General features: G+C 53.1%; 39 protein-coding genes (2 of these 39 cut by a window edge). 21 read left to right on the forward strand and 18 right to left on the reverse strand.

What is annotated here, in order from left to right:
* Positions 1 to 988 carry the 5' portion of a 23S rRNA (uracil(1939)-C(5))-methyltransferase RlmD gene (gene rlmD / locus BLQ17_RS00770; protein ID WP_092218779.1) on the reverse strand. 347 nt of this gene lie to the left of the window's left edge, so 988 of the gene's 1,335 nt are visible here — the first part of the coding sequence; its start codon is at positions 986 to 988; its stop codon lies beyond the left edge, outside the window.
* A 225-nt stretch (positions 989 to 1,213) separates the two neighbouring features.
* Here rlmD and BLQ17_RS00775 point away from each other — a divergent pair, with 225 nt between their 5' ends.
* Together BLQ17_RS00775 and BLQ17_RS00780 are read left to right on the forward strand one after the other, a co-directional pair.
* Complete coding sequence (locus BLQ17_RS00775; RefSeq protein WP_092218781.1) at positions 1,214 to 2,953, forward strand: autotransporter assembly complex protein TamA; 1,740 nt, start codon at positions 1,214 to 1,216, stop codon at positions 2,951 to 2,953.
* Positions 2,953 to 6,813, forward strand: a complete 3,861-nt coding sequence (locus BLQ17_RS00780; protein WP_092218783.1) for a translocation/assembly module TamB domain-containing protein — start codon at positions 2,953 to 2,955, stop codon at positions 6,811 to 6,813. The genes BLQ17_RS00775 and BLQ17_RS00780 overlap by 1 nt, the downstream gene beginning before the upstream one ends.
* A 40-nt stretch (positions 6,814 to 6,853) precedes the next feature.
* Here the strand turns inward: BLQ17_RS00780 and BLQ17_RS00785 are convergent, their stop codons facing one another.
* Positions 6,854 to 7,345: an asparaginase domain-containing protein gene (locus BLQ17_RS00785; protein ID WP_092218785.1), complete on the reverse strand. Its 492-nt coding sequence runs from the start codon at positions 7,343 to 7,345 to the stop codon at positions 6,854 to 6,856.
* A 212-nt stretch (positions 7,346 to 7,557) separates the two neighbouring features.
* Here BLQ17_RS00785 and BLQ17_RS00790 point away from each other — a divergent pair, with 212 nt between their 5' ends.
* The 5 genes from BLQ17_RS00790 to BLQ17_RS00810 all read left to right on the forward strand — a co-directional run bounded on the left by BLQ17_RS00790 (position 7,558) and on the right by BLQ17_RS00810 (position 13,667).
* Positions 7,558 to 8,913 carry a sigma-54-dependent transcriptional regulator gene (locus tag BLQ17_RS00790; RefSeq protein WP_092218787.1) on the forward strand — a complete coding sequence of 452 codons (1,356 nt, stop codon included), beginning with the start codon at positions 7,558 to 7,560 and terminating at the stop codon, positions 8,911 to 8,913.
* A gap of 308 nt (positions 8,914 to 9,221) precedes the next feature.
* A complete protein-coding gene (locus BLQ17_RS00795; protein ID WP_245694909.1) occupies positions 9,222 to 9,875 on the forward strand; it encodes a nucleotide exchange factor GrpE in 654 nt (217 codons plus the stop codon).
* Positions 9,876 to 10,044: 169 nt separating this feature from the next.
* Positions 10,045 to 11,952, forward strand: a complete 1,908-nt coding sequence (gene dnaK / locus BLQ17_RS00800; protein ID WP_092218789.1) for a molecular chaperone DnaK — start codon at positions 10,045 to 10,047, stop codon at positions 11,950 to 11,952.
* A gap of 172 nt (positions 11,953 to 12,124) precedes the next feature.
* Positions 12,125 to 13,090, forward strand: coding sequence for a tryptophan--tRNA ligase (gene trpS, locus BLQ17_RS00805; RefSeq protein ID WP_092218791.1), 966 nt, complete (start codon positions 12,125 to 12,127; stop codon positions 13,088 to 13,090).
* Positions 13,091 to 13,100: 10 nt separating this feature from the next.
* Positions 13,101 to 13,667 carry an HDIG domain-containing metalloprotein gene (locus tag BLQ17_RS00810; RefSeq protein ID WP_092218793.1) on the forward strand — a complete coding sequence of 189 codons (567 nt, stop codon included), beginning with the start codon at positions 13,101 to 13,103 and terminating at the stop codon, positions 13,665 to 13,667.
* A gap of 117 nt (positions 13,668 to 13,784) precedes the next feature.
* Here the strand turns inward: BLQ17_RS00810 and BLQ17_RS23350 are convergent, their stop codons facing one another.
* Both BLQ17_RS23350 and BLQ17_RS00820 read right to left on the reverse strand, forming a co-directional pair.
* A complete protein-coding gene (locus tag BLQ17_RS23350) occupies positions 13,785 to 14,816 on the reverse strand; it encodes a peptidylprolyl isomerase (protein ID WP_092218795.1) in 1,032 nt (343 codons plus the stop codon).
* 130 nt (positions 14,817 to 14,946) lie between these two features.
* Positions 14,947 to 18,018 carry a ChaN family lipoprotein gene (locus tag BLQ17_RS00820; protein WP_092218796.1) on the reverse strand — a complete coding sequence of 1,024 codons (3,072 nt, stop codon included), beginning with the start codon at positions 18,016 to 18,018 and terminating at the stop codon, positions 14,947 to 14,949.
* On the opposite strand from BLQ17_RS00820, the gene BLQ17_RS00825 reads away from it, so the two are divergent.
* The 6 genes from BLQ17_RS00825 to BLQ17_RS00850 all read left to right on the forward strand — a co-directional run bounded on the left by BLQ17_RS00825 (position 18,017) and on the right by BLQ17_RS00850 (position 28,859).
* Entirely contained in the window at positions 18,017 to 19,927 is a 1,911-nt protein-coding gene (locus BLQ17_RS00825; protein WP_176761022.1) for a B12-binding domain-containing radical SAM protein, read from the forward strand. The two genes, BLQ17_RS00820 and BLQ17_RS00825, sit on opposite strands and share 2 nt — an antisense overlap.
* Before the next feature lie 84 nt (positions 19,928 to 20,011).
* Complete coding sequence (locus BLQ17_RS00830; protein ID WP_092218800.1) at positions 20,012 to 21,196, forward strand: phosphoglycerate dehydrogenase; 1,185 nt, start codon at positions 20,012 to 20,014, stop codon at positions 21,194 to 21,196.
* 322 nt (positions 21,197 to 21,518) lie between these two features.
* Positions 21,519 to 22,460 (forward strand): DUF362 domain-containing protein, encoded by a 942-nt coding sequence (locus tag BLQ17_RS00835; protein WP_092218802.1) that lies wholly within the window; start codon positions 21,519 to 21,521, stop codon positions 22,458 to 22,460.
* A 110-nt stretch (positions 22,461 to 22,570) separates the two neighbouring features.
* Complete coding sequence (locus tag BLQ17_RS00840; RefSeq protein WP_092218804.1) at positions 22,571 to 23,176, forward strand: Maf family protein; 606 nt, start codon at positions 22,571 to 22,573, stop codon at positions 23,174 to 23,176.
* A gap of 407 nt (positions 23,177 to 23,583) precedes the next feature.
* Positions 23,584 to 26,982 carry a cyclic nucleotide-binding domain-containing protein gene (locus BLQ17_RS00845; RefSeq protein ID WP_143005404.1) on the forward strand — a complete coding sequence of 1,133 codons (3,399 nt, stop codon included), beginning with the start codon at positions 23,584 to 23,586 and terminating at the stop codon, positions 26,980 to 26,982.
* 104 nt (positions 26,983 to 27,086) lie between these two features.
* A complete protein-coding gene (locus tag BLQ17_RS00850; RefSeq protein WP_176761023.1) occupies positions 27,087 to 28,859 on the forward strand; it encodes a DnaB-like helicase C-terminal domain-containing protein in 1,773 nt (590 codons plus the stop codon).
* Between the two features lie 7 nt (positions 28,860 to 28,866).
* Here the strand turns inward: BLQ17_RS00850 and trmFO are convergent, their stop codons facing one another.
* The 3 genes from trmFO to mutL form a co-directional block, all read right to left on the reverse strand.
* Entirely contained in the window at positions 28,867 to 30,198 is a 1,332-nt protein-coding gene (gene trmFO, locus BLQ17_RS00855) for a methylenetetrahydrofolate--tRNA-(uracil(54)-C(5))-methyltransferase (FADH(2)-oxidizing) TrmFO (protein ID WP_092218808.1), read from the reverse strand.
* A gap of 230 nt (positions 30,199 to 30,428) precedes the next feature.
* Positions 30,429 to 30,956: a 3D domain-containing protein gene (locus BLQ17_RS23355; protein WP_281180471.1), complete on the reverse strand. Its 528-nt coding sequence runs from the start codon at positions 30,954 to 30,956 to the stop codon at positions 30,429 to 30,431.
* Positions 30,957 to 31,030: 74 nt separating this feature from the next.
* Positions 31,031 to 33,001, reverse strand: a complete 1,971-nt coding sequence (gene mutL / locus BLQ17_RS00865) for a DNA mismatch repair endonuclease MutL (RefSeq protein ID WP_176761024.1) — start codon at positions 32,999 to 33,001, stop codon at positions 31,031 to 31,033.
* Between the two features lie 160 nt (positions 33,002 to 33,161).
* Here mutL and BLQ17_RS00870 point away from each other — a divergent pair, with 160 nt between their 5' ends.
* Positions 33,162 to 35,045 (forward strand): penicillin-binding protein 1A, encoded by a 1,884-nt coding sequence (locus tag BLQ17_RS00870; RefSeq protein WP_092218816.1) that lies wholly within the window; start codon positions 33,162 to 33,164, stop codon positions 35,043 to 35,045.
* A 100-nt stretch (positions 35,046 to 35,145) separates the two neighbouring features.
* Here the strand turns inward: BLQ17_RS00870 and BLQ17_RS00875 are convergent, their stop codons facing one another.
* The 11 genes from BLQ17_RS00875 to BLQ17_RS00925 form a co-directional block, all read right to left on the reverse strand.
* Positions 35,146 to 36,411 (reverse strand): inorganic phosphate transporter, encoded by a 1,266-nt coding sequence (locus tag BLQ17_RS00875; RefSeq protein WP_092218819.1) that lies wholly within the window; start codon positions 36,409 to 36,411, stop codon positions 35,146 to 35,148.
* Between the two features lie 15 nt (positions 36,412 to 36,426).
* Complete coding sequence (locus BLQ17_RS00880) at positions 36,427 to 37,113, reverse strand: TIGR00153 family protein (RefSeq protein WP_092218822.1); 687 nt, start codon at positions 37,111 to 37,113, stop codon at positions 36,427 to 36,429.
* A gap of 240 nt (positions 37,114 to 37,353) precedes the next feature.
* The gene (locus tag BLQ17_RS00885) at positions 37,354 to 39,435 is read right to left on the reverse strand and encodes a metallophosphoesterase (protein ID WP_092218824.1); all 2,082 of its coding nucleotides are present in this window, start codon (positions 39,433 to 39,435) and stop codon (positions 37,354 to 37,356) included.
* Between the two features lie 157 nt (positions 39,436 to 39,592).
* Positions 39,593 to 41,926, reverse strand: coding sequence for an FAD-dependent oxidoreductase (locus BLQ17_RS00890; protein WP_092218826.1), 2,334 nt, complete (start codon positions 41,924 to 41,926; stop codon positions 39,593 to 39,595).
* Between the two features lie 72 nt (positions 41,927 to 41,998).
* Complete coding sequence (locus BLQ17_RS00895) at positions 41,999 to 43,639, reverse strand: glutamate synthase-related protein (protein ID WP_092218828.1); 1,641 nt, start codon at positions 43,637 to 43,639, stop codon at positions 41,999 to 42,001.
* Entirely contained in the window at positions 43,597 to 44,736 is a 1,140-nt protein-coding gene (locus BLQ17_RS00900; RefSeq protein WP_092218830.1) for a class II glutamine amidotransferase domain-containing protein, read from the reverse strand. Before BLQ17_RS00900 ends, BLQ17_RS00895 begins: the two co-directional genes overlap by 43 nt.
* A gap of 406 nt (positions 44,737 to 45,142) precedes the next feature.
* Positions 45,143 to 45,397, reverse strand: coding sequence for a twin-arginine translocase TatA/TatE family subunit (gene tatA / locus BLQ17_RS00905; RefSeq protein ID WP_092218832.1), 255 nt, complete (start codon positions 45,395 to 45,397; stop codon positions 45,143 to 45,145).
* A gap of 35 nt (positions 45,398 to 45,432) precedes the next feature.
* Positions 45,433 to 45,624, reverse strand: a complete 192-nt coding sequence (tatA, locus tag BLQ17_RS00910) for a twin-arginine translocase TatA/TatE family subunit (RefSeq protein ID WP_092218834.1) — start codon at positions 45,622 to 45,624, stop codon at positions 45,433 to 45,435.
* Positions 45,625 to 45,778: 154 nt separating this feature from the next.
* A complete protein-coding gene (gene thrC / locus BLQ17_RS00915) occupies positions 45,779 to 47,173 on the reverse strand; it encodes a threonine synthase (RefSeq protein WP_092218837.1) in 1,395 nt (464 codons plus the stop codon).
* Between the two features lie 92 nt (positions 47,174 to 47,265).
* On the reverse strand, positions 47,266 to 47,640 hold the full coding sequence (gene rsfS, locus BLQ17_RS00920; RefSeq protein WP_092218838.1) for a ribosome silencing factor: 375 nt from the start codon (positions 47,638 to 47,640) through the stop codon (positions 47,266 to 47,268).
* Positions 47,641 to 47,670: 30 nt separating this feature from the next.
* Positions 47,671 to 50,124, reverse strand: a complete 2,454-nt coding sequence (locus BLQ17_RS00925) for a DNA topoisomerase III (RefSeq protein WP_092218840.1) — start codon at positions 50,122 to 50,124, stop codon at positions 47,671 to 47,673.
* 563 nt (positions 50,125 to 50,687) lie between these two features.
* On the opposite strand from BLQ17_RS00925, the gene BLQ17_RS00935 reads away from it, so the two are divergent.
* The 7 genes from BLQ17_RS00935 to truB form a co-directional block, all read left to right on the forward strand.
* On the forward strand, positions 50,688 to 51,209 hold the full coding sequence (locus BLQ17_RS00935) for a ribosome maturation factor RimP (protein WP_245694910.1): 522 nt from the start codon (positions 50,688 to 50,690) through the stop codon (positions 51,207 to 51,209).
* 84 nt (positions 51,210 to 51,293) lie between these two features.
* Positions 51,294 to 52,709, forward strand: a complete 1,416-nt coding sequence (gene nusA, locus BLQ17_RS00940; protein WP_092218843.1) for a transcription termination factor NusA — start codon at positions 51,294 to 51,296, stop codon at positions 52,707 to 52,709.
* Positions 52,710 to 52,718: 9 nt separating this feature from the next.
* Positions 52,719 to 52,919, forward strand: coding sequence for a YlxR family protein (locus tag BLQ17_RS23625; RefSeq protein ID WP_407919115.1), 201 nt, complete (start codon positions 52,719 to 52,721; stop codon positions 52,917 to 52,919).
* A gap of 74 nt (positions 52,920 to 52,993) precedes the next feature.
* On the forward strand, positions 52,994 to 55,855 hold the full coding sequence (gene infB, locus BLQ17_RS00950) for a translation initiation factor IF-2 (protein WP_245694911.1): 2,862 nt from the start codon (positions 52,994 to 52,996) through the stop codon (positions 55,853 to 55,855).
* A gap of 11 nt (positions 55,856 to 55,866) precedes the next feature.
* Positions 55,867 to 56,289: a 30S ribosome-binding factor RbfA gene (gene rbfA / locus BLQ17_RS00955; RefSeq protein ID WP_092218849.1), complete on the forward strand. Its 423-nt coding sequence runs from the start codon at positions 55,867 to 55,869 to the stop codon at positions 56,287 to 56,289.
* Positions 56,258 to 57,292 (forward strand): DHH family phosphoesterase, encoded by a 1,035-nt coding sequence (locus BLQ17_RS00960; protein WP_245694912.1) that lies wholly within the window; start codon positions 56,258 to 56,260, stop codon positions 57,290 to 57,292. The genes rbfA and BLQ17_RS00960 overlap by 32 nt, the downstream gene beginning before the upstream one ends.
* Positions 57,261 to 57,671, forward strand: partial view of a tRNA pseudouridine(55) synthase TruB gene (truB, locus tag BLQ17_RS00965; protein WP_245694913.1) — the 5' portion only. 390 nt of this gene lie beyond the right edge of the window; only the first 411 of its 801 coding nucleotides appear in the window; it begins with the start codon at positions 57,261 to 57,263; its stop codon lies beyond the right edge, outside the window. The genes BLQ17_RS00960 and truB overlap by 32 nt, the downstream gene beginning before the upstream one ends.

Raw genomic sequence — 57,671 nt, forward strand, 5'->3', positions numbered from 1 at the left:
GACCCTCGATTCCGGTAATATGTTGTGCAGTCTGTCCCAGGGCGATAGCGAAATTGCCCATTCCGCAGTAGAGGTCGAGCACCGTGTCCCGACCGCTGAGATCTGCAAGGTTGATGACCTCTTTTATCATCTGCCGGTTTTGATTGAGGTTGACCTGGCAGAATCCGCCCACCTCCCAATTGAGCTGCAGCTCTTTTCCTGACTCGAAAAAATCCGGATAGATGACACTGAGATGGTTGTGAGCCAAAGTGGTTGCATCGCCAAAAGGGCCCTGGATGGGAAAATCCGCTCCGGTGAAAAAGATTCGTTCCACACAGTCAACAGCTTTGCAGAGGGTGACCGCCCGGTTTTTGTCAGCCGGTCGAATTCTGCGTTTGAATTTGAAGATGCAGACCGTTGACCCTGTCGCCGGGTTAAGCAGCAGTTCGACTTCCGTAGACAACCCAACAAGGTCCCGCCCCTGCTGGTTCTGCTGTATCCGGTACACTGTTTCCACGATTGCATCCGGGGCCAGTAGACATGAATCCACTGCAATGATCTCGTGGGACCTGTAACGATTAAAGCCGAGCTGGCCGTTTTCATTGACCTGCAGACGGATACGCTGCCGATAGTGAAACTGCTCGGGCGAGCCCGACACCGGGCAGATCTTGTCCTGGATATCTGGTGGCAGAAATTCGCTGCGGCGTTGAAACAGATCGGCCAGGATATCTTTTTTGACGGTCAGCTGGGTGGCGTAATCGGTGTGCTGCAGATCGCAGCCGCCGCACCGTCCGTAGTATGGGCAGGGTGGATCAATCCTGTCGGGGTGCGGTTTGACAACTTCGACCGGGGTGCCGATGAGATAGTTCTTTTTTCCCCTGCGGACGGATACCGTAACGGTTTCTCCGGGAAGCACCTGGTTGACCAGCACTATCTGTCCCGAAGGAAGATGGGCGAGGCCGTACCCGCCGTGGACGATTTTTTCTATTGATACTGTCTGGGTTGCCATCTTCCGCTTACAGGTGGATTTAATAGTTTGTAATGAGTATTATAACTGTGATCTGATCCAGCGGACACGATGTGCGGTCCATGCACATGAACATGGCAGGTAATCGGCCCGGTGACGCCACTATATACGATCTCGAGAAGATATCACAGCGTTCCCGGTTGTAAAAGGAATAATCCGTCACCCGAACCACCAGGGAAACTATTGCAGTTAATCATCGCACCCTTGTTGAAGTTTCGAAATCTATTGCTGGTCGGTCTGGTCTTTCAGTTGCTGACCAGGCCTGCCTGTGCCGCCGTGGAGGTCAGGGTGGTGGTGAAAGGCGTCGAGGGCGCCCTCTACGATAATGTGCTCTCCCGTCTGTCCATTAATCTGCAGAAGGAAAACGCCCGGCTGCAGGTTGCGGGTATGTACAAGCTCCATGGCAAGGCCACAGCCGACATTGAAGATGCCCTTGCCCCTTACGGATATTACCATCCAGCGGTTACCTCCAGCTTAAGACCGGGCGATGACGGCTGGGTCGCCGAATATGTTATAGACAAGGGTGAACCGCTGATAATAAAGGAGGTAGATCTGTGTCTTTCAGGCAGTGGGAAGAGGAGCAGGACTCTTGAGCTGGCCCTGCAGAGTTTCGCCCTGAGAAAAGGGGAAATCCTTGATCAGACCGTCTACGAAAAGGAAAAAAAGAGGCTTGTCAATGCTGCCATCGCCCTGGGGTTTCTTGATTCCGGTTTTTTGCGAAAAAAAATAACAATCAACCGCGCAGACAACAGCGGCGAGATAGATCTCTGCCTTGAAACGGGAAGACAGTATGTGTTCGGCGAAACCTCAGGCGGAGAAAATGTGATACGCAAGAGTTTGATGGACCGTTTTCTGCCGTACAAAAAGGGGGAGCCGTTTAGCGAGGTGAAGCTTTACGAGCTGCAGTCCACACTCTACCGTACCGATTATTTCCGGGAGGTTCGGGTATGGGCCGACAAGGACTCGGCCTCGGCCGACAGGGTTCCGGTGGTGATCGATGCGGTCGCGCCGGATAATCTCAACAAATACAGTTTCGGGGTGGGATTCGCCACCGACACCGGAGTCAGGGCAAAGGTCGACTGGCGAAACCGCCTGTTCAACGACCGGGGCCATAAGATACAGGCAGGGCTGCTCATGGCCGAATTTGAAAAAAGTCTGTCACTGACCACCCAGATCCCAAGAAAAGACCCCCGGTACGATATGCTGGTACACAGCCTCGGCTATCAAGACAAAACCTGGGAAAACACGACGACCAGACTGATAACCGCATCGGTCGCCCAGGAACATTCCGGGCCACGGTTCAAGTTCGGTATCGGACTGGAGGTGCGTGACGAGGTGTACGATGTCGGAAGCACGCGGGGCGACGCAACCATGCTGATCCCGTCGCTCAACGGCGGGGTGGTGTTCGCCGACAACATTCTCAACACCACCAACGGACTACAGTTTTCGGTCGGGGTGCTGGGGGCTCTTGAAAATGTCCTGTCCAATGTCAGCTTTTTACAGGGAACCGTCAACGGAAAGGCTATCTTCACCCCGGTAAAGGGGGTGAGGCTTATCGGCAGGGCCTCGTTCGGGGCAACCCTGGTTGACTCCAGCAATGACCTGCCGCCGTCACTGCGATTCTACACCGGTGGAGATACCACCATCAGGGGATACCAGTATCGATCCATCGGGACCAAGGACAGTTCCGGAGAGGTGATCGGCGGCAAGTATCTCAGCGTGCAGTCCATTGAGGTTGAGAAAATCCTGGGTCAGTACTGGAGTGTCGCGACGTTCTGGGACGGGGGGCTCGCCTCGGACGACCTGCAGCTCGATTACTCCCAGGGGGTGGGCGCCGGGCTCAGGTTTCGTCTGCCTTTTGGCCAGGTGAGGCTGGATGTGGCATCGGCAGTAACGGAAGACGGCCAACCGTTCATGGTGCATCTTAACGTTGGGGGTGATTTCTGATGAAGAAACGGTACCTGTTGTCTGGCGCCCTGGTTGTCTTGTCAGCCGTTCTTTTCTTTTTGCTCGCAACAACTGCAGGCTTGCAGCTGCTGTGGAAGGGGGCGTTTCTTGCGACCGGCGGTCGGATTGTAGTCGGTGAGATCAGCGGTACTCTTTTGAAAAACGTGGTTGCCAAAGACCTGAGGTTTGGGGCAGGCAACAGCCTGGTTGAGATTGACAGGGTCGAACTTACCTGGCAGGGGGCGAAGATCCTGCAAAAAGAAATAGTCATCAACCGTCTTGGCGTCGACAGGGTGAGGGTAACGTTGCAGCAGCCACCGGCGGCTGATTCACTGGTCTCCGGGACTTCCGTTGCTGAAAAGTCAGCTGACAGTGTTGATTTACGGTCTCTGTACTCTATGATGCCGGATATACTGGTCGATAATCTGCAACTTGACGACTTCAGGCTGGTTGGCAATGACAACAGCGAGCTGTTGGTTGTCGACTCACTGGATTTCAAGGGGTCGCTGACGAACAATCGCGTGGGTATCAACCGACTGCGGATAGCGGGACCGGATCTTGGATTTACCGCCGAAGGAAATATGGCGCTGGACGGCGACCGTAGTCTTGACTTGACGGGGCAATGGCGTCTGGCCGGGTTCGGGTTCCATCCGATGACCGGCAGGTATTCTTTCAGCGGCCCGCTGCTTGGGCTCGCCGTTGAGGTTGCGATGGAGACTCCAGGGGATATAAAGGTTGCCGGTGTCGTAAAAAATCTCACCGGCGATCCTCAGTGGGTGGCGACGCTTGATGCCCTCGGGGTCGATCTTTCGCTCTGGATCAAACACTGTCCACCTATTTTCCTCAGGCAGGTGCACGGCGATCTCTACGGCGATTTCGCCAGTTACCTGGGACTCGTCGAGGCCGACGGCGATTGGGCGATGTATCGGGACATGCACCTGACAACGGAGCTTGACGGCGACGGGTGGGGAATTTTATTCAAGCGCCTGCGCATCAATCACGGCGGGGGGAGCGCGGTGGGTGACAACTCTTCAATTTCCTGGGAAAAGTTGTTTTCATGGCGTGCCGGTATAGTCGTTGATAACTTTAATCCGCAGGTTTTTGCCAACGCATTGTTCGGTTCCGTCGGCGGCCGTTTCAACTCCATCGGCGATGTGACCGAGGACGGGCTTGACGCTTCGTTTGACATAGAAAAACTATCCGGCAGTCTCAATGGGCTGGAGGCGTCTCTTGAGGGTCGGCTCAATTTGACCGAAAAAGGACTGTTCAGCGATGGGCTGGTGGTGCAAAGTGGCGATAATAACGGGGTCGCCCGACTGGAACATGGCGAATTCATCTGGGATCGCAAGCCTTCGTGGAAATCCGCTGTCCGGTTCGACGGGTTTAACCCCGCGGTGTTTCATCCGGAGTTTGGTGGCAGGGTGGACGGCCGCGTTATGGCCCAAGGATACTGGAACGACCGGGGGCTGTTCGGCGATCTGCAGGTCTTTGATGTCAAGGGTGTTTTGCGGGGCCAGAAGCTGAACGGCGAAGGGGCGGTGAATATATCGGAAAACAGCGTAGCCACCTCGGGACTGACGGTCGGACTCGGTCCCTCTTCGCTTCGCCTGAGCGGTGGAGTCGGGGATGAAAAGACCTTGACTTTTGAGTTGTTGTCCACCGATCTGTCCACCTTGGTCCCGGACATGCGGGGAAAGCTTTCGGCCAAGGGAGCGGTTGCAGGGGTAAAAGATGATACCCGGCTGCACCTTCTTCTTGATGCAGAGCGATTCGGGTATAAAGATCTGCAACTGGGCACGCTGCAGGGTGAGATTGACGCAGCCCCTTCGAAAACAGGTGTAATAAAAGGTGGGATCAGTTACCAAAAACTTGCGTTTTCCGGGCTGAAACCTTTTGACGGCACGGTCGAATTTGGTGGTACCAGGAATGATCATAGCGGAACCATCGCGGTTACGGGGAATGGCTTCAGCGCAAAGGGGCGGTTTGCCGGGAGTTATGGGCAGGAGGGATGGCAGGGACGGTTGTCTTCCATGCAGGCGTATAGTCCGGTGAGCGGTGCAGTGAGCCAGAACGACCAGGCTGTTCTTGCCGTGGATCGCAACCGGTTGAGCCTTGAGGGGCTGTGCGCCGGGGCAAGGGGTGCGACAAAGGACGGCCACGGCAGGGGGCCGGCCACCGAAGTCTCCGGATGTATTAGCGGAAAGCTGGATTATCAGGACGAGTTGTCCTGGGATCTGAACGCTCATCTGGACCAGAGTTCTCTTGCCTGGTTTGCATCTTTTTTCAAAAGATCAATGCTTGGCGGCGGTACAGTCGGCGGGGATCTCTTCTTTGCAGGAGATGGTCAGGCAATCAAAAAGGGGCAGGCAGACCTGCAGGCGCAGAATGTGCAACTGATCCTCGACGACGTTGGTCATGGGGCCATGGATGGTCTGTTTCTTCCCAGTGCCGGTTTCAGCATGACCCTGAAGAATAAATCGTTTTTTGGGTCCGGTAGCGTGCAAGAGCAGGATGGAGGGGGGCTGGAATTCGATCTCCGGGTAGATAATGCGGGAGATTTTACCTTTGATCCTGAGCAGCTGCCGATTGCCGGGAAAGTCACTTTTTCCGACTTTGAAGCGGGGATGTTCGGTAATCTCAGTCTGTATGCTATCCAGCCGAGCGGTTCGATAAACAGCGTGCTTACCATAGACGGTACTCTGAAAGTGCCCCGGCTGACTGGCAAGGTCGATCTGCTGGACGGCGGACTCTATCTGCCCTACCAGGGGATCACCCTCAAGGATGTATCGCTTGAACTGGCTGCAACTCCCACCGGTGCAAGGATTGGCGGAACCGCTTCGTCGGGTGGGGGCCTTATGGATGCTGACGGAAAAATCGAATATCAGAAATCCGGGCCGACCGGTACCATCAATCTCAAGAGCAACGATTTTTTGCTGGTGGACCTGCCCGAATACTCCCTGACTGTTGACTCCGATGTAGTTTTCACCTTCAACCGTGAGCGTGGCACGATAGCCGGCGTCGTCACCGCAACAGAAGGGCTGGTGGCACCTGAAGAACTTCAGGATTCGGTGTCTGTTTCAGAAGATGTCGTGATCGTTGATGCAGTTGATGATGCGCAATCCTCAAGCGGTTGGCCGTTGTTCCTTGACCTGCATGTCTTTCTCGGCGACCGGATCATGATTGACGGGTATGGATTGCGCGGCAGACTCACCGGCGACCTGCTGGTGGAGACGACGCCTTCCAATTTTATTGTTGGCAGGGGGGAACTTGACCTTGTCGAGGGGGGCTATTCCATTTATGGGCGTGCTTTTGATATTGAGCGGGGCCGGTTTGTTTTCAGCGGCGGACCTATTGATAACCCCGGTATAGACGTGCGGGCGCAAAAAAAAGTAGGTTCGGAGACCGCGCTCAGTGAAGGATACACCGTGGGAGTGGATATCAGCGGATTGGTGCATAACCTGCAGTTCCGGCTGTTCTCCGATCCCTATATGGAGGATACCGAAATCTTGTCCTATCTGATCATGGGGCATTCCCTTGCCGGGTCAACCCAGAAAGACGGCAGTCTGCTCAAGGCGGCGGCCTCAAGCCTCGGCCTGGGGGAGGGCAGCAAACTGGTTGAGGATCTGGGAAAAATATTTATCGATGACGTGCACTTTGAAGGGAATGCCAGGGAAGAGAACATCTCCGTCGTTCTTGGCAAACGGATAACCGAAGACCTTTATGTCGGCTACGACTACAATATGTTCAGTGAACTTGGACAGTTCCGCGTGCGTTATGATCTTGTCAAGGGGTTCCGGGTCGAGACGAGCAGTTCTATCGAGTCGACGGGGGCAGACCTGCTCTATTCTTTTGAGCGATAGTCCCCCGATGTACATCGGGGCGATGATTCGGGGCGGCTGGTCAGGGTGATATCTGCTCGAACCTGTTCAAAGACAGGTTCTTGACCACCCTGTCTGCCGGGAACACCTTTGCGTTCATTACGATGTAGACGCCGAAAGGCAGGGCCTGTACCGCTCCGACAGCACATCCTATGTTGAAAACTGCATCACTGGTCTTGAATAACGCCGGTTCAAGCGCACCGGTAAAGACTATGGTTTTATCTTTCAGGCTAAGCAGGCTGCGGGCGGTTTTCACCATGGTGTCGGTGCCGTGGGTGACAAGTATGCGGGGGCAGGGCTCTGTTGCGATATGGTCATGGAGAAGTTTCCTGTCCTCCCTGGTCATGTCGAGGCTGTCTTTACGCATCAGGGAGGTTACGGTAAAGGTGATCGACAGGTTCAGTTCACCAAGAACTTTTTCAACGTTGGGCGGACCCACCTCATAACGGCTCTTGGCGTCGAAATAGACTTTATCGATAGTACCTCCGGTTGCTACGATTGCTAGATCCTTCATGGCACCTTCCTGACGGGATAAAGAATTAACTTGTATTTTTTGTTAGAAATACACATCTGTTACCGGATTGTCTGCGGAAAAAGAAGCTGTGCGGTTTATCCGTGTATCTTGTCCGGGGATCTGATAATTGTTGTTTTAAGTACATACAGAGGTGTTGCAGTACAGAAGTGTCGCACTACGCAACGGATCAAGTATACCAGCGGAATAACAATATGGCAAAAAAGAAGGGAAAAACCATACTGGTGGTCGATGACGAACAGGTGCATCGCTATATGCTCTGCAAGATGATAACCCAGTGGGGGTGGCGCTGCGTCGAAGCCGATGACGGTACAACGGCAGTCAGGGCGGTTGAAGAAAACAGTTACGACGCGGTGCTGATGGATGTGCGGATGGCGAGAATGGACGGGCTTGAAGCGTTTACCAGGATCCAGAAGATTCAGCCGGATCTGCCGGTTATCATCATGACGGCATACTCGTCCGTCGACGATGCGGTGGAAGCTATCCAGCAGGGAGCCCACGACTATCTGACGAAACCGTTGGATTTCGACCGTCTCCGCCTGGCCCTTATGCGCGCGGTCGATCACCGGCAGGTGGAGAAGAGGAAAAGGAGTCCGTCCGGATCAGGCAAGGAGTTGACCACCTCGATAATAGGATCGTCGACGCCGATGAAAGAACTGCTCGAAATGGTCGAGTACGTGGCGCCCACCGAAGCAACGGTACTTATTTACGGAGAATCCGGTACGGGAAAGGAATTGGTGGCGGAAGCGCTGCACGTCAACAGTGACCGTGGCCTGCAACCGTTTGTCAAGGTCAACTGCGCTGCCCTGGCCGAGAGTTTGCTTGAATCGGAACTCTTTGGCCATGAAAAGGGTGCGTTTACCGGGGCAGACAGGAGAAGAGAAGGGAAATTTGTACAGGCGGACGGCGGCACGCTGTTCCTCGATGAAATCGGTGAGACCTCCCAGGCGATGCAGGTCAAGCTGCTCCGCGTCCTGCAGGAACAGGAACTGCAAAGGGTCGGCGGAGAGGAAACCGTTCATATCGATGTACGGGTTATTGCCGCGACCAACCGAAACCTTGAGGAGATGGTAGGTAACAACGAATTTCGTGAAGACCTCTTCTACCGGCTCAATGTGGTGATGCTAACGGTTCCGCCGCTTCGGGACAGAGGCGGGGATATAAGGCTTCTGGCGCAATATTTTGCTGAAAAATTTGCCGAAAAAAATCGTCGGAACTTTGACAAGATAACAGATGAGTGTCTCGACTGTCTGACCCGTTACAGTTGGCCGGGAAACGTTCGTGAACTGGAAAACGCCATTGAAAGAGGCATAATACTCATGCGGGGAACTGAGTTGACGGAAAAAACGTTGCCGCTGTCGATTCAGAACAACGGCTTCAACAGCGACCGCAGCCCTGCAGAGGAAGAGCCGCAATCACTGTTTGAAGCGGAAAAGCAGCTTATCCTGAAGACCCTTGAGGAAACCGCCGGCAACAAGAGTGAAGCGGCAAGACGGCTGGGTATTACCAGAAAAACCCTGCAGAACAAGTTGAACCGTTATCGCCGCTAGAGCAACCGGTTTGTGTTGTTTGTCAATTTTCTCTGTTCAGCCCTGACTTCGCTGCCATCTTTGGAACCAGTCCTTTTTTGTAGCCATGCCTTTTTTACAAAGCCGGTCATGGTTTTTTGTCAAATGGTCAGGCTGGATTTATCGGAACTTTTCCTTGTCGTCAATATTGTCCCGGCATTACTTGACAATAAAAAATCCGCTACTTATTGTTGGCACAAGTTTGAACCAAGGCGTTGGACCAGGCCCGAGACGCAGGGTCTTGTTCATATTGAACTGGCATCGATTTTTGCAAGAAACAGGAGGAGTAGGTGAGTGAGGTCAAGGTAAACGAAGAGGCGCAGGAAAAAACCGCAGCGGAGCTGGAAGCGGAGGAGGCGGCAATGGCTGCCGAGCAGAGATCAGCCGGTGAGGACGTGCAGGAAGAGCAACCCGGTGGTTCTGAGGCTGAAACCGAGGAAGGCGGGGAAAATCAGGTTGTCGACGCCGAGGCTGAGCTGGCCAGGGTCAATGAGGAAATCGCCGAGTTGCGCGACAGGATGTTGCGTGGTGCCGCGGAAAATGAAAATTTTAAGAAACGTATCGAGCGGGAGCGCCAGGCAAGCCTGAAATATGCCGGTGAGACAATCTTCAGGGAGATCCTGCCGGTGGTCGATAATCTCGAGCGTGCGGTAGGGCAAGGCATTACCGAAGGGGTGGATGCCGAAAAAAATCTCAAGGCGCTGCTTGAGGGCGTCGAACTCACGCTTAAAAGTTTGGTCGGCATCCTGGAAAAATTCGAGGTCAAACCGATAGAAAGTGTCGGTCAGCCTTTTGATCCCCAACACCAGGAAGCCTTGACAATGGAAGCGACGGATAAAGTTCCCGCCAACCATGTCGTTACTGAGTTTGAAAAAGGATATTATTATAAGGATAGATTGCTGCGTGCTGCAAAGGTCATTGTCTCTTCAGGGGAAAGTAAATAACTACGCAGGGGAAAGGCCGATTCTTCTAAAAAGCCTCTGATTCCTTGACAAATAGTGGAAGATGACAACTGTAGAGTGGGTTGCAACAAACACAGCAATAATTACATTATGAAGAACGCCGGACGGAGAGATGATCCGCTGCTGAGATTGATCTAAGGAGAAAAAAAAGATGGGTAAAATTATCGGAATAGATCTGGGTACCACCAACTCTTGTGTGGCAATTATGGAAGGGGGAGAACCCAAGGTAATTGCCAACGTTGAAGGAAATAGGACAACACCGTCAATTGTCGCCTTTAACGATAATGGAGATCGGTTGGTGGGACAAGTTGCCAAACGTCAGGCTGTTACCAACCCGACGCGCACACTTTACGCAATCAAACGCCTCATCGGCAGGAAATTCGTTGACGCGGAAGTGCGACGATCGATTGAAATCAGTCCATTTAAAATCGTCGAGGGAACCCATGGCAGCGTCTCGGTAGATGTTGACGGAAAAGTGTACCGGCCCGCGGAAATATCGGCGATGATTCTCGCCAAAATGAAGCAGACTGCTGAGGAGTATCTGGGAGAGGAGGTTACCGACGCGGTTGTTACCGTGCCGGCATATTTTAACGACTCCCAGCGCCAGGCAACCAAGGATGCAGGGAAGATAGCCGGGCTCAATGTCCAGCGGATCATCAACGAACCGACCGCAGCCTCCCTGGCCTATGGGCTTGACAAGAAAGGGGAAGAAAAAATAGCGGTATTCGACCTTGGCGGCGGCACCTTTGATGTATCGATTCTTGAGATCGGCGACGGTGTATTCGAGGTTAAATCCACCAACGGTGATACGTTCCTCGGTGGAGAGGATTTCGATATGCGGATTGTCAACTGGCTCGCCGATGAGTTCAAGCGTGAGCAGGGAATCGATCTCAGAAGCGACAAGATGGCCCTGCAGCGCCTCAAGGAAGAGGCGGAAAAAGCGAAGATGGAGCTCTCCACCACCAAGGAGACCGATATCAACCTGCCATTTATCACTGCCGACGCCTCCGGGCCCAAGCACCTCAATATCAAACTGAGCCGGGCAAAGCTTGAAACCCTGGTCGAGGATCTCATTGATCGTACGGTCAACCCCTGTATGACCGCATTAAAAGACGCAGGACTGTCACCCTCGGATATCAACGAGGTAATCCTCGTGGGCGGGATGACCCGTATGCCCAAGGTGCAGGCCAAGGTGGCTGAGATTTTCGGCAAGGATCCCCATAAAGGCGTGAATCCCGATGAAGTCGTGGCCATCGGTGCGGCGATTCAGGGCGGTGTACTCCAGGGTGATGTCAAGGATGTACTTCTTCTCGATGTTACCCCCCTGTCGCTGGGTATTGAAACTCTGGGCGGGGTAACCACCAAACTGATCGAGAAGAACACCACCGTTCCGACCAAGAAAAGCCAGATCTTTTCAACTGCGGCCGACAACCAGCCGGCAGTGTCGATTCACGTGCTGCAGGGTGAGCGGGAAATGGCCCAGGACAACAAGGCCATCGGCCGTTTTGAGTTGACCGATATTCCACCGGCACCCAGAGGGGTTCCCCAGATCGAGGTTACCTTTGACCTCGACGCCAACGGGATACTCTCGGTATCGGCCAAGGATCTTGGTACCGGCAAGGAACAGTCGATTCGTATAACCGCATCTTCCGGGCTGACCCAGGAGGAAATCGACCGCATGACCAAGGATGCTGAACTGCATGCGGAAGAGGACAAGAAGCGCAAGGAGCTGATTGAAACCAGGAACTCAGCCGATGCCCTGGTGCACGCCACCGAGAAAAGCCTGAAGGATCTCGGAGACAAGGTCGACGCCGAGACCAAGGCCAACGTTGAGCGTGAAATGGAAAATGTTAAAAAGGTCAAGGATGGCGACGACACCGAAGCGATCAAAGCCGCAATCGAGAGTTTGACCCAGGTCTCCCACAAGCTGGCAGAGATGATGTATCAGCAGGCTTCCAAGGAGAACCCGGACAGCGGCCCAGCAGGAGCTGGCGGGGGCAAGACCAAGAAAGACGATGACGACGACGTCGTTGACGCTGACTTTGAAGAAGTAAAATAACGGCTCTTCGTACAAGCGGCCGGCAATTGCCGGTGTAGCCGCCTGCAGCCGAAAAAATGGGAGCGGGGAAAAATATTTCCCTACTCCCATTTTTTTATATTTTGCGGTATGGTAGCGCCTTGTTGTGCGATATAGCGTTGTTATCTGTTCATCATTTACTTACCAGACAGTCATGAAAATATTATCAGGCATTCAACCTTCCGGTCAGCTTCATATAGGAAATTACTTCGGCATGATGCAGACCATGATCTCCAATATGGAGAGTTCCGAACTCTATGTGTTTATCGTCGATCTGCACGCCTTGACATCGGTGCATGACAGGGAAAAACTGGCCACGGGCACCCTTGAGGCGGCGGCGGATTTCCTCGCGCTGGGGCTTGATCCGGATAAATGTATCTTCTGGGTACAGTCGGATGTGCCGGAAGTGTGTGAGCTGATGTGGGCGTTGTCGACGATTTCGCCGATGGGACTGCTGGAGAGGTGCCATTCCTATAAAGATAAAGTCGCCAAGGGGATCGCCCCCAGTCACGGGCTGTTCTCATATCCGGTGCTCATGGCGGCTGATATTCTCTTGTATCAGGCGGACCGGGTTCCGGTGGGCAAGGATCAGAAGCAGCACCTGGAGGTGGCGCGCGATCTGGCGATAAAATTCAACAACCAGTATGGAGAGACCTTTGTCGTGCCGGAACCGGCTATCAGTGAGACTACCGCTATAGTTCCCGGTATCGATGGGCAGAAGATGTCCAAATCCTACGGAAACACCATTCCCATTTTCCTCGAAGGCAAACAGCTCAAGAAACGGGTCATGGCCATTGAGACCGACGCCACCCCGGTGGAAATGCCCAAGGATCCGGATAACTGTAATCTCTATAAGCTGATGCAGCTTTTTGCCGATAAAGAGCGGATGGAACAGATTCATTCCCTCTATGTGAACGGCGGCGCCGCTTACGGATACCTGAAGCTTGAACTGCTTGACCTGCTCAATGAAAAATTCGGCAAGGCCAGAGAGAAAAAGAAAGAATATCTGTCGGATCCGCAAATGCTCCGTGCCATTCTCGCCAAAGGGGCCGATAAGGCAAGGGAGAAAGCGACCGTAACCCTTGATCTTGTTCGCGACAGGATCGGGCTCAGCTATTGAAGGAGGGAAAATGCCCTACGGAATAGATCGCCAGGAGGGGCTTGAACTGCTCAAGGCTCACGTTGCCAGCCGCAATCTCGTCAACCATTGCCTTGCGGCGGAAGCGGTGCTCCGGGCTACAGCCCAAAAGCTGGGCGAGGATGTGGAAAAATGGGGATTGGCGGGACTTCTGCACGACCTCGACGTCGAAACCCAGACGGATCTTGACACCCACACCAGGGAAACGGTAGAGATCCTGGAAAAGATTGGGGTGAACAGCGAAATAGTCGAGGCTGTACGGCTCCATAACACCCAGGCGTGGCCCGGCGAAAAGCGGACCAGCCCTTTCCATCACGCGGTGGCCGCGGGCGAGACAATCACCGGGCTGATTATTGCCGCCGCCCTGGTTAATCCTGCCAGAAAACTGAGTGCGGTGAAGCCCAAGTCGGTAAAAAAAAGATATAAGGAAAAGGCGTTTGCAAGGGGGGCGGACCGCGAAATAATAGCGGAGTGCGAGCTGGCGGGTATCCCCCTGGCGGAGTTTTGTGAATTGAGCCTGGCGGCGATGCAGGATATAGCCGGGGAAATAGGGCTCTGAGCAACCATAAGAGGGCAACCCGCCCTCTGTCATTGCTTGTTGGCTGCAGCTGACGCAACAAAGGGACGGCCGTTTTTCGGCCGTCCCTTTGTTGTTTCGTTTACCCTGTTTGAGCTGTTACTTGAAATCAACCAGCTCGACATCGAAAACCATGTAGGCGTTCGGCGGTATCGGGCCCCGGCCGGAAACCCCGTATCCGAGATCCGGCGGGATGATTACCACTCGTTTTTCACCTTTTTTCATCGACAGCAGCGCTTCTTCCCATCCCTTGATGACCTGTCCCTGGCCTACGGGAAACTGGATCGGTTGCTTGCGGTCGTAGGAACTGTCGAATTTTTGCCCGTTGAGCAGTTTGCCGGTATAGTGAACTGTCACCTGGGCTCCTTTGGCCGGGGTGTCGCCACTGCCTTCCTCTACCACAACGTATTTCAGCCCAGAGGGGGTGGTGACGGCATCGGGCCACTGGCTCTTGATTGTTTCCTGCTCTGCTTCCATAGCTGCAAGAGCTTTCGCCTTCTGGTTCTTTTCGTAGTCTGCCAGCAGTCGGTCAAAGGCTTCCTGGTCGCTTTCAAAGGCTTCGGCTTCCTCGCCGACCCGGATAATTTCCACCGAGTTTATGAGGTCGTCTCCCTTGATGGCGTTGACCACATCCTGGCCCTTTACAACGTGGCCGAAAACCGTGTGTTTGCCGTCAAGCCACGGTGTCGGTACGTGGGTGATAAAAAACTGGCTGCCATTGGTCCCCGGCCCGGCGTTGGCCATCGACAGGATACCAGCTCCTGAGTGGGTCAGGCTCGGATCAATCTCGTCGGGGAAGGTGTAACCAGGCCCTCCGGTTCCGGTTCCAAGGGGACATCCGCCCTGGATCATGAAGTCCGGAATCACCCTGTGAAATTTCAGGCCGTCGTAAAATCTGTCGCCGTTTGCTTTGGCGCCACCGCCAAGGTCTTTGGTGCCTTCTGCCAGGCCGACAAAATTGGTTACTGTAAGAGGCGTTTTCTCAAACTCGAGCATACAGAGAATTTCGCCCTTTTCGGTATCGAATTTTGCGTAAAGACCATCCTTAAGATTAGATTGTGCCATTCCTGATTCTCCAGATAATAATATAATGAATAGTGTTAACACGGTCAAAGCCAGAACTTTATACATAGATTCTCCTTTTGCAATGGTTGTACTTCAAAAAGTAAGATAATATTACCGTTTTTTGTGTGAATTAACCGGTCTGGCGGCGTGCGCCCCAAACCTGGCCCAGGACCGCCTGGGTCGTATCACACCCGTTTTACGGGTGTCCTGCCGGTCTGGCCGGCAGCTCAGGGCGAAGCTCTACGTTGAACTTGATCTCACGGGATGACCGCAATACCGTTATCGCGACGGTTTCCCCTCCGTCCTTGTCAAGCATCGCGGCTTTCACGTCGATCATGTCGTGTATCTGCCTGCCGTCAAGCTCTATGAGAATATCGTTTTTTTTCAACCCCGCATGCTCGGCTCCACTACCTCCAAGGACACTGTCCACTTTCAGCACCATCTGGTCGTTCTCCTCGCTGACCAGGACAACACCTATTTTCGGCAACTGCGGCAGCTGCGCTGCCTCGGAAATGAAAAAATAGTCCGCAAGCCCGGGGGCAAAAGCGCCAAAACTGTCGCCAGAGATGTTTACCACCGAAGCCTGCTGCACGCTCAGCCTTCTGGCAACTCTTGGCGGAATACCCGAATCCTTTCTGGTGTGCTGGGCTCCGGCAAGGACAATTATCCTGGTTGTCGGATTTTGTTTGAGATAGTTGCTGATATTACTGGCCATGGTTTCGTCCCACAACCCCTGGGCCTGGATGAAGCCGCTGAAAAAGCCTGAACCGTGTCCTCCGCTTTGGTGGATGTTGTGTATGGCTTCCAGCCGTTGCCGGTAGCCGGCAATATCAAGGTCACGGGTCTTAGGCAGGGATGCCAGAACCTGCGGGTCAAGTCCGTCGGTGTCGCCGTCGCGGAAAACACCGGACACAATTTGCCGGTCAAGATTGATGCCGATAACTGGAACTTTGTTTTTTTTTGCGAAATTGATTATGTCGCGGTAATAGCGGTAATCGAAGCGCCACACGTTAAAATAGTCAGACTGTCGCAAGAAGGCCGCTTCGTCGATGCTGTCCTGGGCCAGGATGTATGAGTCAAGAGCATCCTGGGAGGTGACTGGGAACATTTCCATACCAATTGCCAGATCATCGTGTTTGGCATGGATCGCCTCGATCAGGCGCAGCTGCAGCAGATGATCGCTGAGCGAGGTGTGCTGTTCCCCGACATAGATCACCCGGTTTTCCATGAGCTTGTCGACCACCCCGTCAAAACCGGAAATCTCTTTGGTGGCCCCGCCGTCCGGCAATTCGGTGACGGGGATGACGATGCCGTTTTCAGTCCGCTCCGTTTCGGCCTTGGTTTTTCTGCCATCGCTGAAATGCAGAAAGGAGTACTTGCCGTAATGTTTCAGCCTTCGGGCAACCGCCGCCGACTCCTGTCTTGAGCTGCTGCTGAGAAGGACCGCGGTCTTGCCGGGGACAAGCGGATGGTGCCGGACATCGACGGTGACCCCTGCTGCCGGCCGGTGGACGGTACCGAACAGTGTTGTAACCGGCAACTGATCGACGCCAAGAAGCAGGAGGCTGCGACTACCGAGGTCCTTGTTGCGTACTTCGTCGGCGGAGACTACGATGGTATCTTCGTTGGCAAAGAGCGAAAGGATCGGTTGGTATTTTTCCTCTTCTCCTGCTGTGGTTACGATCAATTTGTCGGCAGCCCCGAGAAACCGGGACAAGACTGCAGGATACTCATTGTCTGAGAGCCGGCGTAAAAAAGTGTAGTCCGGGTCCACCTCAAGGGTTAAGGGAGTGTCGTCGAGTTCGATGTTGACGGTTTGTTTTGCAGCGCCGGTTTCGATCACTTTGGTTACAGTCGCAGAAAGGGTGGTAACGCGCACCGGGACACGCAGAACGAAAGGGTCGTCGGTGAGCTGCCTGATGTCAAAAGTAAGGGTGATGTTTGTGCCGCTCCTTTCAACACCAATATTTTCAACTGCAAGCTCGGGAATTGATGTGCGGTTGAGCCTTTCGTCAAAGAACCGCTGCAGATTTTTGCCGCCGGCTGCTGCAAAACTGTGCATTAGGTCTTGCCAGGAAGCGCTTTTGCCGTTGTAGTTTTTGTAGAAAAGGCGAAGGCCGTCGGTAAAAGAGGCTGTGGTGATTTTTTCTCTGAGTTCATGGAAAAAAAGCACGCCGCGGTTGTAGCCGACCGCACGGCGATTTTGCGCCAGCGGCTGATTGTGGTCCGCTGAAACAAAATCGGCCAGCGGGATCGTCTCTTCAGTGTCGGTGTAGCTGAGATATTTGACGATATTTTCCTTGCGGCTGCTGCGCCCTTCGCCCTGCTGTTCCCTGAAGCTGTAGTCGCTCAGGTAAGAGGTCAGCCCTTCACACCAGTTCCCAGTGGCCCCGTCAACCTGGACTCCGTTGCCGAACCATGAGTGGACTATCTCGTGGCCAAGGGAGGTGGTAACGATAAAAGGCAACCGCAGCACCGTCTGTCCCAGCAGGGTGAAAGTCGGCATCCCGTATCCTGTGGGTAGCCGGTTGGCGACGATGACATAATGGCTGAAAGGGTATTGACCAAGCTTTTGCTCATATCCTGCAAGAAACTCGGCCGCCTGTTCGAGATATCGCAGGGATAACGCCTGATCTTCACTAAAAAACATCGTATAGACATCGAGCCCCGGTCTGACGGTACGGCTGGCAAGGGTGTAGGGGCCGGCGATAAAATGAATGGTGGTTGTCGGATTGGAGTATGACGCCCTGAAACGGTTGCCTATTTTTTGTAGTGGAAAGCTGTCCGATTCCGTGATAGCTTCAAAGCCGTCGGGAACCTCTGCCGAAAGGGAAAACAGCACCGGTGTCTGCGGAACCGGGTACCAGGCGCTGAGAAGCGATATGGCGTCTGGTTCGATATAGTTCTCTTGTCCGTGCTGCGATATTTTTTTGCGGTAGGATATAAAAAGAGTCCTGTCATTCGGGTCTTCGGGAAGAATGAGAACGTCGCCGCCACTGTTGACCGTTTGCTCCCGGCCATTGCTCTGCTGCAGCAGTGTGCCGGTCACTTCAAGACCTGTAAGCGACAGGGCCAGTCCGTTGCCCGGGGGAATTGTTATCCTCGCTGTTCCAGTCATAAGATGTTCTCTTAGCTGGAAGCTGATCGCCAGATCATAGTTCAGAATGGCGGCCTCCGGGATGACCGGTTGCGCCTGGGACAGGGTGCAGACGGTCAAGAGCAGGAACAGAGCAGCTGCGTACTGGACAAATTGGGGAAATCGTATCATGTTCGCGTATCCGTTTCTGGTTGGTGCATATTCGGTCACTGTTCAGGAATTGGCGAGTGAAAGAATAGTGTCGATTGGTATAGATTGCATAAAAAAACAAGCGATGGGCATGGTAAACAGGCAAAAAAGTAAAAAGGGGACCTTTTTGAAAACCGTTCGGGGCGGAGGCCGGAGTGGCCGCGATGTCGTGAAAAATATAAAAATTGTCGGAATCAACGGGCGCTATACCCATTCCTGCCTTGCCCTTTTCTATGTCAGGAATGAGCTGGAAAAAAATTGCGCCGATGTTGATGTTCAACTGCTGCAGTTTACCATAAATGACAATTATTACGAAACATTATTGCAACTCACCGCAAGCCGCCCGGCATCTATTTTCTTTTCTGCGGCGATTTGGAACAGCACCCTGATAGAAAAGCTTGCCCTCGATCTGCACCAGTGTCTTCCCGGTTGCCGGATTGTTATAGGAGGTCCCCAGGCCCAGGTGTTGCGCGATAAGCTGGAGGTTGACAATACAACGTTTGTCATTGGCGAGATAGAAGCGGTCGGCGGCGAGTTCTATCTCGACCTTAAGGCGGACCGGTTGAAAAGGTGCTATTCAGGATCTTTTTCCCCGAAACAGCAGCGCTGGTTTGACTTTCCCTATCGACAGGACGATTTTGCCGACCACCTGCTCAATAGGCATATTTATTACGAAAGTTCAAGGGGGTGCCCGTTTCGCTGCAGCTACTGTCTTTCCGCTGTGGAAAAGGGGGTCTTCCATAAAGATATAAAAACGGTGGAACTTGAGTTGCTGCAAATTCTTCAACACCGGCCAAAGGTCGTCAGGTTCATAGACAGAACCTTCAACGACGTCGCCGACAGGGCCCTTGCAATATGGCGTTTTCTCGCTGAAAACGGCGGAAAGACCCTTTTCCATTTCGAGATAGCCCCGGATCGTTTCAGTGAAGAAATGTTCACGTTTCTGGAAAAGATGAATCCGGGCCGTTTCCAGTTTGAAATAGGCATCCAGTCCACACACCCCAAAACCCTGGAGGCCGTTAACCGGAAGACAGATCCGGCAGTGGTCCTGCGGAATATTGGGCGTCTGGCAGAAATGGGCAATATTCATCTCCACGTAGATTTGATCCTCGGCCTGCCATTTGAGACCAGGGACAGTTTCGCCGACTCATTCAGGTCGGTGTTCGCCATAGGCGCCCATTATATCCAGATGGGGCTGCTGAAGATTCTACCCGACACCCCGCTTTGCCACGTTGCCCGGGAATATGGATATCTCAGCAGCAAGGAACCGCCGTATGCGGTCCTGGAAAATCGCTGGCTGGATCATGCCGCCTTGAGTGAGCTGTACTGGTTTTCAGAGTGTGTGGAAAAATTTTTGAACAATCGATATTTCGTCACCTTCTGGAAACATTTACGAACCCGGAAGGTCGATATTTACCGTTTTTTTGAGATGCTGCTCGCCCGGTGCAGAAGAGAGGGTTTTTTTTCGCGGGGAGCCACCCAGGAGTTGATGTGCCATCATTTGGCCGGGCTGGTCCGTGATCGCGATGACAGCGCCCTGCTGCTCGAGCTGCTGAGATACGACTGGCTGCGGTGCAATCATCGTTTTCTTCCCGACTGCCTCCTGGCCGATGGAATATTCGAGCAGCCCCAGCAGACCAGGTCAACTCTTTACCGGACGATGCCGGCAGAACTGGCCGGCGTTTTTACCAGGAACAACAGGAATCAGTTTTTCCGTAAATCGTTTTTTCTGCGGGTGTCGGCTGAGGCGGCAACTATCCTCGGATTTGATCCGGTACAAGACGGTATCTGTCTCTGTTTTCTGCCCGTCCGCGCGGACGGGCTGTTTGGCTTTAATAAAGTCCTGCAGCTGTCTGTGTCGGGCGCTCCTGAGAAAGGAGTTGATCAATAGTGTCTAAAAGTTATAGTTTATAGTTGTCTGGGTATCGGCAGAATCGGCGGGGGAAAACCGGGAAGTTATATTCAAGGAGAGAAAATGGTACAGTATAAAGTGAAGAAGATAAATAAAATTGCCAAAGAAGGCCTTGATCTTTTTACCGATCTTTTTTCAGTTTCAGAAGATGAGGACAATCCCGACGGGATCATCCTCCGCAGTTCTCCTCTTGACGTGGACGATTATCCTTCCCTCATGGCGGTCGCAAGGGCCGGTGCCGGTACCAATAATATCAACGTGGCCAGGGCCACGGAAAAAGGAATCTGCGTTTTCAATACCCCAGGAGCGAATGCCAACGCGGTTGTCGATCTGGTGTTCCCAATGATTGGGGTCTGGAAAAGAAATATCTTCAGGGGTATTGAATTCTGTAAGTCCCTGGCCGTCATGGAGCCCGACAGGGTCAGCGGGGAGGTGGAGTCGAAAAAGGCTGCTTTTAAGGGGGAGGAAATCGCCGGAAAGACGCTCGGCGTGGTTGGTCTGGGGCAGATTGGCGTTCGGCTGGCCAATGCAGGAGTGTTCCGGCACATGAAGGTGCTCGGTTTCGATCCGGCACCGAGCATTGCCAACGTGCATCAACTCTCTCCCGAGGTCCGTATCTGCAAGAACCTGGGCGATGTGTTGCGGGCCAGTGATATAATAAGCCTCCATCTTCCCCTGCTTGAAACGACAAGGCACCTTGTCAATACAGAGTTCATAAACCGGATCAGGAAAGGTGCGGTGCTCGTCAACTATTCACGCGGCCCGGTGGTGGATGAACTGGCCGTGGTCGAAGCGCTTGATCGGGGGCATCTGGAAGCGTACCTATGTGATTTTCCTACGCCGACACTGGTGAAGCATGAAAAAGTGCTGACTACACCTCATCTTGGAGCCTCCACTTCGGAATCGGAAGAAAATTGTTCGATCATGGCGGTAACCGAACTTGCCAATTATCTCAAGTACGGCAACGTGATTCACAGTGTCAATTTCCCAAGCGTTGAGAAGATTCCAAGCGACAAGGCGCATTCCCGGTTTTGCGTCGTGAACAGGGACGTTCCGGGGATGATTGCCCTTATTTCCAATATCTTTGGAGCCAACAACGTCAATATCGCCGGATACCTGAACCAGTCCAACGGTACCGTGGGGTACAATATAATCGATGTCGAGTCGGAGATCCCCCAAGAGGTGATAGGACAGATTATCGGGAACAAGGATGTTATCAGGACCAGGGTGATTACTTTTGAAAAATAACCGCTTTTCACGCGGTTTAAAAATTTAGACGCATATCCTGTTGTTATTTTAGGCAAGGATAAGAATTTATTCCAGAGCCGCGAGTGTAAGTAAAAAAAGTTGTACTTTTTTCCGCTAAAATGGACGATGTGTCAAGACCTGTGTTTTTCAACTATATGAAAATACAATGTAAAATGTATTTCCAGTAATATGGCACGCAACATGCAATGATTATTATGCTTTATCTCTTCTCTCTTTTCTCCTGGAAAAACCGGACCTCCCTGCTAAGGTCCGGTTTTTCTTCTTTTGAACTATCTACGATTTCTCCCCGGTCTCTGTTGCCATGCTAGCGAGGCAAGAACGAAAAAATATTGTCGCCCTGGAGCATTGTAGAGGTTACCGCCGGGACGAGGTGAAAGCTCTGGTCGAGGGAATGTCGGTTCGGTTGGGGCTGCACAACCTGCACGGCAGGACCGTGCTTCTCAAACCAAATTTTATCAGCAGCAGGGGGCCTCGTCTTGCCTGCACCCATGCTGAGGTGGTTGTCGGAACGGCGGGGTGGTTTATTGACAACGGGGCACGGGTTCTGGTGGGAGACTCTCCGGCCTTTGGCAGTGTTGGCAGGGTGTGTCAGCATCTGGGAATGAAAGCCGGTCTGGCGGCGATGGGGGTTGAGTGTGTCGAGTTCACGACCCCCGTCAAGAAGCTTTTGTCCTGCGGAACCGAGGTGACGGTCGCCGCCGAACCATTGGACTGCGATCTCCTGGTAGGCTTGCCGAAGGTTAAAGCCCATGATCAGCTTTACGTGACCCTGGCAGTGAAAAATCTGTTCGGAATCGTCAAGGGAATGCACAAGGCGATGCTCCACATGACCCGGGGTACCAGCCACGATCGGTTTGCAGAACTTATCCTCGGCCTGGTCGACCTTGTACCGGATCAGGTTCATTTCATCGACGGAGTAACAGTCATGCACCGCTCCGGACCGCTTCATGGCGACCCGCTCTCCCTGCACCTTTTCGGCGGAGCAAGGAACCCCGTCTGCCTTGACAACGCCTTGCTTGACGTTCTCGAGCTGAATCCGGAGATGAGTCCGTTGTGGCGTGCGGCCAACAGACAAAAAAAAGTTGCGACTGTATCCGCAGACATTAAATATACCGGTCGGCGTCCCGAAGAATTTCACGGTTCGGGGTTTGTTCCCCCAACCGCTCTTGACGCCATCCGCTTTAATCCTTTTCGTTTTTTTCGCGGAATGGTAAAACGTGCAGTTTTCCGGGCCGGAGGCTGAGCAGCGGGCGATATGACCGCCCGGTTGCAGGGGCTTCTTGTCACTGCAAAAGGTCAACGGCGAAGATAACAATACCATCTGTTGATGGATACGTAACAGACAACAGCAAAATGTACTGCAATTCAGAACCTATTATTCTCGCCTCGGGCTCTCCCAGACGGATTGATTTTCTGCAGTCCCTGGGACTTGAATTCTCCGTTTGCGCCACGGCGATAGACGAGGACAGGAACACCGGGGAAAGCCCCGAGGATTTTGTCCGCAGGATGGCGGTTGAAAAATGCCGGGCGATAAGTGTCAAAAACCGCGACAGCTGGGTTATTGGCGGAGACACCATCGTCTGTATCGACGACGCCATTCTGGGAAAACCTGTATCGGCAGAGGAGGCGGTGTCCATGTTGATGCGTTTATCCGGCCGGGTTCACCTGGTAAGGTCAAGTTTTTGTGTGAACCATGAAGCGCGATCACTGTCTGTATCCCGGGTGGTCGCGACCCGGGTGGTGTTTGGCGAATTTTCCGAAGATGTCGCTAAAAGCTATGTGGCCGGCGGAGAATCTCTTGACAAAGCGGGAGGGTACGGTATTCAAGGTAAAGGTACGGCACTGGTAAAAGAAATCCAGGGGTCCTACTCAAATGTCGTCGGCCTTCCTCTTTTTGAACTTACTGCCACCTTGCTGCAGCTTGGCGTAATAAGGCCACGCGTAGTTTTGGCAAGGTGATTTTCCTCTTCCTGGTCGTCGAACTCTTCCTTGGTGGCAGAAAGTTTGGTAATTCACTGGATACATTATAAGAGTTCGAGTATTATTAAGGTCAGTTGTGTTTTGTAGTGCTTGGGAGGTGTGGTGGCGTCCCCGGGCCGGGCCGGATTTTCACGAGTCTTACAAGACCATGATCGAGCCATTTCGTGCGCAGCTGTAGACTCTGGTGTGATTCCCTGATCGCGGATCGGACAAACTTGTCATGGTTGTCTTCAGGGGGAAATCGAGTACAGCAAGCACTGATTGTCCAAAGTGAAAACCGTAGCCGCAAGGTCACGTGGGTGGTGCGGCTCATTCAATGCAGATGAATTTTCATTAAACATTCAGGCCTGGCCAATGGCCTGAGCAAATTATATCAAGAAGACCTGTTGAAGGATATAGTAACAGTTCTGCGGGACGGAGCAAAAGAAATGGCCCTGATTAATGTGCAGAAAAGAGGTGTCGAAGCCCTGAAGCTGTTCAATAATTCCATAACGACCCGGCGTCTCTACCCACCTGAGGCCCCGCAGGTGAGCAACGCTGCCAGTCTTGGCTTTGAGGGGGTCCAGCAGTATGTGGCCGATTTCGGCTCTCTCTCTTTCTCCCTGGAGAGGAATGCAAGCTTTGTCGCCGACCACGAGTTGTCGCCGGAAATTCTCGATTCCTTCCCTAACCTTGTTGTCTATCGACATCTCCGTCATCTCGGCTACTCCGCCATCGTGATAGATGAAACTGTCGATCGTTTTACCTACAACCAGATAGTAGATGCGTTCTCGGTGACGGCGGAAAAAATTGCCAGACAGGGTGGCGGCACCCAGCTGATAACCAATATGGGGTTGAGAAAATATTTTCAGCAAAGCGATGACAACCTGGGTGGGGCAGCAAAAGCTCAGAGTGATTTAGCTGCTCATGCAAAGAAAAAGGTCGTGGTACGGCCGGAGTTGATTGGCTGCCTGCTGGGTGAAGACGAGAGGCCTTTGGTTCAAGAGGAGCTCAAGGAAAAGATGAGGTCGGTCCAGGGTGCGACCGAAGTGGTCGTCGCGGCAGTCAGCTACGTCCTGCAGTCTATCCATCAACAGAAGCGGATCTACCCCTCCCGACTGTTTTCAAAAATGATTGAAAACAGCGGGATGATGATCGATCAGGCAATGGTTGACAAAGTTGCCGGCAGTCTGGGTAATGATCTCTCCGCCAATCTGAAAAACACCGCCCTCTGTGTGGTGCTGTGCCAGAACTTTCCCGGAAATTTCGGGTTGCAGCTGTATAACAGCCTTATATCCCGCCTGACCTTCGATAGGTTCGGCAGGGTTGTGGGAATTCTCAGAATACAGCTTGAACGGCTTAAGATCGGTGGTGAACAGGAGGCGCAGCGGGTGGTGCTGCAAAGGGTGCTGGAGCGACTTTTTGAGACCGACAGGGGAAAACAGTATCAGAAACGGGAAAAAACCAGGCATATAATAGATGACGGGGAGCGGGAGCGGCGAAAGAAACGGCTTGAGGTTCAGCTGGGATCGCTTGTCGGTGGAAATTTGCAGTCGCTTGAAAGTATTGAGCTGCTGCGTCACCTGCCGCGTGCTGTCAGCAAGCTGTTAAAAGGCGAGAACAGGGCGTATGTTCCGAAGATCCTGAAATACCTGGTTAGTTATTATTACCAGAACAAGAACAGGAACCTCTTGCCGTGGCTGGAGTGCGTTTTTGAACTGACTGAAAAAATAATGGAAAGCGGAAACCAGAAATTGTTGAATCCGCTTGCAGAAATACTCAGAGACTCTGCCCAGAGCGCCGCTTTTGGCGAAGAGCTGTTTGAAAAAAATATTATTATCCTCCAGGAAGTGATGTACAGCTACTGGAAAAAAGAGGAGTTCCGCCAGGGCGACGCGATCCTGGCCCTGCTTTATCAGCTGCGGGCGGGACAGATAAAGAACGCGGTCGGCTATAGAAAGGTCGTTGCCAATGTTCAGGACAATTTTATCGACAGGACAATTTTGCCGAACCTGCTTCAGCAGTGTCTTCTCGATCATACCGATGAAAGCCTGATCTATCGCATGGTGCTTCAGGGACCGGTCGCCATACGGTTTATGGTTGATTCGCTGATAGAGGAGGAACTCACCGAAAACAGGATAAAGATTATCGATATCCTCACAAGTGTCAGAACTTTTGTGCCTGTGGTCGTTCGCGAACGGCTCAAGGATCATATGCCGTGGTATGGCAAGCGAAATCTCATCAAACTGCTGGGTGAGACGGGCAAGGAAGAAGATGCACAGCTGACCCTGCCCTACCTGCAGCATCGGGATTACCGGGTGCAGCGGGAGGCTTTCCTCTGTATCTACAAGATCGGGGGACGCCACAGGAAGAGGCTGCTACTGGCGGGACTGGACGGAGCTCCGGAGCTGGTCATGATCAACATCGTGGAGGCCCTGGAAGAGTTCTGCGATGATGAGGTGGCACTTAAGCTGGGAACCATTCTGCCGGATTTTATGCACATCAGCGAAACGGAGAGAGAGCAGTTCCTGGTGACTGTCATGACAACCCTTGGACATTGTCGATGTACGGCGGCCCTTGATGTTCTCGAAACCTTTCTGGACACCAAGGGCCAGAAGACGGCCAGGTCGGTTCCCGGTCATTTGTGGGATATGGCGGAAGAGAAGTGCGACAGTCTCAGGACAGCGCTGAAAGAAGAGACAAAAGCCGGCGTCAAGGCGGCGAGCCGGATACGGAAAAGCGCTCTCAGGCAGGCTGCCGCTGTGGGACGGGACGGCAGGGCTTCGGCCCTTTTCGGTCCATCCATTGAAAAAACAGTACAGGAACTGGTCGCCGGCGGCGAAAACGAACAAGCCCAAAATCTGTTGCTGGAGCTGATCGCGGTGAACGTCGACAAGAAGAACTTTAACAGGGCGGAAAAAATTCGCGAATGGCTTGTTGAAATCGATGAGAGCGCGCTGGTGCTGATAATGAGAGCGGTGGAGCTTATCGAACAGGGGAAGAGGGAGGCTGACAGGGAAGATCATCTTGAAGTCTGGAGTAAGCTGTACGACGCTCTTGACACGGAAGAGTTCTGTGAATTGTTTGGTGCGATGATCCACAGGAAATACGATCCCGGCCAACGTATTGTCACCCAGGGTACCTCAATGAAAAGTTTTGTGTTTATTGACAAGGGACGTGCCAATGTCTCTTTTGATTTAAACGGTGAAGAGGTATTGCTGACAACCGTGGAGCGGGGAGGATGCCTGGGGGCGGAGACACGTCTTGAACCTTCAAACTGGACCATATCGGCGACCAGCGTCGGCGCCTGCAGGGTGTCGGTACTGCCGTTTGAGCGGGTTGCGCAGTGGGAAGAGAGCTGCCCCCGGCTGATCGACAAAATCAAACAATTTTGCGCCGACTTCCGGTCTACCGGTACAATGATCGAGGAGAATTCCCTGGACCGCAGAGCCCACGAGCGATTTGCCGCAGACGGAAAAGTCCGGGCGATGCTGCTCGACAGCCGGGACCGCCGGACCGGAGGCCAGATAATAGGCGACATCAAAGATATAAGCGCAGGGGGCATGGCTTTTGAAATTGTTGCAAAACATAACAAGGAAGGCAAAACCTTGTGGGGTGCCAGGATGCTGTTCCAGTTTCTCGATGTGTCTTTTGAGAGCAGCACAGCCGAAGTGGCCGGGGACGTTATTGCCGTGAAATTTATTCCAGGAGCCGCCGACGGGGAGGAGCTGCTATCGGTCCATGTACGATTTGACGCGGTGCTGCATGCCGATATCCTTGAGAGAATACAGGATGTCCGAGTATAAGAAACAACAGTGGCGTGCCGTAGCGGTCGTGCTTGTGATCATGGATGCAAGGTGTATGCGGCTCGACTGTAAAGCGGGTATCTGAGATGTCGACGGGGGAGTACATGGACAGCGGCCGCGATGATATTTCTCAATTTTACCTCAGCCACCTCGGTGGGCAATGGAGTGAAAAGCTCGTAGTTGAGTGCCCATTTTGCCGGTCGCGGGGGGTTGCACCGGGCAAACTGGTTGTTTTCCTCAACCGGGAGAGTTTTTTTTACGGCTATTTTCGCTGTCTCAACCGATGTGTTGCCGGCGGCTTTGCGTTGTGGTTCGCGCAACTTGCGGCAATACCTCTGGCAGAGGTTCCCGGGTACGACCATACGAGATGGGAGAACCGCATATACCTCAAGTACGCCGGGGACAATATCAATGAAGAGATCCAGTCATACCAGAACCGGAGTTCCGGTGCCATCGACGACTATTTTGGTCAAAGATCGATCTCCACAGCGGCACGCAGAGAACTGCAGGTCGGGTATAACGGCCGCTACCTTGTCTACCCTTATATCCAGGAGGACGGTAACTGCTATAGCGCGCGCTGCGTCCACCCAGAAAACAGCAGTGACTTTTTCTGGCACGGCAACGAGAAATTCACCAGGCCTCCCTACTGCCTGTTCAATGTCCAGGACATAGCCAGATGTGAAAACGGTGCGCTTTTTCTGTGTGAAAAAGAAGAGAGCCTGCTGGCTTTGAAGCAGCTCGGCTTCCCCGGCGTTGCCGTGGCTGATCACAACCTTTTCGAGGAGCTCAACCCTGAGCTGTTCGCCTATATAAAGACTCTTTTTATCTTTGTTGCCAACAGCCCGGAATCTATCAAAAGCGCCAGAAAATTCGCTTCACGAGTGGGCTATAAGGCACGAATAGTATCATGGCCGCCGCAGGCGCCGAATAATTATACCCTGGTAAAGCTTGCTGCAGATTCCGGGGAAAATTTCAGCGGTGAAGTGGGCGCAATGATCAGGAAGGCCAGCTCTTTTTCTCCTTTCAGGCCGCCGGCGCAGGAGTTTCGGCTGTTTCGGCAGGGGATCGCCCGGCAGGGGGAAGAGTCCTATCGCAAGATGGCATCGGGATTTTCTCTGCTGGATCGGGCGATAGGCGGTATACACGGCATAAACGTCATCGGCGGCGGCCCTAAAGTGGGAAAATCGACTTTTGTCATTCAGATTGCCTCGGAAATGTCCCGCTGCAAGATACCAGTACTCTACTATGACTTTGAAAACGGCAGGCAAAAAATTTATCAACGGACCTTGAGTCGCCTGGCGAGGATGGACCTGGCGGAGATGATAGCCGGAGGCTGCGAACCCGGGGGAGCGGACGAGTTCGCAAAAGCTTGCGGCGTGCTGGAAAAGATGTTGTTTTACTGGAGGATCGTCAACGATCGAAAGATCACCCCGGAGCTGATGAAAAAACATATCGAGTTCATCAGGCACGAGACCCGGAGCGACTATACCGTGGTTGTTATCGACAGCCTGCATAAGCTGCCCTTTAAAGAGTTTGCCGAGAAGCGGGTCGGCATCGACGCCTGGCTGCGCCAGATGGAATCTATCCGCGACGACCTGCAGGTCTCTTTTCTGGTAATTTCGGAGTTATCCCGGGGTGAGGGCGGAGCATACGACGACCTCCCTCACCTCGGGGTGTTCAAGGGTTCCGGTGATATCGAGTACAGCGCCGACAACGCCATGGTCCTTTTCCCCGAACCGGAAGGAACCGGCAGCACCCCTGGCGACAGGGGCAACAGGCTGCACCTTGTGGCGAGCAGGGAGCACAGCCCCGGTATTGTCGCCGACTACAGGCTCGATTTTCCATACTGGTCGTTTGTGGAAAAGAGGGCGGAGTAAACAGCGCTCAATTCTCAACGCCATATTGTTCAAGCCACAGATCCATTGCCCGCTCCGACCTAGTGGCCCGCTCCTGTCCCCTGAATTTTTTGCGGATTTTCTTTTCCCAGGGGGGAAACAGCCCGAAATTGACATTTGACGGCTGGAATTTTTTCGGGTCGCTCCCGGTTAGATGGGCGACAAGAGCGCCGAGCGCGGTTTCGGCCGGCGGCACTACCGGAGCCTTGCCCATACTGATCCTGGCACCGTTGATTCCGGCAAGCAGCCCCATGGCGGCGGATTCCACATATCCTTCAACCCCGGAGAGCTGGCCGGCAAGCAGCAGGTCGGAACGCTTTTTGAACTGAAGGGTGGGGTCCAAAAGCTCCGGAGATGTAACGAAAGTGTTGCGATGGATGGAGCCGAGTCGTGCAAACTCGGCGTTCTCCATCCCCGGGATCAGCCGGAATATCCTTTTCTGCTCGGGGTAGGTGAGCTTGGTCTGAAAGCCTACCATGTTGTAGGTAGTGCCTTCACGGTTTTCTTTTCTGAGCTGAACTACAGCATATGGTTCCTTGCCGGTATTCGGGTCAGCCAACCCCACCGGCTTCATGGGGCCGAAACGCAGGGTATCCTCTCCCCGGGAGCGGATGACTTCGACGGGCAGACACCCTTCAAAATATTTGACGTCTTCAAACTCCTTCAAAGGCGTGTACTCCGCCTTGGCCAGCTCATCGATAAAGAGGAGATAGGCCGCTTTGTCCATGGGGCAGTTCAGGTAGTCTCCCGGACCGTCGCTGTAGCGGGATTTGCTGTAGATTATCGTCATATCCAGCGACTCCGCATAGACTATCGGCGCTATGGCATCGTAGAATGCCAATCGTTTTTTCCCGGTAAACCCGGCAAGGGACTCGGCAAGGCTGGATGAGGTAAGGGGCCCGGTTGCAAGGATTATGGGAGCGCTTGCCGGAGGCGGCAGTTCCGTTACTTCCTCCCTGATAATTTCGACGTTCGGGTGTTCATGGAGGGTGGCGGTGATCTTTTTGGCAAACAGCTCACGATTGACGGCAAGGGCTTTGCCCGCAGGCACCCTGGTTTCATAAGCCGTTTTCATAATAAGAGAGTCAAGGCGGGACATCTCCTTTTTCAGCAGTCCCACCGCCGAATGGCCTTCATCGGATCGCAGGGAATTCGAGCAGACCAGTTCAGCCAGGTTGTCCGAATGGTGGGCGGGGCTATAGCTGCGGGGTCTCATCTCAAACAGCCTTACCCGGCAGCCTCTTCTTATCAGCTGCCAGGTCGCTTCGCACCCGGCCAGCCCTCCTCCTATCACTGTAATTTTTTGCTCTTTATCGTTCATTTTTTCTGTTTATATCCTGCTGCCCCCGCCCTGTAGAGTGAGTCCCCGGAACATGTCGGACGGCAGATGGCGGGGGCAGTACGTTTCAGGTAAGAATTCATCAATCCTGAGCCATCTCAGTCTCTGGTGAAATCGATTGTAACCTTAAAGAAGAAGTGAAACACCAACATATTGCAAGAGTATTTTTGCAAGAGATGCGGCCACAAAACGATTTTTTCTATAAAGGTTCATTATGGGAAGACAATTGTTACCCGGACCTTTTTGCGCCCCCACTCCAGAGCGGCATGGTGGGAATGGAAATAGAGGTCGAGGCGGTCGGGTCCCTTTATCGCACCTCCGCGGTCCTGCACCACCCCCCAGCCGTAACCTGGAACATGAATACGTGTTCCAAAAGGATAGTAGCTGGTATCCGCTGCCAGGGTCCCGTCGTGGGGCAGGAAGTACCACGGAAAGAGCAGCAGCCGAAAAGGGATCATCCATGGTCGGCGAATGGAATCGACGGAAAAAAAACCCTCCTCGGGTTCGCGGGGAACGGAGCCGTTGGCCGTCAGGCCGGAATAGGGTCTGCCTTTATCTGGTCCGCTTGACTGGTACTTGTTCCAGAAGTCGAGCTTCAAATAGGTCGCGTTTCCCCTCTCCCATTCACAGCATTTGCTGCAGTTGCAATAGGCGGTGGCTTCAATGATCCGGGTGGTGCTGGAGGCGGCGCACCCGCCTGTTGCAAGTGATGCCGCGGTTATGAGTAGCAGCAGTGCCATCCGCATCACCCGGGGTGCGCTGCTGCCCCGGATGTTCTTCAAAGATAGGACAAGGCTGTGAAACAGCCTTGTCCTCAGGTGCGATAGAACCATTTTTTCATCTCGTCTGGAAAAAAAAGTCTCATAACGGGACGCCCGTGAGGACAATGGGAAAAGAGATCCGCTCTGGCCATGTCGTTGAGCAACCTGTCGATTTCCGGAGCGGACAGGGGGGTCCCCGCCTTCACCGCAGCCTTGCACGCCATATTGGCCAGGATGTTGTCGAGTAATCCGCCGCCGCTACTTTCTTTCTCACTGCCGAACTTTTCCAGAACGTCAAGAAACAGCTCGGTTGGGCTGATCGTACCGGCCACGGCGGGAACCGCGGAAATAATAAAGGTATTGCCCCCGAACTCGCGAACGGCAAACCCTATTCTTGCTATCTCTTCACTGTTTTTCAGGGCGAGTTCGGCCTGAAAAACGCTGAGTTCCACTGTTTCCGGAAACATCAGCGTCTGGCTGACAACCCTGCGCTCAAGGAACTGTCTGCGCAATTTCTCAAAGAGCAATCGCTCATGGGCGGCGTGCTGGTCGATCACGACCAGACCTTCCGGTCCCTTGCAGAAGATATACAGGTTGTCGAGCTGTCCAATCACCTGCAGATTGTGCGCGGTTTCCCCATGGTGGGGAGGAGACGGGAGCCGCTGCTCTTGCGTCCTGGAAGCTCCCCTTCCCCCTGGCATCGGTTCGGCGGTTTCATATATCGACCGCACGGCCGGTTTTAGTTTTTTTGGTTGCGGCCTCCTGGCAACAGGAGCTGACACCGGACAAGGCGCGACATCATCGCTGCTCTTGTCTTGTTCCAGCCTGAAAGCCTTATCACCTCCGAAGGCACCAATGTCTTGCGGGGCGCCAGTTTTTTCCTCTGGAGGAAAAGACGCGGAAGGGGCGGTGTCGCCAGCAGCAGGATTTTCTGAGCGCGGCAGAACCACGTCTTCGCTATCCTGCTGTCCCCAGATGGGGACCGGCTGGCGGTCAGGGAGTTTGTCCTTGCCGAACAGAACGCTCTTGATCTGTTGCTGGTGATCCGCCATCGCCTGCTGTATGGTGCTGCTGATGAAGAGGTGCACGTCGCGACCGTTTCTAAACCGTATCTCCTGTTTTGCCGGATGAACGTTCACGTCGACCTCATCGGGCGGGATCTCAAGGCAGAACAGTCCCGCTGGATTTTTGCCCTTCATCAAAAATCCACGCAACCCCTCCGCTATCGCGTGGGTAAACATCCGGTCGCGGATTGCCCTGCCGTTGACGAAAAGCCGGAGCCTGGACGGACCGACCGAGACCTGCTCGGGGGGCACGAGAAATCCCTTGAGATGTCTTGAATTGCCGCCGCTTGACGTGACCGGCAGGAAATCACCTTTAAAGCGCATGACAGCGGCCAGCCGCTGTTTAAGCGACAGGGTCTGGTCCAGGTACAGCGACTCGCGGCCGTCAACCCTGAGGATGAAGGTCGCCTTTGTGGTGGCAAGAGCATAATTTTTGACAATCTCTTCGATGTGGCCGATCTCGGTCCTTGTGGTCCTGAGAAACTTTTTCCTCGCCGGAGTGTTGCCGAACAGGTTGCGCACCTCAATGGTGGTGCCGAGGCTGCAGCCGGTCTCATGCACCTTGGTGAGCTTGCCGTATTCAAGCACCACCCTGGTTCCCAGCGGTGAATCGGCAACCCTTGAAGTGAGGGTCATCTTTGAGACGGAGCCGATCGACGGTATCGCCTCGCCGCGAAACCCCAGGGTATTGATGGAGCCGAGGTCTTGTTCGTTTTGTATCTTCGATGTTCCGTGACGCTCAAGGCTCAGCAGAAGGTCGTCCTCATCCATTCCCTGGCCGTTGTCAATGACCCGGATAAGCCTGGTGCCTCCGCCCTCTATTTCCACCTCTATCCGGTCGCTGCCGGCATCAAGGCTGTTTTCAACCAGTTCTTTTACTACCGATGCCGGTCGCTCGACCACCTCGCCCGCTGCAATCTGGTTGGCAAGCTGCTCCGGAAGAATACGGATTTTTGACATGGTGCTGACTTTCCTGTTGCTAGTTGACAGCCAGATGGTACAGTTCCACTGGCCGATTCGTAATTTCCAGGGCTGAAGGATACACACAGAATGAAAGAAAACGGTAACATACGCATCAGCCCCATACATATACAGAGGAATATTACCACGAGTATCTATTGTGTCACCCACTAAACGAAAATCGAACCCGGTGAAGGGCAAAACCAAACCCGCCGCCCGCAGAAAAATATATACCGAAAAACATGTTTATCTGTTTCTGTTGATAACCTGTCTGGTGCAGACCGGTTTTCTTTTCACGCTGCTGCTCGTCCAGATGAGCCTGCAGATTCCCGATATAGGTACGGTGGCAAAATATCAGCCGGCCCAGGCGACGCTGATCTATGACCGGCGCGGCGATCTCGTCGACCGGGTGTTTGTTGAAAACAGGACGGTGGTGCCGCTTACAAAAATGTCGCCTTATCTGGCCAAGGCGTTTGTCGCTGCCGAAGACGGCAGATTCTTCGAACATCCCGGGCTTGATTTTTTTTCGGTACTGAGGGCGGCAATAATAAATGTCAAAAACGGGGAAAAGAGCCAGGGCGGCTCTACCATCACCCAGCAGGTGGCGAAATCGCTGCTGCTGTCTCCGGAAAAAACCTACGTGCGAAAATTCAAGGAGGCGATCCTTGCCTGGCGCATCGATAAGGTGCTGACCAAGGATGAGATTCTTTTTATTTACCTCAACCAGATCTATCTGGGGGAGGGTACCCACGGGGTTGAGGCCGCGGCGCAGCTCTATTTCGGTAAAAGTGCTGCAGCGCTCTCCCTTGGGGAGTGCGCACTTTTAGCGGGTCTGCCCCAGGCGCCGAGCAGGTATTCGCTTTTCGATCACCTTGACCGTGCCGTTGAAAGGCAGAAATATGTGCTCAACAGGATGGCCGCGGACGGGTATGTGAGCGGTGGCGAGGCAAGACGTGCATTTGATAAAAAAATAGAACTTAAAAACGAGGGAACAACCCGGTCCGACGACAACGGGTATTACCTGCAGATTGTGAAAAAAAGAGCACGGGAGTTGCTGCACGTTCCACTGCAGACGGCAGGGCTGAAAATTTATACCTGTCTTGATTCCCGGATGCAGAAAAGTGGTGCAAAAGCTGTCCGCACAGGGGTTGTAGCCTCGAAAATAAGGCAGGAGCGCAGCGGCAACAAGGTCGGTGAGGAATTGCAGGGAGCCCTGGTTTGTGTCGAGACGGCAACCGGGAAGGTAAGAGCGGTGGTGGGGGGCACCTCTTTTCGGCAGACCCCCTTTGACCGGGCCACCCTGGCAAGAAGGCCCGTCGGCTCGACCTTCAAGCCTTTTGTCTACGCCGCGGCTCTTACAAGTGGCTGGAGTCCGCAGTCGATCATAGAGGACAGCCCTGTCTCAATAACGGGCAGCGACGGCAGGAGGTGGCAGCCAAAGAACTATTCCGGAAAATATCATGGCAAAACCACCCTGGAAAACGCCCTGGTCCACTCGCTCAATGCCGCATCTGTCAGGCTCATGCAGGCAACAGGCTTCAAAACGGTCCACCGCATTGCCGCAGGAGCCGGAATAACCGCCAAGCTGCCGCCCGATCTCTCTTTAGCCCTGGGCTCAGCGGATGTGTCGCTGCTGGAAATGACGTCTGCGTATACCGCTTTCGCCGGCAACGGAACTGTTTCGGCCCCGGATTTTATCGAGAAGATAGTTTTTCCCGATGGTTCGGTACGGGTGATCGCCGACAGCAACAAAAAAAACAGGGTGTTGACGGAAGAGGTGAACGCCCGGATGCGCGAAATGCTGCGCGGCGTCGTAACCCGGGGAACCGGGAAAAAGGTTCGCGATGTGACCGGAGTGTCGGGGGGCAAAACCGGTACTTCAAATGATAATCGGGATGCCTGGTTTATCGGTTATGACAACAGGTACACAACAGGGGTGTGGGTGGGATTTGACCATAACCACTCGATGGGCGCCGGCGAGAGCGGCGGGGCGACAGCCGCCCCTATCTGGCGTGACTTCATGCTGCATGGCGGGGTCAACTGAAGATTGGTCAAAAAAAAGCCTGCGCAGGAATTTTTTGCGCAGGCTTTTTTTTTTTGATAACCCGGTTCTCCCGGTGGGAAAAAAACGGTTACGTTTTTTATCAGCCGAATATTCCCTTGAAGGTAAAGAAAAACAGCATCGCCATGATTGCTCCGGCGGGCAGGGTGACCAGCCAGGAAATGACGATGTTCAGTATTACCCTGAGATCCAGGGCTCCTATGCCTCTGGCAAGGCCGACCCCCAGAACGGAACCCACCAGAATGTGGGTGGTGGAGACCGGCAGTCCGGTGCGGGAGGCCAGAACCACCGTGGTAGCCGCGGCCAGTTCGGCGCAGAATCCCCTTGACGGCGTGAGTTCGGTGATACGTTTACCCACGGTGAGCATGACCCTGTAGCCGAGAGTGACGAGCCCGAGAACAATTCCGGCACCGCCAAGCAGCAGAATCCACAGGGGCAGCGCCGACTTCTGCATCACCTCGCCCCCTGAGCTGATGATTGAATAGACCGCAGCCAGGGGACCGATACCGTTGGCCACGTCGTTTGAGCCGTGTGCGAACGCCATGGAACAGGCGGTAAAAAGCATCATCGGGGTAAACACCTTTTCCACGCTGGCGTAACTGAATGCCTTGTTGCCGTTGGAATTATCCTTGATTTTCCTGATAAAACTCCAGCCGATGAGAGCGGTGCATATACCGAACAGGATGGCTACTGCAAAACTCTGGATAGTGGTAAGTTCAAGGTTGAGGTGTTTGAGACCCTTGAAAAGGGTTACCAGGGAAATGATGAACCCTACCAGGAAGATATAGACAGGGGCATATTTTTTGGCATTTTTCAGCGGGTCGTCAGTGTCAAAGATCAGTTTCCTGGTGCTCATGACCAGGAGAAAGGAGATGGTCCCTCCGATCACCGGAGATATGACCCAGCTCATCACCACCGAACCCACCTTCCCCCACTTGACCGCTTCAGGGCTGATACCGACGATGGCAAAGCCGATCAGGGCACCGATTATCGAGTGGGTGGTGGATACCGGCCATCCCTTTGAAGACGCAATCATCAGCCACACGGCGGCGGCAAGGAGCGCAGCCAGCATCCCGTAAATGAGAATCTCCGGGTTGTCGGCTATGGCCGATGCATCGATAATTCCTTTTCTTATGGTTTTGGTAACGTGTCCCCCGGCCAAAACAGCGCCTAAGAATTCGAAGATCATGGCGATGACGATCGCCTGCTTGACCGATACCGCGCCGGCGCCGACCGAAGTGCCCATGGCGTTTGCCAAGTCATTGGCCCCAATACCCCAGGTCATGTAAACGCCAAAAACAATGGCGAGTACAAGCATGATGGTTCCGTATGAAGCAATAATTTCCATGATGCCCTCTAGGTTTTATTTGGATAGGAAGAGTAGTACTCGATCAGCCAGGTTTTCCGATTGGTCGGAGACAAGTCCGAGCAATTCGATGATATTGTACCAGAACATTACCGAAACGGGATCCAGCTTGTTCTCAATGGAAAAAAGCATTTTCCTTGTCCGGTGGACAATGTCGTCAATGTTGTGCTCGCTGATACGAACCTTTGCAATCATCTGGGAAACTCTCTGTGTTTCCCTGCCGGCAAAGCCGACCTCAAGAAGTTCGTCGAGTCTTTCGATCATCTGGCGGGCGGCTACGGAAATATCCATGGTCGCTTCGAGCAGCTCATCCAGCAGTTCCCTGAGCTCTTCTGGCGCCTGCATTGTCCGGTAAAGAAAGATTTTTCCTATATTTTCGGCGGTATCGGCGATCTTGTCCTGATCGGCGATAAGGCTGAGCAGGTCTTTCCGGTCAACGGGCAGAAACAGCGATTTCGGCATATTCAGCCGGTAGGTCGATTTCAGCTTGTCGGCTTTGGTCTCGAGTGTGCTGATCTGGGTGGCAAAATCGAGGGTTTCCTCACTGTCTTTTCTGAATACCGCGTCAAAAAGCGGAGGGATAAGGCAGACGCAGGAAAAAACTACCGACATATGTTCCTGTATGGGTTTAAAGGGAGATCCCCTGAGAAGACCTGATAGCGGGCGATTTGACATAATAGGCATAGTATGATCCTCCTGGTCGCGACGCATTGAATTTTTTTCGGTTGGTTGATACTGGAAATTACAACGTGATTTAATAACGTCGTAATCAGTGCACGCTCATTACTATGTATTGGTTAAAAGTCAATAGTTTTTATTGTTCGATCCGGTTTCCGGGCAAGGCTAAACAGGCTTGATTACGATTAATATCGGTCTTGTTAGTCTGGTGGTCTGGTAATAAAAAACATCGACTGTATATGGCCGTTACTTGATGTTGTTAATAAAATCGGTTAACGGTTCGGCCGGAAAGGTTATCGGCATAAAACCGCTGTCGGTGCGGATTATGGCACAGGGCCCGTCGGCGTGGGCGCTGTAGATGATGTGATGATTCTTAATGGTGCCGGCATGGAGCCAGTAACTACCGAAGGGGTCGAGCGGGGTGTGGCTTACTATGAACCGTGCTTTAGCAGGGATTCCTAGCCGGTGACGGAATCTCTTGACGTCTTTTCTGGTATAACCGGCGAGGTTGTTCGGCCGGTTGATCCTGTTGCAGGTCAGTTCTTTTTGCAGCCGCGGGTTGGAACCTATTTCAATCAGATCCTTGCGGGTGGTGTCCATCCGCGGCGGGCCGCCATGGCAGGCGACGAAGTCGCCGGCTACTATCAGGTAGGGGAGGTTGTCGTAAAAACGCTGCATCTCCTCGACATAGTCTTTGCCGCGCTGCTGCAAAAGGGCTTCTTTGAAAAGTTCTCCCTGCAGAAAATTGTTCTTGCTGATTTCAGGATCGAAGGAGTCGTGGTTTCCCCTGATGTAGAACAGGTTTTCCGGGAAGCGAAGTTTGAGCATGAAAATAAGGTCCATGATCAGCATCGACGTTTCAAAGTCCTCCATTTCCCCTGAGGTCTCTGCGTGAACCGCATCGCCCAGGATAATGAGGGTAGCGGTTTTCATGCGCATGCAGTCAAGTAGACAGTTCTCGCTTAAAATTTTCAGCAGATTGTCTACCTGGGCATGGAGGTCGCCGATGAAAACCGGGGTGGTATCCTTGGTCAGCTCAACTATTCCTCCGGGTGCGCCCAGTTGTGTTTTGGGCCTGCACGGTTCGTTCTGCAGGAGTCGATTGACCTGTCTGATGCTCTTGAGTGCCCGGCCGCGGGGAAGACATTCGATGTCCTGGCCGTAGATGGTGCGTATGTTCAGGATGGACTTGCGCCTTTCGCGAGCCAGCCGGCCTCGGTAATCACTGTCGTCGACCCTGACTATTGCCGTGGTCTTGTCGAAAGTGAGAGGGGTCAGGATCAGGTCACCCTTGCGATTGGTGATGCTGAGGTGTCGTTTGGCGACGCTGTCGTCAAAATGGAAAAGATTCTCATAGTCCTTGTTGAGGCGACCTATGACAATGGTTTCCCCAACGAGAATCCGCATGAATCCGTTGATGTTTCTGGTGGAGCATCCCTGCTCGGTATTGATGATCCAGTTTTTCTTGGCAGCCCTCTTTTTTACACCAAGTGCTATCTCCGGTTGGAAACGGAGCCTGATTTTACCTGCCAAAAGTTCAAAACTCCTGCCGTCGTGGGCGATCCGGCACGGCTCGTAGATCTCCTGCAGTTCATCGCTCAGAGTCAGCCACTTGATGGTGGAATGACTCCGCAGCAGGTATTTCCAGCCGGTGAGGGTTTTCAGGGTCGGTCTTCTGGGTTTGTTGCTCAAGGTCCATCGCGGTACTTTGGCCACCCCCCGCTCCGAAATCCACATCGGTGGGCTCTGTAAATCCTTCCGCAGGTAAACGTTCAGGCCGGCCCGGTGGAGATAAAGGGCAATTTCCCTGTAGTATGTCACCTGTTGGGTTACCATTTCCAGGGTGAGATTTTCGTCGACGGGAAAATATCCCTCTACCTGTCTTGCCATCCGTCGCTCAAATATGGTGGCAGGGTCGGGAATGAGAAATTCGAAAATAAATCTCGTGCGCCAATCGGACTGTAAAAAGGCGTCCTTGGCAGGCGGTACCACAATTCTGTTCAGTTCGAGCACCAGGGGCTCGGGGTTTTCCACGACCTCTTTGTCAAATACGGTGAGGGCTTCTTTAAAGCCCTTGAAAGGCAGACCGAGGTGAACTTCCCGTGGCCGGTAGACAAGGGATTTGTTTTTCCACCATCCTTTCTGAGTGAGATCGATATATCCCTCGTTGGGCCATCCGCCGATCTGTTCGATATAGTATGATTTCCCGGACCCTGGCGGGCCGGTCACGATCAACTGGAGGAATTCAAGGCCGATCGGAAGAGCAACCCCCCGAACATTCTGCAGATCCTGGATTGGTTTTAAAATTTTCTTCAGGGGGTCCAGCATACTACTCTCAGGGTAATAGGGTGGTGTCCGTTAAAGCTGCGTAATTTTCATGCGCCGGTCGTCCACTTTTGGGTCCCTTGGGAAATTCCTGAAAGACATATCCGGTCTGCCATGATTATTTGCCAGTTTGACTGTAAAATAATCATGGCAGATCAAATTAAAAGGTGTTCATCGTCCAGATCCCGCATGGGCAGGTGTCGGCGCAAAATCCGCAACCAATACATTTGTTGTCATCTGAGATATATTCATACCCTGTCTCAGAACCCGTTGGCAACTCCCTTTTGGAAATAGCACCGGTTGGACAGATGGTTTCACAAAGGTGACAATCACGGCATGAGGCGCAGGACAGGCAGCGGTCGGCCTGGTTTTGTTCCGAAGCTGCAAGCTGTGTTGGGATGTAGTGGGTTATGGTCAACGCCTGCTGGGGGATCAGCGGTTTGTCGAAAGGTTTCCATTCGACTCCCTTGCATTTTGCGATAATGAATTCCGCCGCTGTCTTTCCGGCGCCAAGAGCGTGGGTTGCAAGTCCCGGCTTTTCAACATCGCCGATCGCCAGCAACCGGGTGTCGGAGGTAAGATGGGCCTTGTCGGTCTTGATCCATGCGGCTCCACCAACGGTTACGGTCTCGACGTCTTCTGGTAGAAAAGAGAGCGCCGGGACATCGCCGATGGAGATAATAACCGTCTTGGCCGGGATCAGTTCGCCGTCTGATGTCCACACTCCTTCGTCCGTCACTTCCCTGGTGGTAACAGGCCACCTGAAGGATGCGCCGAGTCTTTCGGCGGCTTCTTTTTCCTTGCCGAATGCGAGCGGTTTCTGGATGTCGACGAGGACGACTTTTTCAGCCCCCAGTCTATATGCTTCACAGGCTACGTCGCAGCCGACGTTTCCGGCTCCGATTACCACCACTTCACCGCTCACTGCCGGAGGCGCCGGGCTTTTTGCCTGTTTGAGGAATTCGAGCGCCGGCACCACCCTTTCGCTTCCCGGAAATTGCAGGATCCTGGGGGCGTGGGTTCCGACGGCGACTACGGTATAGTCGTATTTTGTCCGCAGCTCTGCGAATTTCTCCTTGGTCAGCCTGGTGCCCAGGTTGATAAAGATGTTCGGCGTATTGGCAAATCTCTGGATCTCCTGGTGCCAGATCGCCTGGGAGAGCCGCTCCCAGGGGATTACCTGGGCGAGTTTGCCGCCGATCTTGTCGTCCTGCTCGAAGATATGGGCTTCAATTCCATGCAGTGCCAGTTGCCAGGCGACGTTTATGCCGGCCGGTCCGCCGCCGATGACTGCAACTTTTTTACCGATGGGTTCAGGTACGGAAGGAGCCTGAATGTGGCCGACGGCCCGGCCGAGTGTCGCCACATCTATCGGCTCATCGACACCTTGCCGCGAACAGTTTTCCATACACAGATTCGGACAGACCGAGCCGCAGACCGATGCGGGCAGCGGGGTGTAGCGAAGCAGCATTTCATAGGCATCGTCTATCCGTCCTTCCCGTATGAGGCTGAGCCGGTCGACGGTGGGGATATGCACCGGGCAGAAATAGGTGCACGGTGCAGCGGATTCATGGTTTGCCCAGTATGGTTTTTTTCTCCTGAGATCGCCGGTAACAATGGTCTCGATAGGACTGCGGTCAAGCCCCGGGGCGAGATCTCGCAGCGGATCGCCGCCGAAGGCTTTGTTCCAGTGCTCGTTTCTGAACTCGGCCATCACCATCGGGCCTGAGAACATCAGCGCCCGTTCCTGCGGGGTAATGGCGACAAGCGCCCGCCACTCTTCACGCCTGGTGAGGGTTTCAAGCAGCTCCGGGCGTCTGATTCGGCCGAGGAATATTTTTATGTTCTGCTGCAGCCATTGCCACTGCCCATCGTCGGGAAGCACCAGCTTGGCGTTGGTTTTGGCATAACTATCATCAATTTTACCACGGAAATAGATGATCCCGCCGACCATGCCGACACAGGGACGATATCCGAGAATGTTGTGCGGGCTCTTAGGGTCAATCCCGCACACCACGCCGATTCCGCCGCAGTTGAATTCGGCAAAGGAATCTCCGGTGGAGCCCAGCACCCAGAGCTCGGGTTTGGCGTAATCCGGGTTCCACTTGGTCATGGTGAGACCGCGGGCGCCTATGGAACCGCCAATAAAAACCTTGCCGTTGGCCATGGCGTTGCAGGCGCCGTTGGAGGCGTCACCGAGAACCGTTATTTCCGCGCCGATATTGAGGTAGCCGACATCGTCTGAAGTCGCTCCCTCGCAGATTATCCTGGTTCCGGGCATGCCCATACACCCGAGCCGCTGTCCCGACGGACCTCTGACCGTAAGGTTCAAGCCGCCTTCATGCTGCAGCCGGATGCCGATATTATGTTGCCCGAAAGATTCAAGGATGAGATCGTTTGAGGTGGCGGCAGCATTTCGTATCAGCTTCTCAAACTCCATGGAGTTGATGCGGGTACCTTGTTCGTTTAGACCTTTTACAACCGTTGTAGCCACTGAATGCTCCTTCTTGCGAGAATGAAGATCCTTGAGGGATCGGTTTCTCTCTTTGCTGGTTCTGTTCAATTATCAGCAGATATATCTGATCTGCAGTCTCTCTGCGGCAGCCTTGTCGTTTATGCCGATGGCGTCCGACATACCGATCGGCAGACTCTGGGACCTGCCGAGCGGAGCCATGATCTTTTTGACTTCGGTGTTGATCGACATAAATATTTCCGCCACTCGCTGCGCTACTTTGTCCGGGTCAAGCCTGCGGTACAGCTTGGAGTTCTGGCTGGTGATGCCTTTGGGACAGATCCCCAGGTTGCATACGTTGCATCTGTTTTTTTCATTACCGAGACAGCCAGCTGCAGCCTGCATGATATATTTACCGACATGAACCCCCGAGGCGCCGAGCATTATCATGGCCATTCCGTTCTGGGCGACGTTTCCGTTTTTCCCGATCCCGCCTGCGGCAAAAATGGGAATCTCGTTCTGTTTGCCCTGCTTGGCAAGGTCGAGATAACAGTCGCGAACACAGGAGGCGATCGGATGTCCGGTCGCGTCCATCGACACGTTGTAAGCAGCGCCCGTTCCTCCGTCGATACCATCGATCATCAGTCCTGCGGCGTACGGGTTGCGCACCAGGTTGTTCAGTACCGCCTTTGCCGAGGTGGAGGCGGAAATTTTTGGATAGACCGGTACCTTATGGTTAAACGCCATGGACAGGGTCTGGGTCATTTTCATGACACTTTCTTCAATTGAGTAGAGGGTCTGGTGAACCGGCGGGGAGGGCAGATCGACCCCTTCGGGGACGCCCCTGAGCCGGGCGATCAGTTTGGAGACCTTGTACCACATGAGCAGTCCGCCGTCGCCGGGTTTTGCCCCCTGGCCATACTTGATTTCGATAGCTGCGGGATCGCACTGCATCTCGGGAATGGCCCTGATGATCTCGTCCCAGCCAAAGTAGCCGGAGGCGATCTGCAGAATAATATATTTCAGGTAAGGGCTTCTGAGGACCCACGGCGGACAGCCGCCTTCGCCGGTACACATGACCACAGGGATGCCGAGCACCTCGTTGCAGTACGCCACTCCCTGGAGCAGTCCCAGCCACATGTTGGGCGAGAGTGCGCCAAAAGACATGGAGCCGATGACAAAGGGAAAGATTTCCCGGGTGGCAGGAATCCAGCCGCCGTTGAGCGTCCGATCGAGAAAATCCTCCGGAGAGAGTATCCTGCCGATGGTGGTCGTGGCGGTGAATTCATGGCGTCCGGCATCGAGAGCGGGGTCTGTCAACATGGAGATGCGGGTGAACATCATTTTGTCCAGCAAGGTGGGACCCGTGGCATTCCTTCGGCCGCCCCTCTTGAGGGGTTCCCCTTTTCTGTTGTTGAAAAAGAGCGTCCTGTTTTCATTGGTTCCTGAAACAGGTGCAATTGCCTCGTTGGGGCAGACCATGGAGCACATCGCGCAGCCGATGCACATGTGGTCCATGTCCATGACCTGGCGAATGCCGGTAAAAGTCTTGTATTCACTGCCCCTTTGCTTCTGGAAAACATCAAGTTTGGGCAGGCGCTTGCGCATGTACTCCAGCCGTATTGCGCCTTTGGGACACACCGCGGTGCATTGACCGCAGAGAGTGCACCGGTCTTCCCGATGATGAATTATCCACGGAAAATCGGATAGGGCTAGGCTGCCTGGATTGACGGAAACGGATCGTATTGAGACCATATTTCTAATTCCTTTCTATGGGGAGGTATAATAACTGTGTGTTCGCGCATGGGCTGAAAATCAGAAGACGGGTCGCGGTCAGGGACCAGAGCGTCAACCCCGCACAGTTCGGAGGCAATGGCCCAGGCTCCTTCCCGCCCGCCCACAGTGGCGGGACGAAGTTTTTTCTGGTCCATGACCAAAAGACTGGTCTCATCCGGAAGGGTGCCGATAACGGCGTTGGGTCCGTCGATTATAAGGCGCTTGCACGCCTGTCTCAACCCGCTGAGAAATTCCCCCTGAGGGTGATTTTTGAGCTCGCCGGAGTTGAGGGGGGTTATGATATGCTTGTAGGCCTGCAGCGGGAGTTTGAGCTTTTTCAGGGTGTAATGCAGGATATGGGTGAATACTTCGCTGTCGCTCTGATACCCCATGTATCCGGGAATCTGCTTGCCGATCAGCCAGTCCCGGATCGGGACAAAGGCGGTATTCTCACCGTTGGTCATGGTAGAGATCCCCTGGATAAAGAACGGGTGGCAGGCGTAGAGATTGATCCCGTAGTTGGTGTTCTGCCGTCCCTGGGCCATGCAGATGCGCGATTTGATCTGGCCGTCGTGGAGGCATAACCCGTTGCCTATTTGCAGGGGCCATCCCACCTCCTTGATCATCGCCACGTCGGGATAGAAAGAGAAAACGGTTATCTTGTTGTCGTCATTGGAAAGCGCTCTCAGGGCAAGTCTGGTCTTGAGCAACTCCTCCTCTCTTTCTTCGGTGCTTTTGTCCCTGAACGCAGGCGGCATCCGGTAGGCGCGCATAAAGTAGCGAAACCGGTCCGTTGCCTCTATATGGCCTTCTTCATGGTGGAATCGATGGTCATACTTCAGTTCGTACCCGCGTTCCTCCATGTAGTCCTTGATCGTGTTCCACGCCTTTTCGGTGTGGGCGATACCGGAAAGAACCGGGAAATTGGGATTGTATTTGAAATCTTCAAACTCCAGACCTCGGAGTAAAAGACCAAGGCCCGATCCGTCATACCCCTCCTGCATCGCCTCCATCGCGGTGAGAACTTCGTAGGGGGAAAAAGGCTCATTGGCACTTTTAAGGGCTAACCGACACATGTTTTCTCCCGATAATAAAAAAAATCTGCTGCTGCCTTTGAATTGGCTTATGTAAAGTTGCACGTTTTTGTAAGATATTAAACGACAAAAACGTATGATTGAGCTAAAATAATTAAATGATTGTTACAAAAAAGTCAATAGTGTGGTGCTGCGAGAATGTAATGGATGAAAAATGGTTGCCTCGGTGGCAAGGCGTCCTCTTGTCCGGAAGATGATTGCATCAGGGTGGCGGTGCCTGAATTGGGAGATGAGGGTGTTGAGAATGGTCTCAAGAATCGACAGCAGGGGGCAACGCACTGAGAAAAGGGAGGGGCGACCGGCATGCGGAAGAATCAGCCGGGTGGGCATAAAAAAAGCCACTGATTCCTCAGGAATCAGTGGCTTTTTTTATGAAAGAGGCGGAGTTTTACTTGAGTATGTTCTTTACCTTGGTCATATCTTTGACGCTGTCAATTTTTCCTTTTATTTCAGAAACTTCTTTTATTCCAGGGATGTCTTCTACCAGGTCTTTTCCACCCTGCTCAACATCCTGGATGCCTTTTTTAAAAGAACTTATGGCTTTGCCAAGACCAGAGCCTATCTCAGGAAGTTTTTTACCGCCGAAAATGAGAAACGCAATAGCCAGAATAACAATGAGTTCCGGTGTGCCAAGTCCAAACATTGAATACTCCTCCTGAACAATGGGTGCGAGGACCGTCAGGCTTTCGTCTCCTCGTCGCCGTCGTTGTCGTCAATTTTTTTGGTGACTTCTTCCTTTTTGGTTGCATCCTTGAAATTCTTTATCCCCTTGCCGATGCCCGAACCTATTTCAGGCAGTTTGCCGGCACCAAAGATGATAACTATTATAACCAGAATAACGATGAGTTCAGGCATTCCAAGTCCAAACATAATCTTTCCTCGCAAATAAAAACAATGTTGTAAAAAGAGCTGTCAAGCTCAGTATTGCTCTCCAATATTTTCACCTTCGACATTAGAGCAGTCTAATGGTGTTGTCAAGAATTGGCTTGAGCTCCTCTTCGATGTCGTTTTCTTGCACCACATTTTATGTGAGGCTGTTGTTGGCAACAAATGTTTGAATTTCTGCAACATTTGCAGCGATTGTCTGGCACCTGGACTGTTTGTCGCCGATTCCCTGAAGTGGTTCAGGGAAAACCATCGGCTGTCCTGTTGCGGATTCGACGACTTCACCGAACTTTGCCGGATGGGCAGTTGCCAGGCAGACCATCGGCACGCCGGCGGTCCGTAACTGCAACGCGGCCTTGACCCCGACGGCGGTGTGCGGGTCGAGGACGTAGCCGTGCTCGGTATAAAAGGTCCTGATAGTGTCGAACACTTCCTGTTCCGTTACGGCGGCGGCGGCGAAATCTCTCTTGACCTGGTCGAGATGGGATTTGAGGTCGATTTTCCCTGTTGCGCTGAACTGTTCCATCAGGTCGCGGGTTTTTGCCGTGTCGCTGTCGGTGAGGTAGTAGAGATAGCGTTCGAAGTTGGATGCAGCCTGAATATCCATCGACGGGCTGGTTGTAGCTCTGACTTCGCCCAGGGAATAGTCGCCGCTGTTGACGAATCGCGACAGGATGTCATTGTCGTTGGTGGCCAGCACCAGCTGGCGGATGGTGCCAGGAGGCAGCATCTTCTTGGCAATATAGCCAGCGAAAATGTCGCCGAAATTTCCTGTTGGAATGGCAAAATCGACCGAGGAATCTTTTTCATGGCTGGACACGTGAATACAACTGTGCACGTAATAGACAACCTGTGCCAGAACCCTCGCCCAGTTTATTGAGTTGATCGCTCCGAGCCTGTATCTGTTTTTAAACTCGACATCGTTGAAGATTTTCTTGACAATGGCCTGGCCGTCGTCAAAGGATCCTTCGATGGCAAGGTTGAACACGTTGTCGTCAAGGACCGTGGTCATCTGCTTTTCCTGCACCGGGCTGACCCGCCCTTTAGGGTGGAGGATGAAGATGTTTATTCTGCTTTTGCCTCGCACTCCGTAAATGGCTGCAGAGCCGGTATCTCCGGAGGTGGCGCCGACGATGTTGAGCACCTCGCCGCTTTTTTGCAGTAAATATTCAAAGAGGTTGCCGAGAAACTGCAGGGCCACATCTTTAAACGCCAGGGTCGGCCCGTGAAACAGTTCAAGGATGTGCAGTCCGCCCTGGTGGATCAGGGGGGTGACGTCCTGGTGATTGAAGCTGGCGTAGGATTTGTTGATAATGTCACGCAGGTCGCTTGCCGGGATGTCGTCGATAAATCTCGACAGTATCTCAAAGGCGAGTTCAGTGTAGCTGAGTTCGTGCCAGGAGGCAAAAGTCTCACCGCCAACCCGCGGAATAGTGCGGGGGAGCAACAGTCCTCCGTCTTCGGCTAGCCCCATCATCACCCCTTGGGTAAAGGAGATCGGGGATATTCCCCCTCTAGTACTTAAGTATTGCATGGTATTGGTCTTCTTTGGTTTGATGTTTGAAAAAATAGGATAATTTTCTGCGTTGTTGTTAGTTGTGCCACAAAATGCACTATATCTCTTGCTTACTTTTCCACATCAAGCTTTTTGGCATCGGACCACAAGCCTTCAAGGTCGTAAAACCTGCGCTGCTCATGATAGAAAATATGCACGACCACATCGTCAAAATCGAGCAGAATCCACATGCCTTCGTTGAGTCCCTCAGCCTTTGAAGCGTTTATTCTTTTTGATCGCAGCTGACCTTCAATCGCTTCCGCAAGAGCCTGTACGTGTCTTGTCGACTTGCCGTTCATGATGACGAAGTATTCGGTGAATGTGGTCAGTCCGCGAACGTCGAGGATCACCAGATCTTCGGCTTTGGTATCAAGGGCGGCTCTGGCGCATATCTGGGCCAGGTCATGGCCGGATTTGTCTCGATATTCTTTTTTTATCTGTTTCATTCGTTGTTTTGTCAGGTAGTTATGGAAATATTATTTTTTACCCTTTGGGGTTCTCGGTGGGAACTCAAATGTTATCTTACCACTATTTGCCAGAACGAGATAGGCATCAAATGATTTTCTTTTTTTCGAGATAAACCCTTTTATCAGTTCGGTTTTTCCTTGTTCCAGCAGTTGTTTGATGTTTGCCGCGCTGATTTCCCGGGACAGTATGACCTTGCTTATCCTCAACCCTTTTTTTCGGTCGCCGTCAAGACAAGATTCGGACATGAACGCCATGGGGGTCTCATAGACGGGGGAACCATCGATTGGAGAGACGCCTAGGGGAGTGGTTTTCTTTATCTCGTCTGTATCGAGTTCGTCCGTGGAGTCGGCGAATAAAAACTCGACCTTGTTGTTGTGCAGTCTGACCGAGGCGGTGAACGGCTTTCCCCGTTTGGACCGGAAATCGCTGAAGGGTCCTATGGTTTTGCCGGTAAGCAGATCCGTGACATCTTCATCGCTGAGGAGTCTGCCGCCGATAATCTTGCGAATGGTGATCTTTTCATCCTCGGAAATGTAGGCGGTGGGAGAGGAGAAGAGCCGTATGCCGTTCACCGGGCTGAAAGGCGCTTCCGGGCGGACTTCACGGGATTCGAAATTTTTTACCTGATCGATGATATGGTTGGTCATGGCGCGTATTTCGGCCATGAATTTGTCCCGGGTGAACTCTCCCTTGAGGATCTGGTTGAGCTTGTATTCCCATTCACCGGTCATCTCCGGAGAGGCGAGCACGTCTATCTTCATCGCCTCGAGCAGGGCGAGGAGTTCAAAGGCTTTTCCCGTCGGAGTCAGCTCCTTGCCCTCCCTGACCACATATTTTTCCTTTATCAGTTTTTCTATGATTGCAGCCCTGGTGGCAGGAGTGCCGAGCCCCCGTTCTTTCATGGCGTCGGCCAGTTCCTCGTCTTCCACCAGCTTGTCGCTGTTTTCCATTGCCGAAAGAAGGGTCGCCTCGCTGAACCTGGCAGGCGGCGTGGTTTCGTTTTCTTCGCACTGCAAGCTGTCGCAGACGATGTTGGCATTTTCGGGCAGTTGTTCGAGGATTTTATCATTTCCTCCGGTTCTTTCTCCGCTGTAGATAGCTTTCCATCCGGCGTCGACCAGCACTTTTCCTTCTGTGAGAAATGTTTCCGATTCCACCACCGAGAGCCGCCTGGTGTTCATGAACACCGCGGGCGGAAAGAAAACAGCGAGAAAACGCTGCACCACAAGTTGGTAGATCTTAAATTCCGGTTCGGAAAGCTGCTTGGGCAGCAGGTTGGTCGGAATTATCGCATGGTGGTCGGAGATCTTGGCGTTGTTAAAAATTTTCTTGTCGTTTTTTATGTATTTTTTTTCAAGCGCCTCGGCGGCAAATTTACCGAGCTGCCACTGGGTCTGCAGTCCGACTATTTTTTTGACGGAGTCGACGTAGTCTTCCGGCAGGTGCTTGCTGTCGGTTCTCGGGTAGGTGAGGACTTTATGCTTTTCATACAATGCCTGGGCGATTCCAAGGGTGTTCTTGGCGGAAAATCCGAACCTTGAGTTTGCTTCGCGCTGGAGCAGGGTGAGGTCGTAAAGCGGAGGGGAGGATTGTGTGGTCCTCTTGGTCTGCTCTGACACCTCAGCCGGTTTTTCCCGGCATTTCTCCATGATTGCTTCTGCGTCCTCTCGATTCCATAGCCGATCGGACCGTTTGTATGAGTTCTGGGGATCTTTTTTGAAGTCCGGGTCTATCCACCTTCCCTGGTATGTCCCCTTGCCAAAATCAAAGGTCGCCTGGAGATTCCAGTAAGGTTCCGGGGTGAAGTCGATCCGGCTTTTTTCCCTTTTGACCAGCAGTGAAAGGGTGGGGGTCTGGACCCTGCCGCAGGGGGTGAGGAAAAAGCCGCCCTTGCGGGAATTGAACCCGGTAAGGGCCCGGGTGGCGTTGATACCTATCAGCCAGTCGGATTCAGAGCGGCAGAGGGCGGTGTCCTCCAGGGGAAGCATCTCTTCATTGTTGCGAAGTGAGGAGAAAGCCCTCTTGATCGCATCGGATGTCATCGACTGCAGCCACAACCGTTTAAACGATTTTTTCGCGACCGAGTTGTTCCACACGAACTTGACGATATATTTGAATATAAGCTCACCTTCCCGGCCGGCATCGCATGCATTTATTATTTCGATGACGTCTTTTCTGCGGATAAGCTTCTGCAGGGCGTTGAGTTGTGCCTTGGTGCCGTCCAAACCTTTCAAGGGGAAACTCTCCGGCAGGATCGGCAGGTTGTTCATGTCCCATTTCTGATAGGCCGGGTCTATTTCCTCGGGGTAGCAGATGGACACCAGGTGCCCGATAGCGTACGAGACGATGTAGCGGTCGCTTTCAAAATGGGTCTTGGTTTTCTTGAATTTGCCCGGGAGAACTTTGCTCAAGTCCTGAGCGACGCTGGGTTTCTCGGCGATGATTAAAGTTTTATCCGTCATAAATATTATCTGTGGTTCTTCTGCGTACCGTCGTATTGCCGATGGCTTCTATTTCTTCCCGGATGTTAAACAATGTGACGGCAGCTTGTGCAAGACAAGTATTGAATCTGAAAATGGCAGAATCCCAATTGATGATGATTCTCGATACGTCATGCAAATGAGAAGCAGGAAGGTTCTTGAAACAGACGATGTAATAAAGGCACATTAAAACTTTGTCAAATAGAATTTTAACCACGAGGGATTTGCGCCAGCTAAAACCGATTTTTTTTTCTGCTCCTGTCTGCACCCGAAAATTTCTGCAGAGGGGTGGCGCAACACAGTGGCGGACGTGTCAAAGATTGTTGATCGCCGCAGGGAACAGGTGAGTATTCTGCTTGACAAAGTGCTCCGGTTGTGATTAAATTCTGTCTGGTTGAGCTTTGCCTCAAGTCACTCTGCTTCTGGAACCATCTCTTGTATCCGCAGCAAAGTGGCAGGAGAAAACCGGTTATACCTCCTGCGAAGGCGGGAAGGCTTTTGAGAAGTGGGCTTTGCCCGCTTTTTTTTATGCCCGAATATCGGGTATGGCATCGTTTTTGCGGCTGAGCAACGCGTCCGGCCGCCAGGGACGGTGTGTGCTGGTGTCGATTATGAGCGAATTGATTATCGAAAAAATAACAGATTATCTGAATGAATTGCTGCCCTCCATGGGGCTTGAGCTGTTTGATGTCCAGTTCCGCAGGGAAGGACATGGATGGGTACTGCGGGTTTTTATCGACCGGGATGGAGGCGTGACGCTTGACCATTGCAGTGATGTGAGCCGAGAGGTCGGGCAGTATCTTGATGTGGAAGACATTATCGATCATGCGTACAATCTGGAGATTTCTTCCCCCGGTCTTGAAAGGCCGCTCAGGTCAGTGGATGATTTTGCCAGATTCAAGGGCGACAAGGCCAAAGTCAGGCTGCATGAGGCGATCGATGGCGAGAAAAGCTTCGTTGGCCTGATTAAAACTGTTGAGAACTCGACAATCGTACTGGAGCTTGAGAGCGGAGCCCCATTGGAATTTACTTTTGAAATGATAAACAAGGCCAGGCTGGTTTTTTGACTTGTTATCCTGGATACTGTTTGTAGAGAAGATTGTGAGGCGCCGAACCATCGGAGGCGTAAGTCATAGGGACGAGGGAGTAGAATGCTGTCAGATTTAAAACGTATAATCGACCAGATCAGCAGAGATCGGGGATTTGATAAGACATTACTGATAGAGGCAATCGAAGAGGCGGTTCAGTCTGCGGCGAGGAAAAAATTCGGAAGCCGCAGGGATATTGAGGTCCGGTATAATGAAGAATACGGTGAAGTGGAAGTCTTCCAGTTTCGGATTGTGGTGGAGGAAGCTGAAGACGAACAGACCGAAATAGGACTGGAACAGGCCAAACGACTCGATCCCGAAGTGCAGCTCGGCGATGAACTCGGGGAAAAGATGGAGAATATAACCGATCTGGGAAGAATTGCAGCCCAATCGGCGAAACAGGTCATTATCCATCGCATGAAGGATGCGGAAAAAGAGGTGATCTACGATATGTTCAAGGATCGCATCGGTGAAGTTGTCAGCGGCATCGTGCAGCGCTTTGAACGAGGCAATATGGTTGTCAACCTTGGCCGGACCGACGCTATTCTGCCCAAGGATCAGCAAATCCCCAAGAGATCCTTTAAGCAGGGGGACAGGATCCGTGCCTATCTCAAAGAGGTTCGGCAGACCAGCCGTGATTCGCAGCTGGTTCTATCGAGAACCTGCGACGAATTCCTGGCCAAGCTGTTCCAGATGGAAGTGCCGGAAATAAGTGAAGGTATCGTCAGGGTCATGGGGGTTAGCCGTGAACCCGGGTTTCGTGCCAAAATTGCGGTGAGTTCTTCGGAAAGCGATGTCGATCCGGTGGGCGCCTGTGTTGGCATGAAAGGATCCAGGGTGCAGAACGTGGTGCAGGAGCTTCAGGGGGAGCGCATCGATATCGTCACCTGGAGTCCGGATCCGGCTAAATACGTGTACAACGCCCTGGCCCCGGCTCATGTAAGCATGGTCAGGGCCGACGAAGAAGCGAACTCGCTGCTTGTGGTTGTGCCAAATGATCAGCTGTCGCTTGCAATCGGTAGGCAGGGCCAGAATGTACGACTGGCTTCCAAGTTGATCGGCTGGCGGATAGACGTGAAAAGTGAACAGCGTTACGCCAACCTGTCGGATCCCGGCTACAACTCTCTTTTAAAACTGCAAGGGATGGATGAAGCCCTGGCGGACCAGCTTTTCGCCAAAGGAATAACTTCGGCAGAACAGCTCGGTGCCAGAAGTGTCGAGGAGCTGGTCGTTTTTCGCGCAATAGATGAAAAATTTGCGCTGGCACTTATAGCAGAAGCGAAAACGGCTCCGGCGGTTGAAGTGGTTGAAGACGAGAAAGAAGACGAAAAAACAGCGCAGGAGTCACCGGCCGCGGAGGTTGTGGCGGGAAAAGAGACTGTAGCGGAAAACGAAACTGCGGAAACTGACGACAGTGAGGTTGAAACCGGGGACGACTCCGGCTTCAATGCAGAAGGTGAAGACAGCCGGAACGGATGAAGGGTGAAGGTGTCATTTCGTACCTGTTGCTCCTGTAAAGCGAAGAAAGCAAAACATGATCTGTTGCGCTTTGTGTGGGCGGAAAACAAGGTGATGGCCGACCCCGACCAGAAGATGCCGGGCCGAGGAGTATACTGTTGTTCAGACGAACGATGTTTGAGCCGGTTCCTCGGCATGAGCAAAAAGTGGAAAAGATTGTTTCGTCTTTAGAAAAAAATATATAATATGGTGCGTTTTTTTTACCGGACGAATCAAATGACTGTTGCGATGAAATACGGGAGTAGATGATGAGCAGAGTTAGGGTATATGAGTTGGCCAAAGAGGCCGGCATGAGCAGCAAGGCGTTAACCGATAAACTGATTGAGCTTGGTTATGATATTAAGGGTCACAGTTCATCGGTAGACGACGATACGGCTGAGAAAATACGAAATACTGTTCTGAAATCGGCCAACACTGAACTGGTGGAAAAGCGTATTGACAGCGACAAAGAGGGTGGCACCGTAATAAGGCGCAGGGCGACGGTTATTCGCAGACGAGCGAAGGTCAAGGACGAGCCGGAGCAGACTGAGCAGACAGATGCAGATGCTGAAGAAGCGGAGTCGGCAGAATCGGCAGAGGCTCCGCCGGTTGACGAAAAATCAGTGAAGCTTGATGAACACAGACCAGATGTCGAGGCCGCCCGCATAGACACGGGTGCTCAAAGAAAGGAAGAACCGGCCAGGGTCGTCTCGTCGCCGGCTCCAGAAAGCGTCACTTTGCCGGAAAAAGAGATCGAGGCGAAGAAAAAAGAAGAGGTCGAGCCGGAGAGGGCAGCTAAAAAGGTGGAACCAGAAGCAGTCGAAAGGGTTGAAGAGAAAAAGAAAGCTCAGGAAAAGACCACGGAAGACGGGAAGGAACCGGTTGCCGAACAAGCCCCCGCGGTGAAAGAGGTCAAGGAGGTTGCCGACAAGAAAGACAGGCAGCAGAAATCGGCCCAACCGGATGAGGCGGTCAAGAAAAAGAAGAAGATAAAAACTCCGCCGCAGAAAAAACCTATGGCAAGGGTGGTGCGTACCATCGAACTGCCGCAGTCTGAAGAGAGTGGTGGTGCTGCGCCCAGGCCAAAGAGAAAACCGGCCAAAGGACCGCAGCAGAGGCGTCAACTTGACGGTGCGGGCCAGCAGGAAGTAATTGTTGAAAAAGAGGGCGGCCGCAATCGCAAGAAAGGCAAGCGTGTCGGATTTGATGACGATAAGGAAAGAGACACCAGGCGGGGCGGTAAGAAGGGACAGAAAAATGTTAAATTCACCCACTTTGGCCAGGACTATCAGGGACGCGATGGCGGCAAGATGGGTAGGAGAGGGAGAAGGATGCCAAAAGCGGTATCTCCTCCCGCGGAAATGAAGGCCAGCAAGAAACGGTTCAAGGTCTACGATACTATAAGCGTCGGTGATCTGGCCCAGAATATGAAAGTGAAGGCGAGCGAAGTTATAGCCAAACTGATGGGACTAGGGGTCATGGCCACCATCAACCAGCCCGTTGATACCGATACGGCGATGGTTATCGCCGCCGACTTCGGCTATGAAGTAGAGCAGGGAGTAACCGAGGAAATCGGGATGCAGATGCTTCGGGAAGCGGAAGAGGGCGGCGAGCAGCAGCCCAGATCTCCAGTGGTCACTGTCATGGGACACGTCGATCATGGCAAGACTTCGATTCTTGATGCGATTCGCAAAACTGACGTCGCCCATGGCGAGGCCGGTGGAATTACCCAGCACATCGGTGCGTACCGGGTCCGTTCCGGGGCCGGAGACGTAACCTTTGTCGACACTCCCGGTCATGCGGCGTTCACCGAGATGCGATCGAGGGGAGCCCAGGTTACCGACATTGTTGTTCTTGTGGTCGCCGCAGATGACGGTGTCATGGACCAGACCAGGGAAGCAATTCACCATGCCCAGGCGGCCGATGTCCCCATTATAGTAGCGGTCAACAAGATCGATAAGGACAACGCCGATATCGACCGGGTGAAGAGGGAACTTTCCGAACTCAACCTGATGCCCGAGGATTGGGGTGGGGAAACGATGTATTGTGAGACGTCGGCGAAAAAAAATATCGGGATCGACAGCCTGCTCGAATCGATCCAGCTTCTGGCCGAGATTCTTGAGTTGCGTGCCGATAAAGACAGGAAAGCCAGGGGTCGCGTCATCGAGGCCCAGCTGCATAAAGGCAGAGGCGCTGTGGCCACGGTGCTGATCCAGGACGGGACGCTTCACCTCGGCGAATATTTTGTTGTCGGTCAATACAGCGGTAAAGTTCGGGCCATGCTCGACGACAAGGGACAGAACATTGACCAGGCCGGACCGTCCATCCCCGTGGAGGTCCAGGGACTCTCCGGTGTTCCCAGTGCCGGTGATGAGTTTATCGTCGTAACCGATGAAAAAATGGCCAGAAACGTCGCCAATGTTCGGTCGCTCAAAGCTAGGGAGAGCGAACTCGGCGTCAAGAGCAAGATATCACTTGACAAACTCTTTGAACAGATGTCTGAGGGCGATATGAAAGAGCTCAGGGTCGTTCTGCGCTCAGATGTCCAGGGAACTCTCGAGGCTTTTGCCAAAGCGGCAGAGGATCTCTCGACAAAGGAAATCAAGGTCAAGATCCTTCACGAGGGCACCGGTACGATTACCGAGTCGGATATCCTGCTGGCCTCGGCTTCGGACGCGATCATCATCGGTTTCAACGTGCGCCCCTCGATCAAGGTAAAAGAGCTTGCAACAACCGAGCAGGTGGATGTCCGCTCCTATGATGTCATCTATCATGCCCTTGATGATATCCGCAAGGCCATGGTCGGTTTGCTTGACCCGACGTTTGAAGAAGAGGTTATCGGACTGGCAGAGGTTCGTGATACCTTCAGCGTGCCCAAGGTTGGCACCATCGCCGGCTGTGCAGTACTGGACGGGAAGATTATCCGTTCCGCCAAGGTGCGGGTGCTCAGAGATGGAGTTGTAATCTACACCGGTAAAATAGAATCTCTCAGAAGATTTAAGGACGATGTGAAAGAGGTTCTTTCAGGCTTCGAGTGCGGAATAAGTGTTGAAAAGTTCAACGATATCAAGGTGGGTGACAACCTTGAAGCGTTCATAGTGAAAGAAATTGAAGCAACGCTTGAATAAAAGGAGTCTTTGTGTCTGTTTGGGATCCTAAAAAAACGCTTGATGACGCCGGGCTCGGCGCTGATACCGGAAAAAAGCGGTCGGTGAGAGTCGGCGAGGCCATCAGGATGGAGTTGTCGACTTTTCTGGTGACCAAGGTGGCTGACCCTAGGCTGCAGGGGGTGTCCATTTCCCGGGTGGAGGTGACCGAAGATCTCTCTATGGCAAAAATCTTCTTTACCGTTTTCGGCGGGCACAAAGAGGTGAAGGCTGCAGAGAAGGGTTTCCAGAGGGCCGGTGGCTTCATGCGCAGCCAAATTGCCAAAACGTTAAATCTGCGCTTTACACCCAAACTGCAGTTTCGATATGATAATACTGCGGACAAAGTGGCGGAGCTTGAAGAAATTTTCGCGCAGATAAAAAATGAAAGGGAGTCTGGAGAGAATGGTTCCTGAGGAAATTGTCCAGGCTATTCGTGAGCGGTCCAATATAGTCCTCTTCACACATACGCATCCGGACGGGGACGCCTTGGGGTCCCTTCTTGCTCTGGCTTCCATCCTTGAATCCATTGGCAAAACGGTATTCTGTTATCTCGAAGAGCCGGTCTCCCACCTCTACGATTTTCTTCCGGAAACCGAGCGGGCCCAGACCCGGCTTGAAAAGTATCGCACTTTCCGGCAGTCGGCGGCAGGCGATATCCTGGCTATAGCTCTTGACTGCGGTGACTGCGATCGTTTAGGCGAGAATAAGGGTGAATTCCTGAAGGAGACATCTTTCCTGGTCATCGACCATCATCAGTCCCATGAAGATTTCGGTACCGCAAGATGGGTTGACGCCACCAGGTCATCCACCGGTGAAATGGTCTATGAACTTGCCCTCGCCCTCGGCGCCGCTGTCGATAAAAACTGCGCTTTCAATCTCTATGTCGCGATATGCACCGATACCGGATCGTTCCGCTATGAGTGCACCAGCGCCCGTACTATGCATATAGTCGGCGAACTCCTTAAGGCAGGAGTCAGGCCGGATACGGTGGCCGGATATCTCTACGACAACTACTCCAGGGAGCGACTGAAGCTGCTGGAGATGGCTTTGGGCAGTGTGGAACTCAGCCATGACGGCCAGATAGCTTTCATGCACGTGTCGCAGAAGATGCTTGATGACAGCGGAGCCTCGATAGAAGACCTGGAAGGGTTCATCAACTTTCCGCGTTCTCTGAAAGTCGTCAAGGTTGCGGCCCTGATCAAGGAGAGCGGCAGCGGTCATGTGGCGGTAAGCCTGCGGGCCAAGGGACAGTGCAACGTGTCGGAGGTGGCAAAAAAATTTAAAGGGGGCGGCCATCGGAACGCGGCCGGCTTCAGGTGTTCTGGCAAAAACGTCGGTCAGGTCATCGAGGAACTCAGGACGGTACTTGCCAGGGCCCTTGAAAATGATGACCATGACCAGGCCGGTCACTGCTGAAAACGTTACTTATATGGTGTCGCTGCAGCCTGAACAGTTTAGCGCGGGGATCTTTATGGTCGACAAACCCGCAGGTATCAGCTCGTTTAAAGTGGTGAGCGTGATGCGGAGGATTCTCTCCATCAAAAAGGTCGGCCACGCCGGGACCCTCGACCCGTTTGCCACCGGCTTGTTGATCGTATGCGGCGGTAGGCCGGCAACCAGATTGATATCGCGGTTTATGGAGGGAGAAAAGGAATACCTCGCCACCCTCCGGCTGGGGGTCGAAACCACCACCCAGGACCCGGAAGGAGAAATAGTCTCGCAAAAGGATGTGGGCTGTATCGGGCCGGAACAAGTAGAGGCCTGTTTGGAAAAATACCGGGGATGGCAACTGCAG

Source organism: Desulforhopalus singaporensis, from assembly GCF_900104445.1.
GTDB classification, from domain to species: domain Bacteria; phylum Desulfobacterota; class Desulfobulbia; order Desulfobulbales; family Desulfocapsaceae; genus Desulforhopalus_A; species Desulforhopalus_A singaporensis.

Bases quoted from the DNA above. Each gene is read 5' to 3' on its own strand.
- BLQ17_RS00885 (WP_092218824.1), bottom strand. From the start codon at position 39,435: ATGCTGGACCCCCTGAAGAAAATTTTAAAACCAATCCAGGATCTGCAG.
- BLQ17_RS00785 (WP_092218785.1), bottom strand. From the start codon at position 7,345: ATGAAGGATCTAGCAATCGTAGCAACCGGAGGTACTATCGATAAAGTC.
- BLQ17_RS00935 (WP_245694910.1), top strand. From the start codon at position 50,688: ATGGCATCGTTTTTGCGGCTGAGCAACGCGTCCGGCCGCCAGGGACGG.
- BLQ17_RS00790 (WP_092218787.1), top strand. From the start codon at position 7,558: ATGGCAAAAAAGAAGGGAAAAACCATACTGGTGGTCGATGACGAACAG.
- BLQ17_RS00835 (WP_092218802.1), top strand. From the start codon at position 21,519: ATGCTAGCGAGGCAAGAACGAAAAAATATTGTCGCCCTGGAGCATTGT.
- BLQ17_RS00780 (WP_092218783.1), top strand. From the start codon at position 2,953: ATGAAGAAACGGTACCTGTTGTCTGGCGCCCTGGTTGTCTTGTCAGCC.
- BLQ17_RS00825 (WP_176761022.1), top strand. From the start codon at position 18,017: ATGTTCGCGTATCCGTTTCTGGTTGGTGCATATTCGGTCACTGTTCAG.
- BLQ17_RS00960 (WP_245694912.1), top strand. From the start codon at position 56,258: ATGAAAGGGAGTCTGGAGAGAATGGTTCCTGAGGAAATTGTCCAGGCT.
- BLQ17_RS00820 (WP_092218796.1), bottom strand. From the start codon at position 18,018: ATGATACGATTTCCCCAATTTGTCCAGTACGCAGCTGCTCTGTTCCTG.
- BLQ17_RS00880 (WP_092218822.1), bottom strand. From the start codon at position 37,113: ATGCCTATTATGTCAAATCGCCCGCTATCAGGTCTTCTCAGGGGATCT.
- BLQ17_RS23355 (WP_281180471.1), bottom strand. From the start codon at position 30,956: ATGGCACTGCTGCTACTCATAACCGCGGCATCACTTGCAACAGGCGGG.
- nusA (WP_092218843.1), top strand. From the start codon at position 51,294: ATGCTGTCAGATTTAAAACGTATAATCGACCAGATCAGCAGAGATCGG.
- thrC (WP_092218837.1), bottom strand. From the start codon at position 47,173: ATGCAATACTTAAGTACTAGAGGGGGAATATCCCCGATCTCCTTTACC.
- trpS (WP_092218791.1), top strand. From the start codon at position 12,125: ATGAAAATATTATCAGGCATTCAACCTTCCGGTCAGCTTCATATAGGA.
- rsfS (WP_092218838.1), bottom strand. From the start codon at position 47,640: ATGAAACAGATAAAAAAAGAATATCGAGACAAATCCGGCCATGACCTG.
- tatA (WP_092218834.1), bottom strand. From the start codon at position 45,624: ATGTTTGGACTTGGAATGCCTGAACTCATCGTTATTCTGGTTATAATA.
- mutL (WP_176761024.1), bottom strand. From the start codon at position 33,001: ATGTCAAAAATCCGTATTCTTCCGGAGCAGCTTGCCAACCAGATTGCA.
- tatA (WP_092218832.1), bottom strand. From the start codon at position 45,397: ATGTTTGGACTTGGCACACCGGAACTCATTGTTATTCTGGCTATTGCG.
- trmFO (WP_092218808.1), bottom strand. From the start codon at position 30,198: ATGAACGATAAAGAGCAAAAAATTACAGTGATAGGAGGAGGGCTGGCC.
- dnaK (WP_092218789.1), top strand. From the start codon at position 10,045: ATGGGTAAAATTATCGGAATAGATCTGGGTACCACCAACTCTTGTGTG.
- BLQ17_RS00895 (WP_092218828.1), bottom strand. From the start codon at position 43,639: ATGGTCTCAATACGATCCGTTTCCGTCAATCCAGGCAGCCTAGCCCTA.
- BLQ17_RS23350 (WP_092218795.1), bottom strand. From the start codon at position 14,816: ATGTATAAAGTTCTGGCTTTGACCGTGTTAACACTATTCATTATATTA.
- BLQ17_RS00875 (WP_092218819.1), bottom strand. From the start codon at position 36,411: ATGGAAATTATTGCTTCATACGGAACCATCATGCTTGTACTCGCCATT.
- BLQ17_RS00810 (WP_092218793.1), top strand. From the start codon at position 13,101: ATGCCCTACGGAATAGATCGCCAGGAGGGGCTTGAACTGCTCAAGGCT.
- BLQ17_RS00850 (WP_176761023.1), top strand. From the start codon at position 27,087: ATGGACAGCGGCCGCGATGATATTTCTCAATTTTACCTCAGCCACCTC.
- BLQ17_RS00840 (WP_092218804.1), top strand. From the start codon at position 22,571: ATGTACTGCAATTCAGAACCTATTATTCTCGCCTCGGGCTCTCCCAGA.
- BLQ17_RS00925 (WP_092218840.1), bottom strand. From the start codon at position 50,124: ATGACGGATAAAACTTTAATCATCGCCGAGAAACCCAGCGTCGCTCAG.
- BLQ17_RS00900 (WP_092218830.1), bottom strand. From the start codon at position 44,736: ATGTGTCGGTTAGCCCTTAAAAGTGCCAATGAGCCTTTTTCCCCCTAC.
- BLQ17_RS00830 (WP_092218800.1), top strand. From the start codon at position 20,012: ATGGTACAGTATAAAGTGAAGAAGATAAATAAAATTGCCAAAGAAGGC.
- infB (WP_245694911.1), top strand. From the start codon at position 52,994: ATGATGAGCAGAGTTAGGGTATATGAGTTGGCCAAAGAGGCCGGCATG.